The organism is Compostibacter hankyongensis (assembly GCF_039541075.1).
GTDB lineage: Bacteria > Bacteroidota > Bacteroidia > Chitinophagales > Chitinophagaceae > Compostibacter > Compostibacter hankyongensis.
Map to the genome: position 1 here is coordinate 57,071 of NZ_BAABFN010000020.1, position 56,485 is coordinate 113,555.

The 56,485-nt window shown below is 56.6% G+C and carries 53 protein-coding genes, 1 tRNA gene and 1 pseudogene (2 of these 55 cut by a window edge); 30 read left to right on the top strand and 25 right to left on the bottom strand.

Annotated features, from left to right (window positions below; all coding sequences use genetic code 11):
• A protein-coding gene (locus ABD851_RS14975; RefSeq protein ID WP_344980717.1) for a PfkB family carbohydrate kinase crosses the window boundary here: on the top strand, positions 1 to 223 show its 3' end. It extends 692 nt beyond the left edge of the window; the window shows 223 of its 915 coding nt (coding positions 693-915); its start codon lies beyond the left edge, outside the window; it ends in the stop codon at positions 221 to 223.
• Between the two features lie 183 nt (positions 224 to 406).
• On the opposite strand, the gene ABD851_RS14980 is transcribed toward ABD851_RS14975, so the two are convergent.
• The 4 genes from ABD851_RS14980 to ABD851_RS14995 all read right to left on the bottom strand — a co-directional run bounded on the left by ABD851_RS14980 (position 407) and on the right by ABD851_RS14995 (position 7,110).
• Complete coding sequence (locus ABD851_RS14980) at positions 407 to 1,669, bottom strand: hypothetical protein (protein ID WP_344980719.1); 1,263 nt, start codon at positions 1,667 to 1,669, stop codon at positions 407 to 409.
• Positions 1,670 to 1,812: 143 nt separating this feature from the next.
• A complete protein-coding gene (gene recR, locus ABD851_RS14985) occupies positions 1,813 to 2,439 on the bottom strand; it encodes a recombination mediator RecR (RefSeq protein ID WP_344980721.1) in 627 nt (208 codons plus the stop codon).
• A gap of 21 nt (positions 2,440 to 2,460) precedes the next feature.
• On the bottom strand, positions 2,461 to 3,906 hold the full coding sequence (locus ABD851_RS14990; protein ID WP_344980723.1) for an Ig-like domain-containing protein: 1,446 nt from the start codon (positions 3,904 to 3,906) through the stop codon (positions 2,461 to 2,463).
• A 57-nt stretch (positions 3,907 to 3,963) separates the two neighbouring features.
• Entirely contained in the window at positions 3,964 to 7,110 is a 3,147-nt protein-coding gene (locus ABD851_RS14995; RefSeq protein ID WP_344980725.1) for an ATP-dependent helicase, read from the bottom strand.
• 246 nt (positions 7,111 to 7,356) lie between these two features.
• On the opposite strand from ABD851_RS14995, the gene ABD851_RS15000 reads away from it, so the two are divergent.
• Positions 7,357 to 7,791, top strand: coding sequence for a hypothetical protein (locus ABD851_RS15000; RefSeq protein ID WP_344980728.1), 435 nt, complete (start codon positions 7,357 to 7,359; stop codon positions 7,789 to 7,791).
• 160 nt (positions 7,792 to 7,951) lie between these two features.
• On the opposite strand, the gene ispG is transcribed toward ABD851_RS15000, so the two are convergent.
• From ispG to blaOXA, 4 genes are all read right to left on the bottom strand, one after another.
• The gene (gene ispG / locus ABD851_RS15005) at positions 7,952 to 9,973 is read right to left on the bottom strand and encodes a (E)-4-hydroxy-3-methylbut-2-enyl-diphosphate synthase (RefSeq protein ID WP_344980730.1); all 2,022 of its coding nucleotides are present in this window, start codon (positions 9,971 to 9,973) and stop codon (positions 7,952 to 7,954) included.
• Between the two features lie 79 nt (positions 9,974 to 10,052).
• Positions 10,053 to 10,883, bottom strand: coding sequence for a tetratricopeptide repeat protein (locus tag ABD851_RS15010; protein WP_344980732.1), 831 nt, complete (start codon positions 10,881 to 10,883; stop codon positions 10,053 to 10,055).
• A 32-nt stretch (positions 10,884 to 10,915) separates the two neighbouring features.
• Positions 10,916 to 11,920, bottom strand: coding sequence for a VWA domain-containing protein (locus ABD851_RS15015; protein ID WP_344980734.1), 1,005 nt, complete (start codon positions 11,918 to 11,920; stop codon positions 10,916 to 10,918).
• A 76-nt stretch (positions 11,921 to 11,996) separates the two neighbouring features.
• The gene (gene blaOXA, locus ABD851_RS15020; RefSeq protein ID WP_344980736.1) at positions 11,997 to 12,818 is read right to left on the bottom strand and encodes a class D beta-lactamase; all 822 of its coding nucleotides are present in this window, start codon (positions 12,816 to 12,818) and stop codon (positions 11,997 to 11,999) included.
• Positions 12,819 to 13,116: 298 nt separating this feature from the next.
• Between blaOXA and aqpZ the strand changes: the two genes are divergently transcribed.
• Positions 13,117 to 13,818: an aquaporin Z gene (aqpZ, locus tag ABD851_RS15025; RefSeq protein ID WP_344980738.1), complete on the top strand. Its 702-nt coding sequence runs from the start codon at positions 13,117 to 13,119 to the stop codon at positions 13,816 to 13,818.
• Positions 13,819 to 13,842: 24 nt separating this feature from the next.
• On the opposite strand, the gene kbl is transcribed toward aqpZ, so the two are convergent.
• Complete coding sequence (gene kbl, locus ABD851_RS15030; protein WP_344980740.1) at positions 13,843 to 15,030, bottom strand: glycine C-acetyltransferase; 1,188 nt, start codon at positions 15,028 to 15,030, stop codon at positions 13,843 to 13,845.
• A gap of 176 nt (positions 15,031 to 15,206) precedes the next feature.
• On the opposite strand from kbl, the gene ABD851_RS15035 reads away from it, so the two are divergent.
• From ABD851_RS15035 to ABD851_RS15045, 3 genes are read left to right on the top strand one after another with little or no spacing between them, the layout of a single operon-like run.
• Entirely contained in the window at positions 15,207 to 15,689 is a 483-nt protein-coding gene (locus tag ABD851_RS15035; RefSeq protein WP_344980743.1) for an RNA polymerase sigma factor, read from the top strand.
• Positions 15,690 to 15,709: 20 nt separating this feature from the next.
• The gene (locus ABD851_RS15040) at positions 15,710 to 16,735 is read left to right on the top strand and encodes a hypothetical protein (protein WP_344980745.1); all 1,026 of its coding nucleotides are present in this window, start codon (positions 15,710 to 15,712) and stop codon (positions 16,733 to 16,735) included.
• An 11-nt stretch (positions 16,736 to 16,746) separates the two neighbouring features.
• The gene (locus ABD851_RS15045; protein ID WP_344980747.1) at positions 16,747 to 17,685 is read left to right on the top strand and encodes an outer membrane beta-barrel protein; all 939 of its coding nucleotides are present in this window, start codon (positions 16,747 to 16,749) and stop codon (positions 17,683 to 17,685) included.
• 354 nt (positions 17,686 to 18,039) lie between these two features.
• Here ABD851_RS15045 and ABD851_RS15050 read toward each other — a convergent pair whose 3' ends face one another.
• Positions 18,040 to 18,765, bottom strand: a complete 726-nt coding sequence (locus tag ABD851_RS15050; protein WP_344980869.1) for a ChaN family lipoprotein — start codon at positions 18,763 to 18,765, stop codon at positions 18,040 to 18,042.
• Between ABD851_RS15050 and ABD851_RS15055 the strand changes: the two genes are divergently transcribed.
• The gene (locus ABD851_RS15055) at positions 18,673 to 18,882 is read left to right on the top strand and encodes a hypothetical protein (protein ID WP_344980749.1); all 210 of its coding nucleotides are present in this window, start codon (positions 18,673 to 18,675) and stop codon (positions 18,880 to 18,882) included. The two genes, ABD851_RS15050 and ABD851_RS15055, sit on opposite strands and share 93 nt — an antisense overlap.
• Before the next feature lie 192 nt (positions 18,883 to 19,074).
• Here ABD851_RS15055 and ABD851_RS15060 read toward each other — a convergent pair whose 3' ends face one another.
• The 4 genes from ABD851_RS15060 to radA form a co-directional block, all read right to left on the bottom strand.
• The gene (locus ABD851_RS15060) at positions 19,075 to 20,214 is read right to left on the bottom strand and encodes a cystathionine gamma-synthase (protein WP_344980752.1); all 1,140 of its coding nucleotides are present in this window, start codon (positions 20,212 to 20,214) and stop codon (positions 19,075 to 19,077) included.
• Positions 20,215 to 20,398: 184 nt separating this feature from the next.
• Positions 20,399 to 20,935, bottom strand: a complete 537-nt coding sequence (locus tag ABD851_RS15065) for a glutathione peroxidase (RefSeq protein ID WP_344980754.1) — start codon at positions 20,933 to 20,935, stop codon at positions 20,399 to 20,401.
• A 94-nt stretch (positions 20,936 to 21,029) separates the two neighbouring features.
• Positions 21,030 to 21,734, bottom strand: a complete 705-nt coding sequence (locus ABD851_RS15070; RefSeq protein WP_344980756.1) for a ComF family protein — start codon at positions 21,732 to 21,734, stop codon at positions 21,030 to 21,032.
• 39 nt (positions 21,735 to 21,773) lie between these two features.
• Positions 21,774 to 23,141 carry a DNA repair protein RadA gene (gene radA / locus ABD851_RS15075; protein ID WP_344980758.1) on the bottom strand — a complete coding sequence of 456 codons (1,368 nt, stop codon included), beginning with the start codon at positions 23,139 to 23,141 and terminating at the stop codon, positions 21,774 to 21,776.
• A gap of 1,066 nt (positions 23,142 to 24,207) precedes the next feature.
• Between radA and ABD851_RS15080 the strand changes: the two genes are divergently transcribed.
• The 6 genes from ABD851_RS15080 (at position 24,208) to pyrH (ending at position 28,794) form a co-directional block, all read left to right on the top strand.
• Positions 24,208 to 24,927, top strand: coding sequence for a zinc metallopeptidase (locus ABD851_RS15080; protein WP_344980760.1), 720 nt, complete (start codon positions 24,208 to 24,210; stop codon positions 24,925 to 24,927).
• 257 nt (positions 24,928 to 25,184) lie between these two features.
• Positions 25,185 to 25,628 (top strand): 50S ribosomal protein L13, encoded by a 444-nt coding sequence (rplM, locus tag ABD851_RS15085; RefSeq protein ID WP_344980762.1) that lies wholly within the window; start codon positions 25,185 to 25,187, stop codon positions 25,626 to 25,628.
• A gap of 13 nt (positions 25,629 to 25,641) precedes the next feature.
• On the top strand, positions 25,642 to 26,031 hold the full coding sequence (gene rpsI, locus ABD851_RS15090; RefSeq protein WP_344980764.1) for a 30S ribosomal protein S9: 390 nt from the start codon (positions 25,642 to 25,644) through the stop codon (positions 26,029 to 26,031).
• Between the two features lie 66 nt (positions 26,032 to 26,097).
• On the top strand, positions 26,098 to 27,021 hold the full coding sequence (gene rpsB / locus ABD851_RS15095; protein ID WP_344980766.1) for a 30S ribosomal protein S2: 924 nt from the start codon (positions 26,098 to 26,100) through the stop codon (positions 27,019 to 27,021).
• A gap of 95 nt (positions 27,022 to 27,116) precedes the next feature.
• On the top strand, positions 27,117 to 27,953 hold the full coding sequence (gene tsf / locus ABD851_RS15100; protein ID WP_344980768.1) for a translation elongation factor Ts: 837 nt from the start codon (positions 27,117 to 27,119) through the stop codon (positions 27,951 to 27,953).
• A gap of 130 nt (positions 27,954 to 28,083) precedes the next feature.
• Positions 28,084 to 28,794: a UMP kinase gene (gene pyrH / locus ABD851_RS15105; protein WP_344980771.1), complete on the top strand. Its 711-nt coding sequence runs from the start codon at positions 28,084 to 28,086 to the stop codon at positions 28,792 to 28,794.
• On the opposite strand, the gene ABD851_RS15110 is transcribed toward pyrH, so the two are convergent.
• From ABD851_RS15110 to pta, 3 genes are read right to left on the bottom strand one after another with little or no spacing between them, the layout of a single operon-like run.
• Positions 28,787 to 29,992: a DUF3298 and DUF4163 domain-containing protein gene (locus ABD851_RS15110; protein WP_344980773.1), complete on the bottom strand. Its 1,206-nt coding sequence runs from the start codon at positions 29,990 to 29,992 to the stop codon at positions 28,787 to 28,789. The two genes, pyrH and ABD851_RS15110, sit on opposite strands and share 8 nt — an antisense overlap.
• On the bottom strand, positions 29,976 to 31,187 hold the full coding sequence (locus ABD851_RS15115) for an acetate/propionate family kinase (protein ID WP_344980775.1): 1,212 nt from the start codon (positions 31,185 to 31,187) through the stop codon (positions 29,976 to 29,978). Before ABD851_RS15115 ends, ABD851_RS15110 begins: the two co-directional genes overlap by 17 nt.
• 41 nt (positions 31,188 to 31,228) lie before the next feature.
• The gene (gene pta / locus ABD851_RS15120) at positions 31,229 to 33,325 is read right to left on the bottom strand and encodes a phosphate acetyltransferase (protein WP_344980777.1); all 2,097 of its coding nucleotides are present in this window, start codon (positions 33,323 to 33,325) and stop codon (positions 31,229 to 31,231) included.
• A 133-nt stretch (positions 33,326 to 33,458) separates the two neighbouring features.
• Here pta and pdxH point away from each other — a divergent pair, with 133 nt between their 5' ends.
• Complete coding sequence (pdxH, locus tag ABD851_RS15125) at positions 33,459 to 34,103, top strand: pyridoxamine 5'-phosphate oxidase (RefSeq protein WP_344980779.1); 645 nt, start codon at positions 33,459 to 33,461, stop codon at positions 34,101 to 34,103.
• Positions 34,104 to 34,130: 27 nt separating this feature from the next.
• Here pdxH and ABD851_RS18060 read toward each other — a convergent pair whose 3' ends face one another.
• From ABD851_RS18060 to ABD851_RS15155, 7 genes are all read right to left on the bottom strand, one after another.
• Complete coding sequence (locus tag ABD851_RS18060; protein ID WP_425549958.1) at positions 34,131 to 34,262, bottom strand: 30S ribosomal protein THX; 132 nt, start codon at positions 34,260 to 34,262, stop codon at positions 34,131 to 34,133.
• 157 nt (positions 34,263 to 34,419) lie between these two features.
• Positions 34,420 to 34,692: an HU family DNA-binding protein gene (locus ABD851_RS15130; protein ID WP_486303616.1), complete on the bottom strand. Its 273-nt coding sequence runs from the start codon at positions 34,690 to 34,692 to the stop codon at positions 34,420 to 34,422.
• 346 nt (positions 34,693 to 35,038) lie between these two features.
• The gene (locus ABD851_RS15135; protein ID WP_344980781.1) at positions 35,039 to 35,821 is read right to left on the bottom strand and encodes an exodeoxyribonuclease III; all 783 of its coding nucleotides are present in this window, start codon (positions 35,819 to 35,821) and stop codon (positions 35,039 to 35,041) included.
• Between the two features lies 1 nt (position 35,822).
• Positions 35,823 to 37,232 (bottom strand): peptidylprolyl isomerase, encoded by a 1,410-nt coding sequence (locus ABD851_RS15140; RefSeq protein ID WP_344980783.1) that lies wholly within the window; start codon positions 37,230 to 37,232, stop codon positions 35,823 to 35,825.
• Positions 37,229 to 40,108, bottom strand: a complete 2,880-nt coding sequence (gene infB, locus ABD851_RS15145) for a translation initiation factor IF-2 (RefSeq protein WP_344980785.1) — start codon at positions 40,106 to 40,108, stop codon at positions 37,229 to 37,231. Before infB ends, ABD851_RS15140 begins: the two co-directional genes overlap by 4 nt.
• A 274-nt stretch (positions 40,109 to 40,382) precedes the next feature.
• Positions 40,383 to 41,642 (bottom strand): transcription termination factor NusA, encoded by a 1,260-nt coding sequence (nusA, locus tag ABD851_RS15150; RefSeq protein WP_344980787.1) that lies wholly within the window; start codon positions 41,640 to 41,642, stop codon positions 40,383 to 40,385.
• 12 nt (positions 41,643 to 41,654) lie between these two features.
• Positions 41,655 to 42,128: an LSm family protein gene (locus ABD851_RS15155; protein WP_344980790.1), complete on the bottom strand. Its 474-nt coding sequence runs from the start codon at positions 42,126 to 42,128 to the stop codon at positions 41,655 to 41,657.
• Between the two features lie 221 nt (positions 42,129 to 42,349).
• Between ABD851_RS15155 and ABD851_RS15160 the strand changes: the two genes are divergently transcribed.
• From ABD851_RS15160 to ABD851_RS15185, 6 genes are all read left to right on the top strand, one after another.
• The gene (locus ABD851_RS15160; RefSeq protein WP_344980792.1) at positions 42,350 to 42,598 is read left to right on the top strand and encodes a GlsB/YeaQ/YmgE family stress response membrane protein; all 249 of its coding nucleotides are present in this window, start codon (positions 42,350 to 42,352) and stop codon (positions 42,596 to 42,598) included.
• A gap of 24 nt (positions 42,599 to 42,622) precedes the next feature.
• Positions 42,623 to 42,994, top strand: a complete 372-nt coding sequence (locus ABD851_RS15165) for a DUF2752 domain-containing protein (RefSeq protein WP_344980795.1) — start codon at positions 42,623 to 42,625, stop codon at positions 42,992 to 42,994.
• Positions 42,973 to 43,335 carry a TM2 domain-containing protein gene (locus tag ABD851_RS15170; RefSeq protein ID WP_344980797.1) on the top strand — a complete coding sequence of 121 codons (363 nt, stop codon included), beginning with the start codon at positions 42,973 to 42,975 and terminating at the stop codon, positions 43,333 to 43,335. Before ABD851_RS15165 ends, ABD851_RS15170 begins: the two co-directional genes overlap by 22 nt.
• A gap of 169 nt (positions 43,336 to 43,504) precedes the next feature.
• A complete protein-coding gene (locus tag ABD851_RS15175; protein ID WP_344980800.1) occupies positions 43,505 to 43,765 on the top strand; it encodes a hypothetical protein in 261 nt (86 codons plus the stop codon).
• 75 nt (positions 43,766 to 43,840) lie between these two features.
• Positions 43,841 to 43,914, top strand: a tRNA-Ile gene (locus ABD851_RS15180).
• A gap of 58 nt (positions 43,915 to 43,972) precedes the next feature.
• Positions 43,973 to 45,103, top strand: a complete 1,131-nt coding sequence (locus ABD851_RS15185) for an alpha/beta hydrolase fold domain-containing protein (protein WP_344980802.1) — start codon at positions 43,973 to 43,975, stop codon at positions 45,101 to 45,103.
• An 18-nt stretch (positions 45,104 to 45,121) separates the two neighbouring features.
• Here ABD851_RS15185 and ABD851_RS15190 read toward each other — a convergent pair whose 3' ends face one another.
• Positions 45,122 to 45,604, bottom strand: a complete 483-nt coding sequence (locus ABD851_RS15190) for a hypothetical protein (RefSeq protein WP_344980805.1) — start codon at positions 45,602 to 45,604, stop codon at positions 45,122 to 45,124.
• 146 nt (positions 45,605 to 45,750) lie between these two features.
• Between ABD851_RS15190 and ABD851_RS18065 the strand changes: the two are divergent.
• From ABD851_RS18065 to ABD851_RS15240, 10 genes and pseudogenes are all read left to right on the top strand, one after another.
• Positions 45,751 to 46,038, top strand: a pseudogene (locus tag ABD851_RS18065) (acyltransferase); the annotation flags it as partial.
• 46 nt (positions 46,039 to 46,084) lie between these two features.
• A complete protein-coding gene (locus ABD851_RS15200) occupies positions 46,085 to 46,240 on the top strand; it encodes a hypothetical protein (protein WP_344980809.1) in 156 nt (51 codons plus the stop codon).
• A 104-nt stretch (positions 46,241 to 46,344) separates the two neighbouring features.
• The gene (locus ABD851_RS15205) at positions 46,345 to 47,043 is read left to right on the top strand and encodes a FadR/GntR family transcriptional regulator (RefSeq protein WP_344980812.1); all 699 of its coding nucleotides are present in this window, start codon (positions 46,345 to 46,347) and stop codon (positions 47,041 to 47,043) included.
• A gap of 30 nt (positions 47,044 to 47,073) precedes the next feature.
• Positions 47,074 to 48,009 (top strand): dihydrodipicolinate synthase family protein, encoded by a 936-nt coding sequence (locus ABD851_RS15210; RefSeq protein ID WP_344980814.1) that lies wholly within the window; start codon positions 47,074 to 47,076, stop codon positions 48,007 to 48,009.
• A 195-nt stretch (positions 48,010 to 48,204) separates the two neighbouring features.
• Positions 48,205 to 49,383: a sialidase family protein gene (locus ABD851_RS15215; protein ID WP_344980816.1), complete on the top strand. Its 1,179-nt coding sequence runs from the start codon at positions 48,205 to 48,207 to the stop codon at positions 49,381 to 49,383.
• A 29-nt stretch (positions 49,384 to 49,412) separates the two neighbouring features.
• Positions 49,413 to 51,089: a sialidase family protein gene (locus tag ABD851_RS15220; protein ID WP_344980818.1), complete on the top strand. Its 1,677-nt coding sequence runs from the start codon at positions 49,413 to 49,415 to the stop codon at positions 51,087 to 51,089.
• Between the two features lie 20 nt (positions 51,090 to 51,109).
• Positions 51,110 to 52,039 (top strand): DUF6772 family protein, encoded by a 930-nt coding sequence (locus tag ABD851_RS15225; protein ID WP_344980821.1) that lies wholly within the window; start codon positions 51,110 to 51,112, stop codon positions 52,037 to 52,039.
• A gap of 8 nt (positions 52,040 to 52,047) precedes the next feature.
• Complete coding sequence (locus ABD851_RS15230; protein WP_344980824.1) at positions 52,048 to 52,383, top strand: hypothetical protein; 336 nt, start codon at positions 52,048 to 52,050, stop codon at positions 52,381 to 52,383.
• A gap of 193 nt (positions 52,384 to 52,576) precedes the next feature.
• Positions 52,577 to 55,576 (top strand): SusC/RagA family TonB-linked outer membrane protein, encoded by a 3,000-nt coding sequence (locus tag ABD851_RS15235; protein ID WP_344980826.1) that lies wholly within the window; start codon positions 52,577 to 52,579, stop codon positions 55,574 to 55,576.
• A gap of 17 nt (positions 55,577 to 55,593) precedes the next feature.
• A protein-coding gene (locus tag ABD851_RS15240; RefSeq protein ID WP_344980828.1) for a RagB/SusD family nutrient uptake outer membrane protein crosses the window boundary here: on the top strand, positions 55,594 to 56,485 show its 5' portion. 593 nt of this gene lie beyond the right edge of the window; only the first 892 of its 1,485 coding nucleotides appear in the window; its start codon is at positions 55,594 to 55,596; its stop codon lies beyond the right edge, outside the window.

A 56,485-nucleotide genomic window follows, 5' to 3' on the forward strand; every position in this document is an offset into this window, starting at 1 on the left:
GTTCTTCCGGCAGCCGGGCGCTCCGGTGGATGTCGCCGATACCATCGGCGCCGGCGACGCTTTCCTGGCGGGATTTATCCACGGCTATCTCCTGGGTATTGACCCGGCCGCTGCGTTGCAGGCCGGTATCCTGCTGGGCGGCTATGTGGCGGGGAAGGCCGGCGCCTGCCCGCCCTATGAGACCTTCCTGTGGCCGGCGCTGCGCAAAGTGCTGCAGCAGTGATACGGCGCCGGCTCCCGTGCAGGATCCCGTGGTGCAGATAAAATATCCTGAACGGAGCCTGCGCAATGACCAGCCAATATCTATGCAGGATTCCCTGGTGCGGATAAACTGCCCGCCCGCCGGTGAAATATCACCCCGCCCGGCGTCCGGCCCCGGCCGGGATAAGCCGGGGAAAGCAGCCGATTACCTGGCATAGCGTTTCTGCAGCATGCCGGCCACGCGGCGGATGGCCGCCCGTCCGTCGGCGCTTTTTTCGAGCATGTTCTCCCAGTTGTAGATATCCAGGAAGCGACAGTCCTTGTAGGTAAGGGTCTGCAGCAGGTGGCTGCTCCATTCGGGTTCCGTTTCGCCGGGCCACCACCATTCTACTGCCGCCCAGCCGGGATGCTCCCGGCGGTCCAGCACGTCTCCCAGGTCGCCCGCGGTGGCGGGGTCTACGCTGTAGAAGCTCCAGCCGGGGCGCGACCAGGCATTGGCCGCTGCGGCAAAGCTCAGGTGCTCATGCCAGGGGGCATAGGTATCGCCCTGGTGGGTGTAGATCAGCTCCCGGGGCAGGCCCAGGTGGCAGGCCGTCTGGCAAACGGTATCCAGATAATGATAGACCACCCTGGCAATATCTTCCCGGGTGATCCTTCCCTGATGGGCGATGCCGGCAGTGCTGACGGCGGCATAGCCAAGCTGTGCCAGTCCCCCGCTGAGCCCGGCGCCGGCCTGAAAGCTTTCGAGCGGGTCCAGGCCGGGATCGTGGGGCCGCTGCTCCAGGTAGCGGTTACCCTTTTTATAGTAATACGCGTTGACGCCGATGCTGGTCTCGTGACCCAGCTTCACACCGCCCAGCAAGTATTTGCGGTCCGCCGGCAGCTGGTTATACCATTTTACGATACGGGGAATGAGCTGTTGTAGTGCAGCGATATGGGCAGCCAGCACCGCGGGGCTGGACAGGTTGGGGGCCGGCAGCACCCTGAGCTGCGCACCCCAGTTGCGCCAGCAGATCTTTACCGCCAGGGAGTCGCTCCAGCCGCTCCATTCCACGTTCCGGCGGTTGGCCGGGTTATAGCCGGGGGCGGAGGGGTCCCACCAGTTCCACAGGTCCGGCCGCGCCCCCCACCAATTGACCCCGTCCAGGTTGATCAGGATGGGAATGCCCGTCTGCCGGCTCAGGGCCATGAACCGGTCGAGGCTGGCCGCTACGGAGTCGAGGTCGGCGCGCAGGAAATCAAAGACAAAGGAGATGCCGACGCGGAGCTCCGCATTGCCGCGGGTGCCGACGCCTTCGATGATCTCATCAATGATCTGCCGGTTGAAGGTGGAAGGATGAGCCACCGACCAGCTGCGGCCCGGAGCGGTGTTGACAAATATATAACGGGAGGACTGGGCTTGCAGCGCCGTGCAGAAAGTAAGTAAAAGCAGGACGGTAGCCGCTTTTTTAATAAGGATGCGGATCAATGTTTTTTTCGCAAAAATGCGGAGAATAATTAAGATATTCTTCGCAAATTGACCGGTTATCCTTTTTACGGAAAAAGGCTGGCAAAGGTAGAAAGATACGCTGGCCCACTCAATATCGGTCTGCCTGCTCAACTTGCCCCGGTCTATGCCGATCTTTCGCGTACGTAGTTCTCCAGCGGCAGGCGGTTCGAGAGGGAGCGGGCCAGGGTCATCTCATCGGCGTACTCCAGCTCACCGCCGAAGGCGATGCCCCGGGCGATGGTGGTGATCTTTACCGGGAAGTCCCTCAGCTTTTTGGACAGGAAAAAGATGGTGGTATCTCCTTCGATGGTGGGGCTGATGGCCATGATGACCTCGTTCACGCCGCCCTCCGCGACTCTTTTCACCAGGGTATCGATATAAAGCTGTTCCGGCCCTACCCCGTCCAGCGGGGAGATGATGCCGCCCAGCACATGGTATACGCCGTTGTACTGCTGCGTGCTTTCTATGGCCATGACGTCGCGGATATTTTCCACCACGCAGATGGTTTCCCGGTGCCGCGAGGGATTTTTGCAGATGCTGCAGACCTCCGCATCGGAAACATTATGACAGGTCCGGCAGAACCGGATATCCCGCCGCATGCGGGCGATGGTTTCGCTGAAGCGGCTCACCTGGGCCTCATCCTGCTTCATCAGGTGCAGCACCAGCCGCAGCGCGGTTTTCCGGCCTATGCCCGGCAGACGGGCAAATTCGTTTACGGCCTCTTCGATCAAAACAGATGAAAAAATCATAGCGTAAAGGTAAGCCTCATTTTATCGTCCCGCAGCGGTGCTGTCCGTTCCCGCAGCGGTGCTGTCTGCCGGCTGCGGATCGGTGATCCACAGCAGCCCGGGGAAGTCGTTGTCCCAGTTGGCCCTTACATTGAAATCGGGCTGCAGGGGGATCACCCGTTCGGGTTGCTTTTTTTCGCCGTAGTAGCGTCCCCGGTCCCATACCCCGTTGCGGTTATCGTCTTCGAGCACCCGTACGTTGTAGCTACCCGGTTTGAGGTTTTCCATCTTCCAGTCCTTCCCGGTGAGCGGGGCGGCCTTTACCACCTTGTCTTCCTGCACCAGCTGCAGCACATAAGGATGCGCGGTATCGGCATGGGTGAAATGCAGGATCAGCGATCCGTAATCGGAAGCGCCTTTGGTGGTAAAGGAAAGGGTGTCGGCCTTGGGCGGTTTCAGTCCCCCGGTATCGGTGGCGAAGCCGGCCTTCAGCAGCAGGCGGTAGGGCATTTCCTCCTTCCATTTCCAGTCCACCGACAGCGTCTTATGGGTGGAGTCGTCCAGGCTGAATACGGGCGTCACGGGGCGCAGCAGGGTATCTTCCAGCAGGGTGACCCCGCTGCTGTCGTACTGCTGCAGCGGTCTTGAGAAGCGGATATAGAGGGGGTTGTGCAGCTCCTGTTTACCTTCGTCCAGCGCAACGCTGTAGGTGAGGGTGTCTTTTTTGGCGGCCTCGCTGGTATCCGGCGCGGGGACGGCTTCTTTTTCCTTGAACAGGTACAGGTCGAGGCTGTCGGAGTGGTCCAGCCGAAGGGAGTCGTTCAGGAAAGCGATGGCCTCGGTGGAGTCGTTGTACTGCAGATCGTTGTTGGCATCTTTGAGGGCAAATACCCTGTAGGTGCCGTGGGGCAGGTTACGCAGGCGGAAGCGGCCGCCGCTTTTGCTGCGGGTATAGTATACCGGCTTTTCGCGGAGCACGACCGAGTCGTCGTCCGTCCGGGTGTAGAGCATCACCACCACATTGCTGTCGGTCTTGCCGGTGGCGGCATCGAAAAGTCTTCCGGATATCTGTAGCGAGTCCAGGTAATCGCCCGTGGAAAACACGTACTGGAAGTCTTCCGCGGGATTGCCTTCGTTGATATCCTGCACCGCGCTTCCGAGGTTGATCGTATAGGTGGTATTGGGTTGCAGGGTATCCTTGATGCTGATGGCGATGTTCTGCAGCTTGGAGGTCACCACCGGCTGGTGCTTGGGGTAGGGCGTCACGATCATCTGCTCCTGCAGGTTCTGGAGCTGCACATATTCGTCGAAGGTGAGGCTGATCTTTTTGGCTGTGAAATGCAGGGAGGAGTCCGGCGGTACCGTAGCGGTGAGCCGGGGAGCGATGGTGTCCTTGGGGCCACCGGTGGGCGCCACGATCTGGGCACAGCGGCTGAAGGCCCCCAGCAGAAAGAGCAGTAAGCATAAATAGATCGCGGCACGTTGCATTCCCTTCAGGCAAATTTATGCAAACATACTACTGTTCAGCCAATTGTCCGTTGCTCCCTATTCGGTTTCTGCGTCTTCGGTTTCCAGCTGCTGGTGATGGGTGCTGGTGAAATGGCACCAGTGGCAGTCCGGCTTGCCGCAGCCGGTATAAAATTCCCGCTGCCGGATCTGCTGCCAGACGGTCTTCACCTGCGACAGCACGGTGGCGGTATCTTCCGCCGTGATGTCGATGCGGTGCTTGTAATATTCCTTCTTTTTGTTGGGCTCTATAAAGTCGAACTCGGTGCTGGCCACGCGCCAGTCCTTGAGCTTGTAATGATCCAGCAGCAGCTTGTAGAATACGGCCTGCCGCCAGTAGTCGCCCCCCAGGGGATTTTTTTCATTCGGCGGCAGCAGCTTTTCCCGGGTGCCCTTGCGTTCGTAGTTGCCGGTTTTGTAATCCACTACGTTCACCGCGTTGCCGTTGAATTCCAGCTTGTCCAGCTTACCCTTCAGCGGGATGCCGTCCACCACCACATGGCGGACGTTTAGCTCTATGCTGACTACCTTGTTCCAGCCGGCGGCATACTGCTGGTAATAGTGGCGCAGGATGTCCTGCCCGTATTCCATGCGGCGCGCATAGGCTTCGCGGGTGAAGCTTTCGCGGTGATGGTGCATAAACCAGCGGAAGTCGTTCAGCAGGACCTCTTCGGCGGGGAAGCTGCGGTCTTCGCTTTCCTGCATTTTCAGGAAAAGGCGTTCGAGGGCATGGTGGACGGCGGAGCCGAACTCGGTGGCCTCGGAGCGGCCGGAGGGTACCCGCAGCAGGTTGTTGTAATAAAATTTCAGAGGGCAGTCCAGGTAGTTGTTCAGCGCGGTGACGTTCATCACGAACTTATCCAGCAGGCGGTCTATCCATTCCTGTCCTTCGGCGCTGATGCGGGGCGCGGCGGCGGTGAACTCCAGCGCGGCAAAGTCGGCGAGCCGGTTGCTGTCGGGCGTCACCGTTTCTTCCGGCAGGTCGGACCCTTCCCGCAGCTCGGCGATAAAGCGGGACGGCTCCAGCGCTTTCCCCTCGTTGTTCTCCCGGCACCAGGAGATGGAGAGGTGCCGCCGGGCGCGGGTAACGGCTACGAAAAACAGGCGTCGCAGCTCTTCTTCCTCCTGGTATTTTGCCGGCGTTTCCAGCAGGGTATCCGGGAGGGTATACCCCGAGGAAGGCTTTCTTTTCTTTTCCCAGTTGGTGGCGTTGCCGCCGGCCAGGAAGACGTACTCGAACTCGAGGCCCTTGGCGCCGTGTGCGGTGAGCAGGTTCACCCCGTGCTCGTTGCCCAGGATGCGGTTGATGGCCACCGGCAGGCCGTTGCGCTCCATCAGGTCCAGGGTGCGGACCAGCCCCCCGATGTTGAGCTCGGGGTTGCGCCGGGTTTCTGCCTTCACAAAATCGAAGACTGCGCTCAGCACCTGCATCAGCCATACCTTATCGGGGCTCTGCAGCACATGGGGCAGAAAGCCACCCTCCCGGATCACCCGCTCCGTTAGCTCCTGCAGCGTAGTGTTGAAGGCGGCCCCGATCCAGCCTTCCAGCTTACGGGCCACCTCGAAGAGCGCTTCATGGGGACGCTGTTCAAAGAGGGTGGGGTTACGGGTCTTCAGCCAGTCCTGCAGGTAGGCGCGCAGGGAGGTCTTTTCGCGGAAGCTTTTCTCGGCCACCTCCACGCTCAGGCGCGCCACCTCCACGGGGGGTACCCCGTAGAGGTCGTAATGCAGGATCTCGAAAAGCAGGCCGTCCCCGCTGTAGGGCACTTCGGTTTCGGCCGCGATATACCGCAGCAGGGTCAGCAGCTTTACGGCCAGCGGCTCTTTGAAAAGATCCTGTTTTCTTTTGGCATATACCGGGATGTCCTTCATCTGCAGAAAGCGGCTCAGCGCTTCCCCGTACTTGTTTTCCCGGTAAATGACGGCGATGTGCTCCGGCGGCACGCCCTGCTCCCGGATCAGGCTTTCGAGTTCGCCGGCCAGGCCGGCCATCTCCTGAAAGGGATTGGCGTATATACATAACCGTGGTACGGTAAGATCGTGCATGCGGTCCGGGTGCGCGGCCTTCAGCACTTTCTCCAGGCCGGGCAGCTTGTTGACCAGCCGCTCTTCGTTGTGCCCGATCAGGGCCCTGGACACGTCGAGAACGGGCTGCACCGAACGGTAGTTTTCGGTCAGCACTATGGTATAGAGGACCGGGGCGTAAGCCTGGGCAAAGTTGAGCATGTTGACCACGTTGGCGCCCTGGAAGCGGTAGATGGACTGGTCGTCGTCGCCTACCACGAAGATGTTCGGCGTGGGATCGTCGCCCAGCAGCGCAGATACCAGCGCATTTTGAGAGCCGCTGGTATCCTGGTACTCGTCCACCAGGATGTACTGGTATTGTTCCCGGCACTGGGCCAGCAGGTAGGGATGTTCGCGGAAGGCCGTCAGCACCCAGTTGATCATGTCTTCAAAATCGTACCGGTTGTGGCGGTGCAGCAGCTCCTGGTAGATGACGAAGGTATCTGCGGCGGCGGCGGTGCGGGCCATCTTATCCTTTTCGTTTTCGATGGCCTCCTGTTTAAGATCGCCTTTGTTGTACTTGCCGGCGCGGGAGGTTTTATAGATAAAAGCTTCCCGGTTGGGCAGGTCTTCCAGGTATTCCCGGATGCCTGTTTTGATGAAGGCGGCATCCCATCCCTCCCGTTTCATATCGCTGTAGAGGTTCTTCAGGTTGGATATCTCAAAATAGGCGTCCCCGCGGTACCGCTTCAGGGGATTGTCCTTGTCCAGCCCGTCGACGATGGTCTTGATCAGCTCGATACGCTCCAGCTCGGAGACCGGCTCCAGGCTGTTTTTTTCAAACAGCGTACGGTTGTCCTGGATGATGTCGTTACAGAAGGCGTGAAAGGTATGGATGTTGACGCGGTAGGCTTCGGCGCCGATAAAGCTTTGCAGGCGCTGCCGCATGGCCACTGCGCCGGCGTCGGTATAGGTGAGGCAGAGGATGTTCTCCGGCAGCGCGTCGGTCTCCTGCAGGATCCTGCCGATACGGGCGGCCAGGAGCTGCGTCTTGCCCGTGCCCGGACCGGCGATGACCATCACGGGACCTTCCAGATGGTCTACCGCGCGGCGTTGTTGTTCGTTGAGCTGCCGGTAGATCTTTTCGAAGCCGGCAGTTAGCTGTTCGCGGAGTATGCTCATGTTACAAATGTAAGGGAAAGCGGCGCAAGCTATTTGCACGGCGCTAAGGGCCGGAAGTTTTTTTTCAATCGAAAACGGCGGGCGGGGGCGGTGCAGCCGGGACCGGCAATGCAGCTCTGTTAATTATTGTTAATAATGGCCGGTTGCGGGATGTGGCGGTTAAACAAGTGCGCATGCCGGCAGTCAAAATGCCGCCATATCCGGAAAGGAGCACAGGCAGATTTTTAAACCGCAAAAAAGAACAACATGAAAACACCGTTCAAGATCGCCGGCCTTGCGCTGGTTGCCTTGCTGGCCGTGCAAACGGGCTTTGCCCAGCAGCGGCAGTTTGATCCCTCCAAGATGTCGGAGCGGCAAACCAAGATGATCACCGAGAAGGTGACCGGTCTTACCGACGCCCAGAAGGCGCAGGTGAAAACCATCAACGATGCCTATGCCAAATCCATCGGCGACGCGTGGGGGAAATCTTCCGGCGACCGTCAGGGGATGCGGGATAAGATGAAGACGCTTCGCGATGATCGGGAGAAGAAGCTGAAAGGCGTCTTTACCGCCGATCAGTACAAGCAGTACCAGGAAATGGAACAGAGCAACCGGAGCCGTTTCCAGGGCCGTCGCGGCCAGGGTGGACGCGGTGGCGGCCGTCACCAGGGTGGCGGAGGCCAGGTTCAGGAACAGCAGTAAGACGACGTAAAGAGGACTTTTAGGTGGTCTGCCGGCGCGGGATTCCCGTTGCCGGCAGATTTTTTATTTCCGGATGACAAGGAACGGATACCGCGGCGTCGGTGTGCGGGAAATGGCAGCAGGCGAACGGGAAAGGCAGGGCCTGCCGTCTGCGGGTGGCTTACGCCGGGTCGGTCCAGGCGCGGTGCACCTTCAGCAGGTCGATCAGCTCGTCCACCGCGGTGGCGGAGGGCACGTTCCGCTTGATCACCTCCTTGCCCTTGTAGAGGGTGATCTTTCCCGGCCCGCTGCCCACATAGCCGAAATCGGCGTCGGCCATCTCTCCGGGGCCGTTTACGATGCAGCCCATGATGGCGATCTTCACGCCTTTCAGGTGATGGGTGACCTCGCGGATCTTTGCCGTGGTTTCCTGCAGGTCGAACAGGGTGCGTCCGCAGGAGGGGCAGGAGATATATTCCGTTTTGCTGATGCGGGTACGGGTGGCCTGGAGTATGGAAAAGGCCGTATTGTTCAGGAACTGGCGGTTGTCTTTTACTTCGAGGTAAGTGCGGCCGGACACGCGCTGTTGCCGTATGCCTTCCGGCTGGTTTTCGAGCCAGATGCCGTCGCCCATGCCGTCCAGCAGCAGGGCGCCCGCTTCGGTAGCGAAATGGATCAGCTGTTCGTCCACGGTGGAGGCGCGGCTTTCCACCCGCAGGATCACGGGGTTATCGCATTTGCGGAGCATCAGGTCGTTGATCTGTTGCCGCACCGCGCTCATGGCGGGCGTGCCCGAAGCATGCAGGCAGAATATCACGCTTTTATCCGTGGCGGCCAACAGCTCTTCCCAGCTTTCCGGCGTCAGCCGGGAGACGTCCACGGTAATAAAATTCATCAGCGGGGAAGGGCGATATGCTTTTTCCAGCCAGGTTTCGGGGGTAAACAGCGGGAAGCATTTTCCGGCGTCGGGCGCCTCGTCCCAGGCGACGGCATCGCAGAGGATGCGTAAGGTGCCGGGCAGGGGAAAGGCGGGATACCGGTTGCCGGTATACAGGTAATCGGCGGCGGCATCCCCGATATGCCATTTGTCGGTAGGCGCGTCGTAGGTATAGCCGGCGGCGCGGAGGTTGGCGGGGCTGAGCTCCGCCGCTGAAAAATCGGCGACCACGACAGGCACCTGTTTTCCGCCGGTGTTCCCCACCGGGAAAGTGTCCCGGCGCCGGTAGGCGAAGGGGTCGTAGGCGAGCCGGGAGGCTGTTTGACCGTCGTCGGCCTGCAGGGCCGGCGCGGATACCGGCAACGCCGTTGCCGCCGTCTGTATGGAAGTATATCTTTTTACAAGGTCCCGGCAGACGGGCAGCTCATATTCCGGTTCTTCGGTAAGCGATACGCGGATGGTGTCCCCGATGCCGTCTTCCAGCAGGGCGCCGATGCCGATGGCCGATTTGATGCGGCCGTCTTCCCCGTCCCCGGCCTCGGTAACGCCGAGGTGGAGAGGATAGCAATGTCCCAGCTCTTCCTGCATCTGCCGGATCAGCAGGCGGTAGGCCTGTACCATCACCTGGGGATTGCTGGACTTCATGCTCAGCACGATGTTGTAATAACCGAGGTCTTCGGCGATACGGAGAAATTCCATGGCGCTTTCCACCATCCCCATGGGAGTATCCCCGTAGCGGCTCATGATGCGGTCGCTCAGCGATCCGTGGTTGGTGCCGATACGCATGGCGGTGCCGTATTCCTTACAGATCTTCACCAGGGGGGAAAAGCGTTCCCGGATGCGGTCTATTTCTGCGCGGTAATCCGCATCGGTATAGGCTATGAATTCGAACTTTTTCTTATCGACATAGTTACCGGGGTTCACCCGCACCTTCTCGACGATGCGCGCGGCGATCTCCGCGGCATTGGGGGTAAAATGTATATCGGCCACCAGCGGGGTGTGGTAGCCGCGCCGGCGCAGCTCGTCGCGGATATTCCGGAGGTTCTCGGCTTCTTTTTTACTGGGGGCGGTGATGCGGACCAGCTCGGCGCCGGCTTCGATGCAGCGGATGGACTGCTCCACCGTAGCCTGCGTATCGAGGGTATCGGTGGTGGTCATGGTCTGGATGCGGATGGGATGGAAGTTGCCCAGCAACAGGTCGCCCACCCGGACCTCCAGGGTCTTTAGCCGTTGATAATGCGTCAGTGATTCGCAGTAGGATTGCATGCGGTTGTTTGAAAAAATGACCGGCAGAATACCGGGACAAAGTTACGACAAACCCCGCAGACCGGCGGGAAGTCCGCGCTTACCAGTCTTTTTCCATCTGTACCGGCACGCCCTTCTTTTGTTCGGTTTTTTTATCCTGCAGCTTTTTCTCCTGCTGGGACAGCGCGTTGAGGAGTTGTTCGGCCTGTTCCCGGGTCAGGCGGCTGGGCTGAGGCTGCGGACGCTGGTCCTGGTTTTGCTGATCCTGGTTTTGGGGCTGTTTGTTCTGCTGGTCCTTATTTTGCCGGTCCTGCTGGTCTTTGTTCTGCTGATCTTTTTTTTGTTGGTCTTTATTCTGCTGGTTCTGGTTTTTGTCCTGGTCCTTGTCTTTGTTCTTATCCTTGTTCTGCTGGTTCTGGTTTTTGTTCTGTTGTTGCTGCTGCTTCAGCATGGCCTGTGCATAAGCCAGGTTATACCGGGCCTGCTTATCCCCCGGGTTCAGCAGCAGCGATTTTTTGTAGGCGTCGATGCTCTGCTGCCAGTCTTTGCCCTCCATATGGGCGTTGCCGATATTGTACTGCGCATCGGCCATCGCCTGCTTATCCCCTGGCGTGGCTTTGGCGCTGGACGCATATTGCTCCATGGCCTCCTTGTATCTTTTCTGCCGGTAAAGGGCATTGCCCAGGTTAAACATGCCGGGCGCCATATCCTTTTGCCTGGCCAGGGCCTTTTTATAGCTGGCTTCCGCATCGGGGAAGTGCTGCTGCTCATACTGCCGGTTCCCTTCGCGTATCAGCTTGTTGGGCGACTGTCCCCGCGCAGTTACCGCTGTTAGCAGCAGCAGGACAGGCAGCCCCAAGAGCGCGGGTACCCACCCTGTGGCAAAGGGGGACAGGCCCGCCCGGCGCTTGTTTCTGCTGTTCTTTTTCATGGCTCTCTTGTTTTTGCGATCCGCTCCGCGCTTTAGCCCCATGCTGTTTTCCTTATCCCGTCGGGGATAAAGAATTCCAGCAGGAGCAGCACCAGCCCGATCCCCAGGAAGTACTGGAAATAGCTGGCGTAATCCGTATACAGGTTTTCTCCGTAGGTTTTCTTTTCCATGCTGCTGAGCTTGCCGGCAAGGACATCCGCTACCTGGTCGGTATTATCGAGACGCGCATATACGCCGCGCGCTGCGGCGGCAATAGCGCGCAGCTCCGTTTCGTTGAGCTTGGTCACCACTACATTGCCCTGCGCATCTTTCTTGTAGGCGCCGGTTTCCGGGTCCCGGATCGGAGCGCCCTGCGCCGAGCCGATGCCGACCGTATTGATAACCACGCCGTCCTCATACGCTTTCTTCGCCGTCGTGTTGGCGTTGTTGTCCCAGTCTTCCCCGTCGGAGATGAGGATAATGGCCTTGTGCTTGCGTTCCTTTTGGTTGAACGATTCCTGGCAGAGGCTGATGGCCTTGTCCAGCGCGGTGCCCTGGGTGGGGATCATGTCGGGCGTCACCGAGCCCAGGTACATTTTAGCGGCGCTGTAGTCGACGGTGAGGGGCATCTGCAGGTAAGCGTTGCCCGCAAATACCACGAGACCCACCCGGTCGTTGCTCATCTTGTCCAGCAGGCGGCTGATCAGCTGTTTGGCCCGGTCCAGGCGGCTGGGCTGTATATCCTGCGCCAGCATGCTTTTGCTGACATCGAGGGCGATCATGACGTCCACGCCCTTGCGCGTGATCTTTTCCATCCGGTTGCCGATCTGCAGGTTGGCGGCGCCCACCACGAGAAACAGGAAGGCGAGAAACAGGAAAGCAAACTTCAGGACATAACGGCGGCGGGAGTATCCGCCCAGCAGCTGCTGCACCAGCGAAAGGTCGCCCAGCATGCGGAGGGAGCGGCGCCTGCGGTATCCGGCCACCACAAATACCAGCAGCAGCACGATCAGCAGCAGCAGGCCGTACAGGTAAAAGCTATGTTGAAAACGGACCATAAACAAACAAATATACCCTCTTCAGCAGGTTGCCCGGATGGATTTTGATTTTTTAGGGAAATTTTAACCCTGCCGCTTACTTCTGCCCCTTGAAAAATCCTTCTTTTTCCATGATGGCATGGAATATCTTAAAACGGACAGCCCCGAAATCCTTCCGGTCCGGCGGACCTTCCAGGTGTAAGACAAAGAAATAAACGTGCTTGTTTTCCTCTTCCCAGCCGACCAGCCAGCCGTTTTGCCGGCTGCTGTCTCCCACGCGGGTCTCCCAGCCCGTTTTGTAGCTGAGCTTGTATCCGGACGTCTGTTCCATCAGCATCACCTCGCGTACCAGCCGCTGGCTGCGTTCCTGGAAGGGAAGCTTGCTGAAATAGAGCTGCTTTATGAAGCCCAGCTCTTCGTCCGGCGATAGCTGCAGGCTGTTGTCCAGCCAGAAGCTGTCGATATGCGGCCCGATGATCATATTGCCGTACTTTACGGAGTCCAGCCATTGCTGCATGGTCTTGCGGCCGATCCGCCGGGCCACCTCCTGGTAATAGGGAACGGCGGAGTAGCGGAAAGCATTGCCCATGCTGAGGTCCTGGTTCCATTCCGGCACCTGGCGCGGAACCCCGTCCCAGGGGATGACCATATTGGTATCGGAGATCACGCCGGTTTCCAGTCCGGTAAGGGCGTTCATGATCTTAAAGGTGGAGGCGGGAGAGCTGCGTTGCTGAATGTCTTTCAGGTTGTAGACATCGAAGTCGCCCGAAGCGTTGTTGTACAGCATAAAGGAGCCGGTAACGCCATTTGCCGAAAAGTATTTTCCCCATTCTTCCCGCTGGTGGATGCGGTTGGGCGAACAGGCCGCCAGGAGCAGACCGCAGCAGACGAAGCCCAGAAGCCGGCGGTGTATCTTCATAACAGAACAGATAATTGTTCCGCAAAAGTAACCCTTAATCGGGTGAAAGGAAACGCCTGTTGATGCCGGAATATAAAATATCTTATATTTACTTATTCATTATATCGGTAGTCCTTTGTTGCAGACTTGTTTTTGTGGGATCCGTTATCCGTCCGTTTTCCCTTCGCCGTCCCGGTTTCGGCAGGCGATGGGAGCAAGAAGCGGGAAAAGGCATGGCAGGGAAAGATGATCGTGGTGTGCTGCGTGTGATTTGTTTAGCGGCATTTATTTTCTTCATCCTTATAAAACCACGTAATTCATGAAAACAGGTCAAAAATTCCTGGCAGAATTTATCGGAACGTTCTGGCTGGTGCTGGGCGGCTGCGGCAGCGCTGTATTGTCCGCCGCCTTTCCCGAGCTCGGCATCGGCTTCCTGGGGGTAGCGCTTGCCTTTGGCTTAACCGTGCTCACCCTGGTCTATGGACTGGGACATATCTCAGGCGCGCATTTTAATCCCGCGGTGTCGTTCGGCTTATGGGCCGGGGGGCGCTTTAAAGGGAAGGAACTGCTCCCGTATATTATCGCCCAGGTGCTGGGTGCTGTTGTGGCTTCGGCCATACTGTATTGCATTGCCAGCGGCAAGAGCGGGTTCGACGCGGCGGGCAGCGGCTTTGCCGCCAACGGGTACGCGGATCATTCGCCGGGTGGCTACAGTCTCTGTGCCGCGTTGGTTTGCGAGGTGGTAATGACCTTCATGTTCCTGATCATCATCCTGGGGGCTACGGACGGTCGGGCTCCCCGGGGCTTTGCGGGTCTCGCTATCGGCCTGGGCCTTACCCTCATTCATCTGATCAGCATCCCCGTCACCAATACGTCTGTCAATCCGGCGAGAAGCACGGGGCCGGCCCTTTTCGTAGGGGGCTGGGCATTATCCCAGCTCTGGCTTTTCTGGGTGGCGCCTATTGCGGGAGCGCTGCTTGCCGGAGCAGCCTACCGGGCCTTCGGAAAGGCTCCGGAATAGCATGCAGAATTCCGTTGCCGGCATTTACGGCAGCACGCCCAGGTCGCGGCCTACGGCGGTAAAGGCCGCTATGGCCTTATCCAGGTGCTCCTGTTCGTGTGCGGCGCTGATCTGCACGCGGATGCGCGCCTGTCCCTGCGGCACCACCGGATAGAAGAATCCGCTGACATATATCCCTTCTTCCAGCAGGCGCGCGGCCATTTTCTGCGCCAGCGCAGCTTCGTAGAGCATTACCGGTACGATGGGGTGTACGCCGGGTTTGATGTCGAACCCGGCTTCCGTCATCCGGCTGCGGAAATACTGTGTGTTTTTTTCCAGCTTATCGCGGAGCTGCGTGGTTTCGCTGAGCAGGTCCAGCACGGCAATGGAAGCGCCGACAACGGCGGGAGCCAGGGTGTTGGAAAAAAGATAAGGACGGGAACGCTGCCGCAGCATGCTGACGATCTCCCGGCGTCCGCTGGTAAATCCTCCCGAAGCGCCGCCCAGCGCTTTGCCCAGCGTGCCGGTGATGATATCGATACGGCCCAGCACGTTCCTGTATTCGTGCGTACCCCGGCCGTTTTTGCCCAGCACGCCGGTAGAATGACTTTCGTCTACCATCACCACGGCATCGTAGCGGTCGGCGAGATCGCATATCCTGTCCAGCTGGGCAATGGTGCCGTCCATGCTGAAGGAGCCGTCGGTAACGATAACGCGCGTACGCTGAGCGGCTGATGCTTTCAGCTGCGTCTCCAGATCATCCATATCGTTGTGCCGGTAGCGCAGCCGCTTTGCCTTACAGAGCCGTCCTCCGTCGATGATGGAGGCATGATTCAGCTCGTCGGAGATGATGGCGTCCTGCTCGTTCAGCAGCGGCTCGAACACGCCGCCGTTGGCGTCAAAGCAGGCGGCATACAGGATGGTGTCCTCCATGCCCAGAAAATCCGCGATCTTTTGCTCCAGCTCCCGGTGTATATCCTGGGTGCCGCAGATAAAGCGAACGCTGCTCATGCCGTAGCCGCGTTCGTCGAGGGTGCGCCTGGCGGCTTCCAGCACGGCGGGATGCGAGGAGAGGCCCAGGTAATTGTTGGCGCAGAAGTTCAGGACTGTTTTTCCGCCCACCGCTATCGCGGCGCCCTGGGGAGAGGTAATGATCCGTTCTGTCTTGAACAATCCCGAATCATTGATGGCTTCCAGCTCAGACTGCAGCCGGTTGATCAGATTTTCGTTCATGCCGACAAATGTAGCCTAATCTTCCTGAAAAAATTTTCAGGGATGTAACATTTTGCAATGCCCTTCCGTCTCACTACCGATGAAGCTGTTTTACAAGGCCCTGGTGCTTGTCCCTGTCCGGAACCCGGTTGGGAAAATGAACCGGAAAGCAGAACTTAGCGATAAAGAGCTACCGAATGACCGAGCAGGAATATAACAGGTGTGTGGACCAGTATGCTGATCCTTTATACCGGTTCATCCTGAAAAATCTGGGTCATGCGGAGGATGCGCGGGACATCGTGCAAAACAGCTTTGAGATCCTGTGGGTCAACCACCGGACGCTGGAGACGGGCAAGGCGAAATCCTGGCTGTTCACCGTGGGATACCGCAACATGATCGATCACCTGCGGAAGCGCCGGCGGGTTTCCCTGACGGAGGCGCTGCCGGAGAGCGGAGTACATGAAGAGCCCCGCTATGCACTGCGGTCGGTGCTGGAGCGGGGGCTGAGCCGGCTGGGCACAGTGCAGCGCTCGCTGGTGCTGCTAAAGGATTATGAAGGCTACAGCTATGAGGAGATCGGGAAGATCACCGGGTTGAACGCTTCCCAGGTAAAAGTGTACCTGCACCGGGCGCGGATCGCCCTGAAACAGTTTATGGTCAGTATGGAAAACGTCTTGTAGGAATGAATTAAACCGAGAACATGAAGCCCATCAGCATACAGAACTATGAGGCCTGGCTGCTCTGCTTTGTAGACGGGGAGCTGGACGAAGCCGGCCGGCAGTCGGTGCTGGCTTTCCTGGAAGCGCACCCGGAGCTGCGACGCGAGCTGCGCCTCCTGGAGGCCGCGCGGCTGGAGCCGGCGGAGGAAAGTTTTGGGGATAAGGCTGTTTTGTACCGGCATGCGGCGCCGGCATCTGCCGCCCCGGTAAAGGTGATCTTCCGGAGGCATTTCTGGATTCCCGCCGCGGCTGCAGCCGTGGCGGCTGTGGTTGTCCTCTCCCTGCTATGGTACCGGCAGCGGTACGCGCCTGCCTCGGGATTGGCTGTGCGGACGGCGCCTGCGCAGCAGCCAGTAGCCCCTGCTGCTCCGCTTCCTGCGCGCAGCGCAGCCGGGGAACATGATTCCGGCTCATCCCAGCCACCCGCTACTCCGCTTCCGGGCAGCGCTGCGGCCCGGAAGGCGGTTACCGCCGTCGCCCGCCCCGAAACGGCGTCAGCTCCGCAAGCCGCCTCGTCTGAGCCGGCATCCGGGCGGAGAGCGGTACCGCCGGAACAACAACCGGCATCCTCCGTAGAGAAAACGGTCCGGACGGCAGATAAAAAAACCTTACCGGAGCTGAAGCCGGAAACGGGATCATTGCCGGCAGCGGCACCGCAGCAGGTACCCCCGCTGGTAGCTATGCGGGAGACGCCGGCTTCCCCCGGTCCGGAGCAGATAACGGACAGGCCTACCCGCCCTCCCGGGCAGGAGCAGGTGGCTGCTGCCCCTTCTGCTGAGGAGGCGGTTGCCCCGGCCCCAACCGCGTCCGGGCTGCAGGAAGATACCCGCGGGCTTACCGCGCGGGCGCAGGAGCTGACGGATGCCGCCCCCGAAAAGATCGCTACCCTGAAAGCAAAGCTCGATCAACGCGTAGCGGATGGCTTTGCCGGCATCCAGAAAGATATATCACGTCTTAAAAAGAAATCGATCCGGATCGGAAACCTTGAGATCGCATTTAATCACTAACCACTACCTGCATGCAACATCGTATTTTAACGGGGGCCGCCCTGCTGGGACTCGCCCTGTGGACAGTTTCTGCAAAAGCCCAGGACAGCAGCGCACACGTCTTTTCAGAAAATGCCAACGCGGACACCACGGGGAGGGCCGATACCACAGGAAAAGTTAGGTCCGATACTTCCAATTTTGGCATGTTCACGGTGATACGGACGAAAAAAGACAGCTCGGGCACCTCCAAGCCGTCTACCCGGGTAGAGCTGGGCACTCCCCGGGGTAAAACGGCAAAAACAGCCGGCAACGTTTCCCTGCACTGGCTGGACCTGGACCTCGGGTTTACCAACTATATCGATAACAGCGCCTACGGCACGGCCGAAGTGAATGATTTTGCCCCGGTGAAGCCCGGCGAGGAAGCGGTTAGCGCCCAGCAGTTCAGCCTGCGTCCCGGTAAGTCGGTCAATGTAAATATCTGGCTGCTTTCGATGCGGGCAAACCTCATCCGTCATCGGCTGAACCTGAAGGCGGACCTGGGCATAGAGATGAACAATTACCGCTACCGGAAGAACATCACCTATGTAAGCGATTTTTCGAAGACGTATGTAATCCGGGATTCGGTGGATTTCAGCAAGAACAAGCTGTTTACCGAGTACCTTACCCTTCCGGTGATGCTCAACCTGGAGACCAACCCCTTTCATGTTTCCAATTCCTTCCGCATCAGTGCGGGACCGACCTTCGGATACCTGGTAAAATCGCGTACCAAACAGATCAGCGAAGAGCGCGGCAAGAAAAAGAACAAAGACAGCTTTAACCTGGAGAAATTCAGGGTGGGGCTGCGCGGCGAGCTGGGCTATTCCTGGATCACCCTCTACGGCAGCTACAGCCTTACCCCCATACACCAGTACGGGCTGGATCAACATCCCTTTTCGATCGGGATCATCCTGCTCAACAATCCTGCCTGGTAGACGAAGACGATAATCTTTCTTCCGGTTCGATGGACTAACGGCCCCTGCGGCACGGTCCGGCCTCGCGGAAGGCGACAAGGGAGCAGATCTGCCCCCTTGTCTGTCAAAACAAGCCACACCTATCGGTTCGTTGCCATTCTTGATCTTTGTTCCCCCCGGCTCTTTCCCGTGCCTGCGCCGGAGCGCTGTGTTTACATCACGGCATCTTTGGTTTATGTCGCGGTATCCGAAGCGGCGATTTATTTTTCATATACGGCTTCTGTACGGTTACGGATTTCCGCAAGGCGAAACAATAAAATGGAAATGTAAGGTCGATGGATAAGCAGGCCGGGGAATGAAACATGTCCGGGTTTGTCAGGGCCGGTGCGACGGCTCCGCCGCCGCGCGCGTGAGGATGACAAAATCTGCCAGGGTCTTGTAAGTATCCCAGCTTGGCTGGTCAAAGTCTTCCGCCCGGAAGCAGCTGATGGTCAGCAGCGGCCGCCGCAGGCGCCGGAGCCGCTCGGCAAGACCGGTATGGTCGTCGCTGTGAAAGCGACCGTTCAGCTGCAGCACCGTAGCGCGGCGATGGCGCTTCAGGGCTTTTTTTATGGAGTAGGCCATGGTGGCATCCCAGAGGTTCTGCGATTCGTACAGGTGCATGCCGGGCATCACATGTCCGCCCATGGCTTCAAGGAATTTTTGTGCGTAGGGGCCGGAGAGCGTATCTATCGGCAGGGGGCCGATCCATTGCCGGGCGCTGCGGTCCAGCCGGTAGAGGGCTGTCAGCCCTTTCCGGGCCACGAGGTTGACATACCGGGCGGGCGCGTTGGCGGCAATGACGGGGATGTGATGGTCTTTGGCCCGTTCGATCAGGGGCCGGTAATCCGCATAATTATCCCAGGCGCGGGCTTCGCTGCGGAAGTTTTTTTCGCTGATGATGTCTTTTAGGTATTCGTCGAGCACGGGCTGCACATCGCGCTCAAACATTTCCATGGAAAGCAGGAGATGTTTTCCGAAACGGGCATACAGCTGCTGCAGGAGCGAATCTTCCAGCCGGTGGCCGGTAGCGTCGTCGTGCTGCTCCCCGAACAGCAGGATGCTCCTTTGCGGAATGCGGCTTACCAGCTCGCCGAAGCTGATCTCCCTGCCGGCTTTGACGTCATAGATCCGGTAAGCCTGCCCAGCCGTTGCGGTTTGCGCCCGGACGCCGGGTAAGGCAGACAGCAGGGCCAGAAGCAGAAATAGCAGATATTTGATTGATTTGATGATTTGGCAATTTGGTAATTTGATGATGATAATGGGTAATTTGGCAATTTACTTCGTGCTCAATGTTTTTTATTTGTCTCCGTGAAGGCTTCGTCTTTGATAATAGTAATTATCAAATCAGCATATCCTCAAATTGTCAAATCATTCAATCGCTTGCCGGAGATCGGCGATCAGGTCTTCGGCGTCTTCGATCCCCACGCTGAGCCGGATCAGGGAATCGGCCAGGCCGTTGCGGATGCGGTCTTCCCGGGGAATCGAGGCATGGGTCATGGATGCAGGATGACCGATCAGCGATTCCACCCCTCCCAGCGATTCGGCCAGGGAGAAGATCCTGGTGGAAGACAGTACCCGGAAAGCGTTTTCCATACGGTCGTCCTTCAGGGTAAACGACATCATGCCGCCGAAGCCGCGCATCTGCTTTTGAGCGATGGCATGATTGGGATGATCCTCGAACCCGCACCAATACACCTTATCCACGCCGGGATGGCTGCGCAGGAAGCGGGCCACGGCGGCGCCGTTTTCGCTGTGCTGCCGCATCCGTACATGCAGGGTTTTGATGCCCCTGAGCACCAGCCAGCAATCGTGCGGACCGGGAACGGCGCCGCAGCTGTTCTGGAAAAAGTGCAGCTGTTCCGCCAGGGCATCGTCTTTTACGATCGCCGCGCCCAGCACCACATCGCTGTGTCCGCCCAGGTATTTGGTAGCGGAATGGACCACGATGTCGGCGCCCAGCTCCAGCGGGTTCTGCAAGTAGGGCGAAGCAAAAGTATTGTCTACACACAACAGCAGCTTGTGCCGGTGAGCCGTCTCCGCTGCAGCGGCAATGTCCACGATATGCATCAGCGGGTTGGTGGGCGTTTCCACCCAGACCAGCTTCGTATGTTCGTTTACGTAGTTGCTGATATTGGCGGCATCGTGCATGTCGATAAAATGAAACTTCACGCCGTAACGGGCTACCACCTTGGTAAACAGCCGGTAGGTGCCGCCGTACATGTCGTTGCCTGCGATTACCTCATCCCCCGGCTGCAGCAGCCGGAGAATGGCGTCGGTAGCGGCCATGCCGCTGCCGAAGCAGATGCCGTGCTTCCCGTTCTCGATAGCGGCCAGGGCGGCCTCCAGGGCATGGCGCGTAGGATTCTGCGTACGCGCATATTCATACCCCTTGTGCTCGCCGGGGGCGGCCTGCACATAGGTGGAGGTCTGGAAAATGGGGGTCATGATGGCGCCGGTGGAGGGGTCGGGCTCCACGCCGGCATGTATCAGTTTCGTGGCCAGTTGCATACGGCTGTATATTGTTTTTTGAACGTCCGGGAGCAGGCCCGCAACGCCGGGGTGATAAAAAACCGCAGCCGGCAGACGGGAATGGCCGTGCCGGCAAAATCTTTTCAGCGGCCGCGCGGGCAGGGCTCGCGCGATGATTAAAACGAGGGCAAAGGTATTAAGACTTCCGCGGTTTTCCAGCGCGTTATTGGGCGACGACGGCTTTTATGATCTCCTCGCTCATGGGATTGACCTTTGAGGGGAAGACGGCCACCAGCTCGCCGGATTCGTTGAGCAGGTATTTGTGAAAGTTCCATTGCGGCACCGAGGGATCCAGCCCTTTCTTTTGGGCCTGGCCTTCCAGCCACTGGTATATCGGAGCGGTATCCTCTCCTTTTACGGAGACCTTGGCGGCCATCGGAAAGGTAATCTGGTAGTTGTTCGTACAGAACTGGGATATCTCCTTGTTGGTTCCCGGCTCCTGGTGACCGAAGTTATTGGCGGGAAAGCCCACGATCACCAGCTTGCCTTCAAAGCGTTTGTAAAGCTTTTCCAGGTCGGCATACTGCGGTGTAAAACCGCATTTGGAAGCGGTGTTGACGACGAGTATCTTTTTTCCTTTGAACTGGGAAAAATCAATCTGTTGCCCGGACAGCCCGGGTACCTTGAAGCTGTAGATGTTATCTTTCATTTGCGGGGGCATGGCGAACAGCAGTGCGGAAAGGCAAAGTAAGCGAAGCATAACGAATCGGATTAAAAAAATAAGAGATGCCGGACACACGGGTCATACCACACGCTAAATTAACGGATAATCTGCATAAAAAGTTGCCTTCCGGCTACAATTCGCCGGCATAGGCCAGGGTGGCGATGCTGAGCCGGGCGCCGGGGGCCGCAGAGAGGACGGCGGCGCAGGCATCCAGCGTTGCGCCGGTGGTCAGCACATCGTCCACCAGCAGGATATGCGCTCCGGCCACGGCCTCCGGCTTGCTGAGCGCAAAGGCGTCCGCCATATTTTCCCAGCGCGCAGTCCGGGAGCGCCGGGTCTGGGTGCCGGTGTTCTTGGTGCGCCGTAATACATCGGAGGCACACGGCCGGCAGAGCACGCCGGCAATGCCTTCCGCCAGCAGGGCCGCCTGGTTGTAACCCCGTTGTCTTTGCCGGCGCCGGTGCAGCGGTACCGGTACGACGAGGGTCACCGGCCCGAAGGAAGAGTCTTCCTGCAGGACCTTGCCCATACAGCCGCCCAGGTAAAGGGCAAGATCGCGCCGCCCCCTGTACTTGCAGTCATGGACGAGCTTTTGCAGCAGCCCTGTTTTGGCAAAATAAAAGACCGCGGTGGCGGCCTGTACCGGCGTACGCCCCCAGAAGACCTTTTCGACCGGATTGCCGGTGCCGCCCCGAAAGCCGGTGTAGGGCAGCCGTGCGCTGCAGCGCGCGCAGATGCGTGCGTCGTGCTGCCGCAGGGTTTCCCCGCATCCCGGACAGCTGTCCGGGAAAAAAAGCTGCAGCACGTCGGTCCATAAGCGGAAAGAAAGGGACATGACAGCGCGGATATAAGCAGAAGGGGAAAACGGTCGCGCTCAGAACAGCTGCCGGTACAATTCTTCCACCCGCGCCACCATCACCACTTCGATATTGAACTTGGCCGGATCAAGCGCCTTGCGGCTGAACCGGGAGACAAATATCTTTTCAAAGCCCAGCTTCCCGGCTTCCGCAATACGCTGCCCGATGCGGTTCACCGCGCGTATCTCGCCGCTCAGCCCTACTTCGCCGGCGAAGCAATAATTGTGGGGTACCGGCACGTCCTCATATGAAGAAAGAAGGGTGGTGATGATAGCCAGATCGATGGCAGGATCTTCCACCCGGAGGCCGCCGGCGATATTTAAAAATACATCTTTTAATCCGAACTGAAAACCGCCCCGTTTTTCCAGTACTGCCAGCAGCAGCTGCAGGCGGCGCAGGTCGAAACCGTTGACCGTCCGCTGCGGGGTGCCGTAAACCGAAGGGGTCACCAGCGCCTGCGTTTCGATGAGCATGGGACGGAGTCCTTCGAGGGTGGCGGCAATGGCAATGCCGCTCAGCGGTTCTTCCTTTTCGGAGATGAGGAGCTCGGAAGGGTTGGCGACCGGGCGCAGCCCGTTTTCTTTCATCTCGTAAATGCCCAGCTCGGCTGTGGAGCCGAACCGGTTTTTAACGGTGCGCAGCATCCGGTAAATATAATGCTGGTCTCCCTCAAACTGCAGCACGGTATCCACCATGTGCTCCAGGATTTTGGGTCCGGCGATGCTGCCCTCTTTGGTAATATGACCGATCAGGAAGACGGGGGTGCGCGTGGCTTTGGCAAAACGCTGCAGCTCCGCCGTACATTCCCGGATCTGGGAAACGCTGCCGGGTGCAGATTCCACAAAAGGGGTGCGGAGGGTCTGGATGGAATCGATCACTACCAGCTGCGGCCGCAGCTTTTTTATCTCCTGGAAAATGGTCTGGGTATCGGTTTCGGTCAGGAGGTAAAAATTTTCATGCTGCAATCCGATACGGTCTGCCCGCATCTTGATCTGCTGTTCGCTTTCCTCACCGCTTACATACAGGGTACGGACAGCGGGCAGCTGCAGGGCGTCCTGCAGAAAAAGGGTGGACTTACCAATGCCGGGTTCTCCGGCCACCAGCACCAGCGAACCGGGAACGATGCCTCCGCCCAGCACCCGGTTCAGTTCCGCATCGGGCGTGATCCACCGGTCCTCTTCCTGTGCGCTGATCTCTTGAAGGGAGACGAATTTCTGGTTGCCGGAGGAGGCGGGTTTCCAGTTGTCGCGTACTGCCGTTCCCTTTTTCTCCTGCACCTCTTCCACAAAAGTATTCCAGCTGCCGCAGGAAGGGCAGCGCCCCAGCCATTTCGTACTTTCATGGCCGCATTGCTGACAGAAAAAAGCGGTTTTAAGCTTGCTCATAAGATGTAAAGATAGGACTTGCCCTCCTAACCCCCTACTCCCGGCCCCCTAAAGGGGGAAGGTAAAAGGTGAAAGGTAAAAGGTGAAAGGTGAAAGGTGAGGGGAAATTTGATGATTTGGAAATTTGATGATTAGAGACCGGAAACCAGAAATCAGAAATCTCAAATCAGAAACGCGCAGCGTTCAGGGAGGCCGCTAAGCAATCGTAATACGCGAAGTAATCAGCTTTAGACCTGAGGCGGTTTAAAGTTCAAGTTCCAGCGTCCAGCCTCTAAGGTTCCATTCCAGGCAAATTAATTTCAAACCAGAAAGGCGCAGCCTTCATTGAGACGGCTAAAAAATATTATGCCCGAAATAAACGCGCAGCGCTCATCGAGACCTTTGAAAATCCTTTGCGTGCGGGATAAACCTCAAATTAGAAACGCGCAGCGAAGCCTTGGCAATGGGATTGAATTATTTTTAAATGGTGTTGCCGAAGCTCGTTTTACGGAGACCGTTACAAAGACTTTGTGAACGACGTAAGCCTCAAACCAAAACTACTACACGGGAAAGAATAAACGAAAAGAAAAAACGAAAAGGGGAGGAACATGGGGAAAACCGGTCAAAAAAGGCCGGAAAAATGAAAAAGAGCCGGCATGAGGCGCCGACTCTTTTTACTTACTAACCCATTAAATTCATGTCGAAATTACTAAATGACTTCAGAATAAAAAAGTTTATTTGCGTTTGTGAATAACTTTTTTTGTGTTAAATTACCCAAAAGCCCTCCGCTGGACAAAGATAAAATAATTCAATATAATAAAAAACAATTCATGTAATCAATTGTCTATTAAATTGTTATGAATATTTTAATTCTAATGGGCATATACCGGCCGTTGAGAAAAGAAGCGCTCCACACGCTTGCCATTTCGACGGAGCAGCTGTCAGCGGCGGGGTGACAAATTGTCATTGTTTCATAAAGTCCTGTTAAAAAATAACTAACGAAAACAAGAAATCGATATTTAAACACCGGCTGTAATTTCTGGATAATGATTTGCGGGAATTGTTAAATTTTTAAAAACACAAAGAAATGGGCCTATATCCTATGTTCGGAAGTTCTGCCTTCTGGGTTGTTTTCGTCCTGATCATGATTGCCGGGATGATCATCAGCGCCCGGCTGCGCCGCAAATTCAAAAAATACAGCGAAGTGCCCCTGGCTGCCGGTCTTTCCGGTAAGGAAGTGGCCGAAAAGATGCTACAGGACAATGGTATATATGATGTGAAAGTAGTATCTGTAGAAGGTTTCCTGTCTGATCATTATAACCCGCAGAACAAAACGGTCAACCTCAGCCCCGACGTCTACGGCGGGCGTAATATTGCCGCGGCGGCCGTAGCCGCGCACGAATGCGGACATGCCGTACAGCATGCCACCGCCTACGGCATGCTGATGCTGCGCAGCCGGCTGGTGCCCGTTGTGCAGTTCAGCTCCGGTATCGTGCAATGGATCCTGCTGATCGGTATCTTCACCATCCGTATCTTTCCCGGCCTGTTGCTGGCGGGTATCGTGCTTTTTGCGCTGACCACGCTTTTCTCCCTGATCACGCTGCCGGTGGAATTCAACGCCTCCCGGCGGGCGCTGGCCTGGCTCAACGGGAGCCGGGGCGCCATGATCATGACCGCCACCGAGCACGAAAAGGCCAAGGACGCCCTCTGGTGGGCCGCCATGACCTATGTGATCGCCGCCGTGCAGTCGCTCCTGACGCTGTTTTATTACATCATGATCTTCCTCGGCGGGCAGCGGCGGAACTGAATATGTCTAACGTTTAAGGTTTGAAGTTTAAGGTTGATCTGCGTTTAAGGTTGATCTGCCCGGAATGAAACTTTAGACCTTAAACGATAAGTGTTCCTGTCCTTCTTTTCAGGATTGCAAAATTTTTATTGATCTTCAATGGGTTGCAAAGGCATTATAAAAAAATGCCCTGAAAAAACTTTGTGGATTACCCGGTTCCCCTTACCTTTGCCCTCCTTTTGAATCAAGATGTTTGATCATATTTACAGTTTACACTCATGGACACGTTAAGTCTCAGAACCCAATCGGCGAACAAGGCTACCGTTCAGCACAACTGGTACGTGGTGGATGCCACCAACCTGACCCTGGGCCGCATGTGCTCCCGCATCGCCACTGTTTTGCGGGGTAAGAATAAGCCGTATTATACACCGCATGTGGATTGCGGCGACTATATAATCGTCATCAATGCGGACAAGGTAAAGCTCACCGGAGCCAAGCTCGATCAGAAAACCTATCTGACCTTTTCCGGCTATCCCGGAGGTCAGAAAAAGGAAATGGCCCGCAGCCTGCTGAACCGCCGTCCCGAAGCCGTTATCGAACGCGCCGTAAAAGGGATGTTGCCCAAGAACCGCCTGGGTCGCCAGCTTTTCAAGAAGCTGTTCGTATATGCCGGTGCCGAGCATCCGCATATTGCCCAGAAACCCGAGTCTTTAACATTTTAATTAGCTGTATAAAATGGAGAAACAAAAAACCTCCGTTGGTCGCCGTAAAGAAGCGGTTGCCCGTGTGATCCTCACCAAAGGCAGCGGTGAGATCATCATCAACGGTAAAGCGTATAAAGAATATTTCCCGCTGGTGTACCTGCAGAATCAGGTAGCGGCCCCGCTGAACGTCATCGAAGCCGCCGACAAGTTCGACGTAAAGGCCAATGTAAGCGGCGGCGGCATAAAAGGTCAGGCCGAGGCCGTGCGGCTGGGTATCGCCCGCAGTCTCTGCACGATCAACGCCGACTTCCGGCCCCCGCTGAAGCATGCGGGCCTGCTGAGGCGCGATCCGCGCGGCGTGGAACGGAAAAAACCGGGTCAGAAGAAAGCCCGTAAGAACTTCCAGTTCTCCAAGCGCTAATCCTTGTTCGCTTGCCTGTAGATCAGAAAGGTTATCAACGTTAAACATTCGACTTTATACCATATTATGGAAGAGAATAAAACCTCCCTGCAACAGCAACTGCTTGAAGCAGGCGTTCACTTCGGCCACCTCAAAAAGAAGTGGAACCCCAAGATGCTGCCTTACATCTTTGCGGAAAAGAAAGGGATACATATCATTGACCTGAACAGGACCGTAGAAGGCCTGCAGGAAGCTGCCGCAGCCATGAAGGCCATCGCGCGGAGCGGTAAAAAGATCATGTTCGTGGCTACGAAGAAGCAGGCCAAGGATATCGTGGCTGACGCCGCCAAGCGGGTCAACATGCCCTTTGCCACCGAACGCTGGCTGGGCGGCATGCTCACCAACTTCTCCACCATCCGCAAGAGCGTGAAGAAGATGCAGAGCATCGAGAAAATGCTGGGCGACGGCACCTTTGACAACATTACCAAAAAGGAACGTCTCACCCTGCAGCGCGATAAAGAGAAGATGGAAAAGGTGCTGGGCGGTATCTCCCAGCTGGCCCGTGTACCCGCCGCGCTCTTTATCGTGGACATCAGCCATGAGCATATCGCGCTGGCGGAAGCCCGCCGGCTGAACATCACCACCCTCGGCATGGTGGATACCAACTCCGATCCCAGCAAGGTGGATTTCGCTATCCCCGCCAATGACGATGCCACCAAATCCATCGCCATCATCACCAACTATGTGACGGCGGCCATCGCGGAAGGCCTGGCAGAAAGGGCCAACGAGAAAGAGCAGGATGAAGTGGAAGAGGATGAAAATGAAAAACGGGCCCGCCGCCTCGAAAAAGAAGCGGAAACGGAAGAGGGCCGTCAGGGCCGCCGCAGCGGCGCCGGAACAGGCGCACCACGCGGAGGCGGCGCCGGAGCGGGCGGACGTGGAGGCGGAGCGCCCAAACGCCGGACGCCCAGCACGGGCGGTGGCGGCAGGAGACCGGCACCCAAGCGCTGATTTTCTCCGTATCTGTAAAAGAAGCCGGGGAGAGGAGCGTGAAAGAGAAGGGGCGAATGCTCCTTCCGTTTTGAAAATATATTTAATCAACTGAAATGGCAACTATAACAGCAGCAGATATCAATAAATTACGTCAGCAAACCGGCGCCGGAATGATGGATTGCCGGAAAGCGCTGGTGGAAAACGACGGCGATTTTGAAAAAGCCATCGATTTCCTGAGGAAAAAAGGACAAAAGGTAGCCGCCCTGCGGAGCGACCGGGAGACGAAAGAAGGCGTGGTCATTGCCAAAACCGCTGACGATCATACTGCCGGCGTCATCATCTGCCTGAGCTGTGAAACGGATTTTGTGGCGAAAAACCAGGACTTTATCGCCTTCGGCCAGTCGGTAGCCGACCTGGCGCTGTCGGTAAAGGCGGATTCGCTGGAAGCGCTCAGCGCAGCTTCCCTGGACGGCGCCACCGTCGCAGACAAGCTGAACGACCAGGTAGCCCGCATCGGTGAAAAGATCACCCTCAGCAGGTTTGAAAGGGTGGAAGCCGGATACGTAACGGCCTATATCCACGGCAATTACCGCATCGGGGTGTTGGCCGGCTTTACCAAGGCTGTGGATGCCGAAGCCGCCAAGGATATTACCATGCAGATCGCTGCCATGAATCCCGTAGCCACGCATGCCGATGCCGTAGCCCCCGAAGTGGTGGAAAGGGAAAAGGCCATTGTGCTCGAGCAGATCAAGAACGATCCGAAAATGGCCGGCAAGCCCGACGCTATGCTGGATAAGATAGCCGAAGGCAAGCTGAATGCCTTCTTTAAAGAAAATACCCTGCTGGCGCAGGCTTTTGTGAAAGACAGCAGCAAGAGCGTAGCCGATTACCTGAAATCGGTAGATGCCGAGGCGTCCATCACGGAGTTCCGGCGTGTCGCGATCGGATAAAATCACTTCAAAAAGGAGAGCCGGCCGCTCTCCTTTTTTGTGCCCTTTCAGGTCCTCCTCCCTGCGGGAAAGAAAAATTTCGGCCTCAGCCGTGAAATAATCAGGTCAAAGTTTTAATTTCAACCGCGTTATGCTTCCAAAATACAAACGTATCCTGCTGAAATTAAGCGGGGAATCCCTGATGGGGGAAAAGTCCTACGGCATCGATGCCCGGATCATCGCCCAGTATGCCAAAGACATCAGCCAGATCGCCGACCTGGGCGTTCAGGTAGCCATCGTTATCGGCGGCGGAAACATCTACCGCGGCATGGATGAAAAAGAGACCGGCATCGAACGGGCTACCGGCGATTACATGGGTATGCTGGCCACCGTCATCAACGGCATGGCCCTGCAGAGCGGACTGGAAAAGATCGGGCTCTTTACCCGTCTGCAGTCGGCGATAAAAATGGAGCAGATCGCCGAGCCCTATATTCGCCGGCGGGCCATCCGCCACCTGGAAAAAGGCCGTATCGTCATCTTCGGGGCCGGTACCGGCAATCCGTATTTTACCACCGATACAGCAGCTTCCCTGCGGGCCATCGAGATAGAGGCCGACGTGATCCTCAAGGGCACCCGGGTAGACGGCATCTATACCGCCGATCCGGAAAAAGACAAAACCGCCCGGCGTTACAACGTGATCTCCTTTGACGAAGTTTACCGCAATAACCTCAATGTGATGGACATGACCGCTTTTACGCTGTGTCATGAAAACAAGCTGCCCATTATCGTATTCGATATGAACCAGCCGGGCAATCTCCTGAAAGTGGTGAGCGGAGAAGAAGTCGGCACCCTCGTTAAGTAGCCGGTACGCCGCCCGGATTTTTCAGCACATCCTGCAGCTCGGAAAAAGGCACGAACAGCTCGATGGGACCTACCGCATAGGGCGCTACCTCGTAAGGGTTGTAGATAAAGCCGATGCCGTGACCGGTCAGGTAAAAATTATCCGTAAGGTTCAGGTGCTTGTCGAACAATATGCCGTAACGCCGGCTGTTGAGCGCGGCTTTCTCCGGAATATCATAAGCCCGGCGCAGCTTTTGCTCCAGTACCTGCTGCAGCTTCTTTTCGTATCCGGGACGAAACAGATCGCCCCGCTCCAGTATCCGGGCATGTTTGAGGTCCCATACCACCAGCAGGGTATTGGTCTGCCCGTGCGCGCCTCCCGTATATTCGTAACGGTTACAGGCCAGGCTGACGATATCTCCCGCATTCCACAACAGTTCCATCCGTATCTGTGATTCCCAGTTGAAGGTACCGGCGGCAAAACCCGGCGACAGGTTAGCGCGGGCCTGCTTATAGGTGGTCAGGAAAGAGTCTGCCGCATTCCGCAAGGCCTGGGCGCCCGCTGTTACCGGCGTATGCAATCCCAGCAGGTCGCCCGCCAGCGTCTGCTGTACCAGCAGATGTCCGGCATCCGGCCATCCTTTTCCCGGCCACAGCAACGTATAGGCGATCCTCGCCTTGGGCGAGCTGCTGTCTCCGGGCTTCAGCGACAGGGAATCCTGAAGTCGGTATACCTGCCAGCGGCGGGTACCTTCCGAGTAGATCTCCTGCAGCGCGAAAGCTGCCGGGGCAGCCTGAGACCCTTTCCCCTCCTGCTCCGCAGGCTTACAGTACCCGCTGAAAACGCCCGGCTGGGAGAAGGTGCCCTGCAGCGTGTCCACGGGATCGTACTGCCGGTAGGTAACGAGGGTGATATGGCCGGCCGTGTCGGTGCTGCCGCTGATGGTCACGGGGCGGGCCAGGGAGTCTTCATAGAAGATGCCGTCATACTGCCCGTCGCTTTTGGTCAGCTGCAGCGTTACCTTTTTCCCGCCCAGGTTGCCCTGCAGATATTTGTAATAGGCGGTCTGCACCTTTTCATCGCGTTCGTGCTGCCCGGAGGAGGAAGCGTCGTTGCGGCTTCCCGGATGGCAGCCGGCGAGCAGGCCGGCGGCTGCCATAGCTAAGCAGCGGCGGAGATATGGGGAATAGTGATACATCGGTTTATGGGTTTTCATCATGATCTGTGATTAAGCGCGCGGTTTCCACCGCAATGGCCAGCTCTTCACGGGTAGGAACGACCAGCAGGGGCAGGGCGCCTGATATCTGTATTTCGCGGAGCTCACTGCTCTTTTGTTCGTTCCTTGTTCTATCCAAACGGATGCCAAAAAAATCCAGATCGCTGCAGATCTGCGCCCGCATGGCGGCATCGTTCTCTCCCACGCCGGCGGTAAATACGAGGGCATCCACACCGTTCATGGCTGCAATATAGGCTCCGATGAATTTTTTGATCCGGTAGGCATACATATCCAGGGCCAGCCGGGCCTCTTTCTCCCCGGCGTCGGCGGCCCGGTGCACCTCGCGCATGTCGCTGAAGCCGCTCAGCCCTTTCAGACCGCTTTCCTTGTTCAGCAGGTGCCGCACCTGCCCGGGCTTATACCCCAGCGTTTCGGTGAGGTAAAAAATTACGGTAGGATCCAGCTGCCCGCTGCGCGTGCCCATGATCAGGCCGTCCAAAGCGCCCAGACCCATCGACGTGTCGATGCTGCGGCCGTTCTGCACCGCCGCCATACTGCAGCCGTTGCCAAGGTGCAACGTGATGATGCGGGCGCCGGGATTACCCAGATGATGTGCGGCCTCGCGCGAAACGTAGGCATGGCTGATGCCGTGGAAGCCGAAGCTGCGGATGCCCTGCTTTTCGTACAGCTCGTTCGGGATGGCATACCGGTAAGCACGGGCGGGCATGGTCTGGTGGAAGGCCGTGTCAAAGACCGCGATGTGGCGGGCCTGCGGAAAGAAAGCCTCGGCTACGGCAATGCCCTGCAGGTTAGCTGGATTGTGCAGGGGCACCAGCGGGGAGAGACGGCGGATATCGGCTTTTACGGCATCGTTGATCAGCACGGTATGGGTATAGGCTTCCCCGCCATGCACCACGCGATGCCCTATTGCCTTCACGGCTTCGGGATGGTGCACTACAGGATGCTGCCCGCGCGTGAGCAGTGTCACCGCTTCCTGCATGGCGGCGGTATGATCGGGGAAATTCTTCTGGCTGATCTGTTCTGTAGTCCCTGCTTCCGTATATACGCGGTGTACGAGCGAGCTCCCCGGCAGGCCGATACGGTCCGCCAGTCCGCTGCACAGCGTTTTTCGCGTATCCGTGTCGATATATTCGTATTTCAGGGAAGAACTGCCGGCATTGATAACTAAAACGTGCATACGCTGATCGCTTTTGGCGCACCGCCCCGGAACAGGTGGATTCAGGATATCCCCTGGGCCTGTATGGCGGTGATCACTACGGTATTAAAGACATCGTCCACGGTGCAGCCGCGGCTGAGATCGTTGATCGGTTTGTTGAGTCCCTGCAGCATGGGGCCGATGGCGAGGGCGCCCGTTTCCCGCTGCACGGCCTTATAAGTATTGTTCCCGGTATTGAGGTCGGGAAAAATAAGCACGCTGGCCTGTCCGGCCACCGGGGACCCCGGCAGCTTGCTTTGCCCTACGGTAATGTCCACCGCGGCATCGTATTGTATGGGGCCCGCCACCGGCAGGTCCGGACGCTTTGTTTTCACAAGGGCGGCGGCCTGCCGCACCTTTTCCACTTCTGCACCTTTGCCGGAGTCGCCGGAGGAGTACGACAGCATGGCCACCTTGGGCGTTATGCCGAAGGCCGCCGCCGTATCTGCCGAGGTAATGGCTATCTCTGCCAGCTGTGCGGCATCCGGGTTGGGATTTACGGCGCAGTCCCCGAAAACGGCTACCCGGTCCGGCAGGCACATAAAAAAAACGGAAGAGACCAGCGAGGCCTCCGGTTTTGTTTTGATGATCTGCAGGGCGGGGCGGATCGTGGCCTGGGTGGTATGCACGGCCCCGGATACCATACCGTCGGCATCCCCGGCGTACACCATCATGGTGCCGAAATAAGATACGTCGGTAAGGAGGTCGCGTGCCATCTCCAGCGTCACATTCTTTTCTTTGCGCAGGGTATAAAGGGTATGGGCATAGGCCTCATTCTGTGCTGCCGTGGCAGGATCCAGGATGCGGATCTTTTCCCCGTCGTATTCCAGTCCCAGCCGCTGGAAGGCGGCTTCCGCGGCTGCGGGATCGCCGAGCAGCGTGATCCGGGCAATGTCCTGCGCGGCCAGCCGCACGGCGGCGGTCAGGATGCGGTCGTCGTTGCCCTCGGGCAATACGATATGCTGTAAGCGGCGCCTGGCCTTTTTGACCAGCATATGCTGGAACATCCGGGGGGTAATGCCTGCCGACCAGGAAGTGTGCAGCCCTTTGCCGAGGCGGTCCAGGTCGGTATGCTTTTCAAAGGTGCTGATGCAAAGCTCGATCTTGGGGGAATTTTCCGGCAGGATGCGGGAGGGCAGATCGCCCACGAGATTGGCTACCTCGAAGGTATTATAGCCGGTGAGCATAACCGGGAAAAGGTCCTTCAGCCCTTCCAGCAGGTTCAGCACCGGTTCTTCGGGCATAAGGCCGCCGGTGAGGATCATGCCGGCCACGGCGGGGTAGTTGACGGAAGCCTGCGCCTGCATGGTCCCGAGGATGACATCGGCCCGGTCGCCGGGCGTGATGCACAGACAATTCTCCGAAAGGAGGGTCAGGTAATGACGCAGCTGCATGGCGCCGACCAGGTAATGATCGGCCTGGTTTTGCAGCTTGTCCTTTCCGAAAAGCAGCCGGGCATTGAGGGCGGTGGCAATTTCTCCAAGGGTGGGGCTGTTCAGCCGCTGCAGCAGCGGGATGGCGGCGGCAACGGTCTGCTGCCCCAGCCCTTCCTGCAGCCGGCGGGTGAGCTCGGGCAGGGAAGCGGGGTCCGCCTTGTTGGCTACGGCCAGCAGTACCGGGATATCGCGATCCTTAAAGCTGTCGAAGGCCAGCTGCATATTGGCCACGACCTGGGGTACCGTTTTGAGCGCAGCGTTTTCCACGATCACTACGGGCAGCCCGAGGTTTCTGGCGATGGAGGCATTCAGATCAAATTCGAAAGCTACGCTTTCGCCCAGGAAATCGGAGCCTTCCACCAGCATATAGTCAAACTGCTCTTCGATCCTTTTGTATTTTTCGATGATCCGGTCGATGATCTCATGGGTGCGGCCCTGGTTTTTCAGCATGATCACCTCGCTGCCCGTGAACGCCCAGGTATCTTCATAAGGCAGGGGCACTTCGAAATAGCGGAGGACGGCTGCGATATTATTATCTTTCTCTTCTCCGGGAATATCGGGGATCACCGGCCGGAAAAAGCCGACGGTTTTGGTTTCCCCCAGCAACACGTGCATCAGGCCGAGGGAGACGATGGATTTACCGCTATAGGGTTCCGTGGTGGTGATATAGATGCCTTTGCCCATAGGGTACTTGATCAGCGTAAGGTAAAGGTCCGAAATAAAATGGTAAGACCGTAATTTTTGCCCATACGACGGCTGCGGCACAGTAACCGGTAATGCCGTAGCTTTGTTGCCGGAAAACAAAAATACATTTCCTATGAAGTCACCGGTAGCGGATATACGAACGGATTACCGGCTTACGGCCCTCAGCGAGCAGGATGCCCTGGCTAACCCGGTACAGCAGTTTGAAAAATGGTTTAACGAAGCGCTGGAGGTGGGAGTGGCTGAGCCCAACGCCATGACCCTGGCCACCAGCACGGCGGACGGGTATCCTTCCGCCCGCATTGTGCTGCTGAAGGGGTTTGATAAAAAGGGATTTTACTTTTATACCAACTATGAAAGCCGCAAGGCGCGGCAGATTGCCGATAACCCGCGGGGCGCGCTCGTTTTTTTCTGGAGGGAGCTGGAACGGCAGGTGCGCATAGAAGGGATACTTGAGAAAACGACGCCTGAGCAGAATGAGGCGTATTATCAGCGCCGTCCCGAAGGAAGCCGTATCAGCGCTTGGGCTTCTCCCCAGAGCAGCGTCATTCCGGACCGGGCTTTCCTGGAGCAGGCGACGGCAGAAGTGGCTGCCCGTTTTTCGCAGTCGCCCTTACGCTGCCCCGCTTTCTGGGGCGGCTATTGTCTGCATCCCGAGGCGATAGAATTCTGGCAGGGCAGGGCGCACCGCCTGCATGACCGGCTGCGCTATACCCGGCAACCCTCCCGCCGGTGGAAGAAAGAGCGGCTGGCGCCGTGATACGGTTTCTGCAATGCCTTTCGCCTTTTACCCTTCACCTTTTTCCCCCTTGGGGGCCGGCGTATTTTTCTTGCCTTTGGCGGGTTTATGCGGACGCGACTTGCCAAAGGATCCCTTTACGATTTTTCCTTTCTTGGTTCTGATATCTCCTTTTCCCATAACGCAATTTTGTTTTTAAAGATGTTTTTTACCGGCTGGCAAAAATAAAAAAAGCAAGGAACACATCCCTTGCTTTTTTCTGTTTTTCAGTTATGTGGCCGCGGGTCCGGGATAGCCCTTATCCGCGGTCTTTGTCCGCCAAACAAAGACAGAAGGCCTATTTCAGCTTGGTGGAGAATTCCTTGCCTGCCTTGAATTTGGCAACTTTCTTGGCAGGAATGTTGATCACCTTACCCGTCTGCGGGTTGCGACCTTTACGGGCGGAACGCTTGGTTACGGAAAAAGTTCCGAAGCCAACCAGGGTAACTTTGTCATTCTTTTTCAGCGCACCGATTACGGCGGAAGTAAAAGAATCCAGGGCTTCGTTGGCCTGCGTTTTGGTCACGCCGGCGTCTTTGGCGATTTTGTCAATTAATTCGGCTTTGTTCATAGCGGTTTGAATTTTGAGATGAATAATGAACTATGATGTAGGCAAATATAGTGCGTTTTAGCAGACTACCAAATTTTTGAATATCCTTTTTGGCTTTTTTTCAGTTGCTGAAATCAGCCACTGGCAATGATTTCAGCGGATCGGGACGATTGGGCGGCAAGATGGTTCCGGCGGGCTTTCCGGCCAAACGCTTGTCTGAATTGAATTTCAACACTTTATGACAAAACCCTATATGCTGTAACCTGCGCTGAACGGGGATTTGGCCATCTGCTCAAAGGTGCATATCGTGTGGATAAAAATGAAAGGCCGGAAGGCGTTTTACGGTGTCGGAGATGCCCCTGCCTTATCAGGGCAGCAGCGAAAGACATACCGGGCAATGGTCGCTGTGCCGGACATCGGGCAGGATACAGGCGTCGGACAGGCGGGTATTGAGGTTTTCGGTGGCATTGATATAGTCGATCCGCCACCCTTTGTTGTTGGCGCGTGCGTTGGCGCGGAAGCTCCACCAGCTGTACTGGTGCGGATGCGGATTGAAGTGCCGAAAGGTATCCGTAAAGCCGCTGGAGAAAAATTTATCCATCCACGCCCTTTCCTCCGGCAGGAAGCCCGAAGATTTTTTATTGCTCACGGGATCGTGAATGTCGATAGGCTTGTGGCAGATATTATAATCGCCGCAGACGATCAGCTGCGGACGTTCTTTTTTGAGCAGCTGCAGATACTCGAAAAACTCATCCAGCCACTGGTATTTATAGGTCTGCCGTATCTCGCCGGTAGTGCCGGAAGGGAAGTAGGCATTGATGAGGGTGAGGTCGCCGATATCGAGCCGCAATACCCGTCCTTCGGAATCGCTTTGCATATAACCGTTGCCGTAGCCCACGTTGTCGGGTTTTACCCGGCTGAATACGGCTACGCCGCTGTATCCTTTTTTCTGGGCGGAGTACCAGTACTGATGATACCCCAGATCGCTGATGGCGGCATGATCTATATTGTCCTGGAAGGCCTTTGTTTCCTGCATGCAGATGATATCCGCCGGGTAGCCGGCCAGCCATTCCATAAAGCCCTTGTTGATGGCCGAACGTATGCCGTTTACGTTGTAGGAGATGATCCGCAGCGCGTTCCCTGTTTCCATATTAATCTTTTGCCGACTGAGATTTCTTTACCCAGTCGCCGATCGACGGGCAATCCGCATACTGCGGGTCCACGCGCAGATAGAAAGAGGGCATATGCTCGTCATACCATTTCATCAGCGCCTTGTATTGCTTTTCCTGCAGGGCCCGGTCCTGTATCTTGCTGTAATCGTCCTGCAGGTTTTCGCGATGGGGCTCGCTGCGTGATTTCAGGTAAACGATACGGACGGAGCTGTTTTGCATCCGCGGATCGGGGGTAAAGGTTACGGGCGCGGATATCTCGCCTACCTTCAGGGTATCGAGCATCAGCACAATGCCTTTGTCCAGCTGGTCTATCGGCAGGTAGGTAGACCCGTCCTGGGCGGTGAACATGCCGCCGGAGCGCTTGGTGCCGGTCATGACATTATCGTCGTCGCTGTTCTTGGCGGCCGCTACCCCGAAGGTGGTTTTCCCTTCCACGATATCGGTGCGGAGGCTGTCCAGCTTTTTTATGGTGCGGTCCAGATCGATCTGGGTGATCGGCGGGATCAGGAGGATATGGCGCACTTTTGCAATATCGCCCTGGCGGCTGACCATCTGGATGATATGATAGCCGAACTGCGTTTTGGTGACGGAGGAGATCTCTCCGTTTTTCAGCCGGAAGGCGGCGGCTACAAAGTCGGGGTCAAAGTTATGCTGGGTACGGTCTACCGTTAACACATTCCCGCCGGTGGCCACGTCTTTGGAATAGATGGTGGCCAGCACCTCAAAGGATTTCTGTCCGCTTTCGGCCTGCTTTTTCAGATCGTTCAGCTGATCGATGGTGTATTGTACCACGGAAGGGCTGGGCTTGGGGTTCAGCACGATCTGCCCGACCTCCACCTCCGATTCGTAGAAAAGGAGGCTGTCCTTGGGGATCTTATCGAAATAATCCTTTACTTCGGACGGGGTGATCTTTACGCCTTCAAAGATCTTGCTCTGCATGGCCTGGGCCAGCAGCCCTTCCCGGATAGGCTCTCTGAACTCGTCCCTGATCTGGTACACGGAGCGGCCGGTCACCTCTTCCATCTTTTCCTGGGAGCCGTACTGCCCGATGAAATACCGGAGCCGCTGCTCAAGCTGTGCGTTCACCTCATCATCGGTCACCGGAAGACTGTCCCGCTCGGCCTGCAGCACCAGCGCCTTATTGGCCAGCATCTGCTGGAGGAAAAAGCATTTGGCGTCGGGCGGAAGCTGCACCTGCTGTTGGCGCGCCTGCGACAGCTGGTTTTCCAGCTCGCTCTCCAGCACGATCTTGTTCCCCACGGCGGCCACCACCTGGTCGGCTACCGGTTTGTTGGCGCCGGAGTAAGCCACCGTTTGAGCACGGAGCGGCGCTAAGCCGCAAAGCATGAGGGTCAGCAGCGCGACCTGTTTCAGCGGATTGAGGGTCATAGTGTTCTTTTTACTTCCACTTCTTCGAATCCTTCCACGATATCCCCGATTTTGATGTCGTTGTAGTTTTTGATGCCGAGGCCGCATTCCATGCCTGCCGATACTTCCTTCACATCGTCCTTGTAACGCTTCAGCGAAGCCAGCTCGCCGGTATAGACCACGATGCCGTCCCGTACCAGGTTGATGCGGGTATTGCGGTTCATCTTTCCGTCCAGCACCTGGCAGCCGGCAATGGTGCCGACGCCCGATATCTTGAAGATCTCGCGCACTTCCACATTGCAGACGATCTTTTTCTCGACCTTGGGTTCCAGCATGCCTTCCATGGCGCTTTTTATTTCCTCGATAGCGTCATAGATAATGGAATAGGTACGGATCTCTATGTTTTCCTTCTCGGCAAGGCGGCCTGCCTGCAGGGAGGGCCTTACCTGGAAGCCGACGATGATGGCGTCCGAGGCGGTGGCCAGCAGCACATCGGATTCGGTGATCTGTCCGACTCCTTTGTGCACGATGTTCACTACGATTTCTTCGGTGGAAAGCTTTTGCAGCGAATCGCTGAGCGCTTCCACGGAGCCGTCCACATCGCCTTTGATGATGACGTTCAGCTCCTGGAAGTTGCCCAGGGCCAGGCGTCTGCCGATCTCATCGAGGGTAATGTGCTTACGTGCGCGGATACCCTGCTCCCGCAGGATCTGGGCGCGGCGTCCGGCCGTTTCCTTGGCTTCGGACTCGTCTTCGTAGATCTTGAATTTTTCACCGGCCTGCGGCGCGCCGTTCAGCCCCAGCACCTGTACGGGGGTGGCGGGTCCGGCTTTGCTCATTTTTTGACCGCGTTCGTTGGTCATGGCCTTTACGCGGCCATAGTAGGCGCCGGATACCATTTCGTCGCCCACCCGCAGGGTGCCGTTCTGTACCAGCAGGGTGGCCACGTATCCCCGTCCTTTATCCAGCGAAGCTTCTATCACGCCGCCGGAAGCGGGGCGGTCGGGATTGGCGCGGAGCTCGAGCAGCTCGGCTTCGAGCAGTATCTTTTCCAGCAGCTGGTCCACATGCAGCCCCTGTTTGGCGGATATCTCCTGGGACTGGAACTTGCCGCCCCAGTCTTCCACCAGCAGGTTCATGCCGGCCAGCTGTTCCTTGATCTTTTCTGGATTTGCGCCTTCTTTGTCTATTTTGTTGATGGCAAAGATCATGGGCATGTTGGCGGCCTGCGCATGGGATATGGCTTCCCGCGTCTGGGGCATCACCGCATCGTCGGCGGCAATAACGATCACGGCTATATCGGCCACTTTGGCCCCGCGGGCGCGCATGGCGGTAAAGGCTTCGTGACCCGGCGTATCCAGGAAGCAGATGTTTTTATTGCCGGGCAGGGTAACCTCGTAGGCCCCGATATGCTGGGTGATGCCGCCTACTTCGCCGGCTACTACGCTGGCGCTGCGGATATAGTCCAGCAGCGAGGTTTTACCATGGTCCACGTGTCCCATGATGGTCACGATGGGCGCGCGGGGTGAGAGGTTTTCGGGATCGTCCTCTTCTTCCTCCTCTTCCTGGTCTTCCTGGGCTTCCAGTCCGATAAATTCCACTTCATAGCCGAACTCGGATGCCACGAGCTCGATGACCTCGGCGTCCAGGCGCTGATTGATCGATACCATGATGCCCAGGCTCATACATTTGCTGATGACGTCGGCAAAGCTGACGTCCATCAGGTTGGCAAACTCGCTCACCGAAATAAACTCGGTTACCTGGAGCACATTGTTCTCGGCGGCATCGCGGGCTGCCTGCTGCTCGGCCATCTCTTCGCGGCGTGCGCGGCGGTATTTGGCTTTGGTGCCTTTTCCGCGTGAGGTGCCGGCCAGCTTGGCCTGCGTTTCGCGGATCTTTTCCTGGATCTCCTTTTCGTCGATCTCCTTGTCGGGCGCCTGTCTGCCTTTCCGCTGGTCGCCCCGGCGGCCGGGGCCGCGCTGGTTCTGGTCTTTATGATCGGGATGCTGGCCTTTTGCCGCTTCCGGTTTCTTTTCGATGGGGATGCGCTTCCGTTTGCGCTTTTCCTTGTTGCGCTGTTCGCCGCGCGTTCTTTCAGACGGGGTGGGCAGCTCTATCTTGCCGACGACCTTGGGTCCGCCCAGTCTTCCCACCTTGATGTTCTCTACGGTTGGAGCGCTTTCCGCGGGCGTCTCGGGTTGTCCGGCGGCCGGCGCTTCCTGCGGAGGAGCGGCCTGCGGTGTTTCCGGGGCTTCCGCCGGGGCCGCTTCGGTTGCTTCCGGGGCGGGAACATCGGCCGGTCCGGGTTCCGGTGCGGCGGCCTGCGGCGTTTCTGCAGCTTCTGCGGCGGCCGGCGCTTCTTCCTCTTTCTTTTTCTTCTGGGCAGCTCCTTTCCTGGGCCGTGTAGCGGAGTTGATGGCGTCCAGGTCGATCGTGGTGATCACTTTCGGACCGCCTACTTTGGGTTTTTCCGCTTCGGCGGCTTCCGGGGGAACCGGTGTTTCCGCCTCGGGGCTGGGCGGGGCAATATCCGGCACTTCGGGAGCGGCGGGCGCTTCCGGCGGTGCGGGTGCTTCGGGCGCTTCCGGGGCTTCGGCCACAGCCGGTGCAGGTGCATTTTCAGCGGGCGCTGCTTCCGTTTCCGTTTCCTTCCTGGGCTGTGCTTCCACCATTACCCCCCTCGGCAGGTCGATCTGATCGCTTTTGCGCTTGTTGGCCTTGTCCTGCTGAAACTCCTGCTGCAGGGCTTCATACATCGTTTCGTCCAGCTTGGTGGTGGGCTTTACGTCGCCCAGGTCAAAGCCTTTGGAGGCTAAAAATTCCACCAGGGTTTCCTTACCGATGTTGAATTCCTTGGCCGCGGCCAGCAATCGTGGTGTTTTGTTTGTTACGGGCATTCAGTTAAACTCCTCCTGTTTTTCGTCCGGTTAATATTCATTTTTTTAGCGGTTGGACCCGCTTGCCATAGCTTTGCGGCGGGCAGGCGACCCCTTGCATATTAACATTTATTCACAGCCATGTCCGTTTTTCGATGGCGTTCATGCCAGCGGATTTCCCTCTGGGATAAGCATTATCATGCCCGGCTCAGCTGTTAATATATTGTTTTTTCAGCATCGGACGACCCCCGCCGGCGAACCGGAACACATTTTACCGTTCACAAGACAGCCGGCCTCAGGCTTCCGCTGCGTCTTCGTTGAATTCTTCCTGGAGGATACGCCGTACCTCCCGGATGGTTTCCTCTTCGAGGTCCGAGCGGCGTACCAGCTCTTCCGCGCTCAGCTCCAGCACGCTGCGGGCGGTATCGCATCCGATGCGTTTGAGCTCGTCGATGATCCATTCTTCGATTTCATCGCTGAACTCATCCAGGTCCACATCGTATTCGGTTTCGATCATTTCCTCATCGCGGTAAACATCTATTTCGTAGCCGGTCAGCTCGCAGGCCAGCTTGATGTTGACGCCCTTTTTACCGATGGCCAGGGACACCTGGTCGGGTTTGAGGTACACCGCGGCATACAGATTCTCGTTGTCCACGTCCATATGCGAAATGCGGGCCGGGGTGAGCGAGCGCTGGATCAGCAGCTGTATGTTGTTGGTAAAGTTAATGATGTCAATGTTCTCGTTGCGCAGCTCCCTTACAATGCCGTGGATGCGGCTTCCTTTCATGCCGACGCAGGCGCCTACCGGGTCGATGCGGTCGTCGTACGATTCCACGGCCACCTTGGCGCGCTCTCCGGGTTCGCGTACGATCTTCCGGATCACGATCAGGCCGTCGAATATCTCCGGTACTTCTATTTCGAGCAGCTTGGCCAGGAAGCTCGGATGGGTACGGGACAGGATGATCTGCGGGGTATTGTTCCGCATTTCCACTTTTTTAACCACCGCCCGTACGTGCTCTCCTTTTTTGAAATAGTCCGTCGGGATCTGCTCAAATTTAGGAAGTATCAGCTCATTGCCCTCGTCGTCCAGCAGCAGGATTTCTTTTTTCCATACCTGGTATACTTCTCCGGAGATGATCTCCCCGACGCGATCCCCGTATTTTTTCAGCAGGATGTTTTTCTTGAGGTCTCCGATGCGGGCGCTCAGCGTCTGCTTGGCGGCCAGGATGGCGCGGCGGCCGAAATCCTGGATGTTCACCTCTTCATAGAGCTCTTCGCCAACCTGGTAATCCGGTTCTATTTTTATGGCTTCGGAATAAGGCACCTCGGTATTGGGATTCTCCACGGCTCCGTCGTCTACGATCATGCGCCGGCGGATGATCTCAAGGTCGCCCTTTTCCGTATTTACGATCACGTCGAAATTGTCGTCTTCCCCGTACTTTTTCCGCAGAAGCGTCTTGAAGACGTCTTCCAGTACCTTCATAAGGGTAGGGCGGTCGATGTTTTCCGCCTCCTTGAACTCGGTGAACGACTCGATCAGATTAATGCTTGCCATGTTTGGTATTTTTTAAAACACGATACATACTTTGGTATATTTAATAGTGTGAAAAGGTATTTCCCGTTGTTCGATGGTCAGCTGCTTGCCTTTTCCCCGGCTTACCTCGAGCACGATGCCCGGTTCCCGCACTTCCAGCAGCTTGCCCCGGAGGGTCTGTCCGTCTGCCAGCAGCACTTCCACCTGTCTGCCGATGTTGTTGCGGTATTGCCGTTCCAGCTTCAGCGGCGCCTCCAGGCCGGGAGAGGATACTTCCAGCGAAAAATCCCCTTCGGGGAAGAGGTCGGCGGCTTCCAGCCGCTTGTAAAGACTGCGGTTCAGCGTGGTCAGCTGCTGCAGGGAAATGCCCCCGTCAGCCTCCACGAATACCTTCAGATTATTCGTCGGCTTTATTTTTATATCTACCAGAAAATACTCCGGCAGGGAAGCCAGCAGGTCCTCTACCTCCTTGTTGACGGCGGCCAGGATAGCATCTTTATTATCCATATGTGTAAAAAAGAAGGGGACACCAGCTTGTCCCCTTCAAATGAATCAAAATCCATTACAAAGGTAAGACATTTATTTATTTCCAACACATAAAAACAAATTCCGGATTACGGGAAATTTTGTTAACTTCCGGTTAAATTACCGGCGTCGAATCGTAGCTGACAGGGTTTATTTCAGGTTTTCCGACACACACGAACCGTTCACCATTAAAACCTATAGTCATGAACTTAATCTGGACGCTTATCATCGGCGGTATTGCCGGCTGGCTGGCCGGTCAGGTCATGCGCGGCCGCGGCTTCGGCGTAATTGTCGACATCATCGTGGGGATCGTCGGAGGCTGGCTGGGCGGCTGGATCTTCGGCAAGCTGGGCATCGGCACGGGCACGAGCCTGGTCGGGGAGCTGATCACTGCGTTTGTCGGCGCCATCATCCTGCTGTTTATCGTGCGCCTGTTCAAACGGGGGGACTGAGCGCGGAAGCCGGGCAGTCCGGCCATGCAAGGGGCGTTGCCGGCATTGTCTTATCTTTATCCCGTGAAGCTGTTCCGGAAAATCGACCTTGAGCTGCTGGCCTGGACCGCAGGGCTGATCTGCCTGGCTTGCTGCAACCCGGGCCGGGGTGATTTTACACTCTGTCCCCTGGCTAACCTCGGCTTTACACACTGCCCGGGATGCGGGCTGGGCCATGCCATTGCCTACCTGCTGCACGGACAGTGGCAGGCTTCCTGGGAAAGCCATCCGCTGGGCGCGCCGGCCCTGCTGCTGATCCTGCATCGCATTGCCGTGCTGACGCCCCGGCAGCTTCACAGATTCCGCGCGTCTTCCTTTTTAAAACAACCTGATCCATGGACACAAACGCCCTGCTGATGCTTCCGGGCATCGAAAACGAAGAGCTGCTCTTCCTGCAAAACCTCCTGCGGGAGCTCAGCGACGAACAGCAGCGACACTTTCTGATGCTGTACCAGGGTCGCCGGAAAGACCCCCAGACCATCCTGATCTGCACCCTGCTCGGCTTCTTCGGCGTGGCCGGCATACAGCGGTTTATCCTGAATCAGGCGGGCATGGGTATACTCTACCTGTTTACTTACGGCATCTGTCTTGTCGGAACGATCATCGATCTGGTCAACTACCGCAAGATGACCTGGGAGTTCAACCAGCGGGCCGCCGTCGAAGCCGCCGGGATGACCCGCGCGCTGGTGAACCGCTGAGAAAGGCGGCGGTCCGGCATCCGGAATACCGGTGGGTTTCCTCATTCCCGGCGCACCGGGAACTGCCTGGGGACGGGTGAAAAGGGTTGCCGTTGCCCGTTAATAAAAGCCTAAAAGTCGCGGAAGAAGCCGGGGTTTATAAAAATAAGGGGGTATCTTTGTCTATACCATGAAGCTGCTGGAATTAGCCCTCGAGATACTTTTTTTCTATCTGTTGTATAAACTGATCTTTGAGTTTATCATCCCCGTTTACCGGTCTACCAAGCGGGTGCGCAATCATATGCAGGAGATGCAGCAGCGGATGGAAGACCAGCTCCGGCGGCAGCGCCAGCAGGATGCCGCAGCTCAGCAGCCCGCTCCGCCCCAGGTGGACGGCGAATACATCGACTTTGAGGAGGTAAAGGGCGGCGCCGAAAAACAAGGCGTATAGCCGGTAAGAAAATTCGCCGGCATTGGTCCGGAATCCTTACATTTGCAATCCTTTTTGAATCCGTGAAGCGGATTCGGGCCTATAGCTCAGCTGGTTAGAGCACCTGACTCATAATCAGGTGGTCCCTGGTTCAAGCCCAGGTGGGCCCACAGAGTACAGACAAAGGTTTCAGCCGGTTTAGCTGAAACCTTTTTTAATGCCCGTATTATGATCCGGCTGATTGTCCTTGTTGTCCTTTTTCTGATCTCATTGCTGACCGTTGTAAGACCGCCGGCCTATTTTCTCTGGATGGCCACCGTAGTGGTAGACGGTTTTCCCTGGGTATTTGCAGGCGTCGCTGCCCTGGTGGTCGCGGCCGGCATCCGGACAGGAAAATACAGACTCGCGGGTACGCTTACGGGAATCGTTGCTGTTTTACTGTTTATGTCGCCCGTGCTGCAGGCATGGCGCGTTGCCGTGCAGGTCGACCGCCGGTTTAACGCAGCCTGGGGACTTCCTGTGAACAGCGGCGGCGACATCCGGCCGCGGCCTTTTGTTTTTCAAAGGATGTTTTCGGGTGTCAGAAAAGTGCCGTATCGCAGCTTTACTTACCGCCGCTATCCCGGTATTTCCCTGACGCTTGATTTCTATCCGTCGTCATTAAAGGGCGTCCGACCTTGTATAATAGTGGTGCATGGCGGCTCATGGAGCAGCGGTGACAGCCGTGAGCTGCCGGAGATCAACAGCGTGCTCGCCGGGGCGGGCTATCAGGTGGCGTCGATCAATTACAGGCTGGCGCCCGGATACCAAAGTCCGCTACAGGTAAATGATGTGCAGTGTGCTTTTAACTATCTGAAAGCGCATCGGGTGGAGCTTGGCATTGATACTTCCCGGTTCGTTTTGCTGGGGCGCTCTGCCGGAGGGCAGATTGCCCTGCAGGCGGCTTATACTTTGGCGGAGCCCGGCCTGCGGGGCGTCGTCGGCTTTTATGCCCCTGCCGATATGGTCTGGGGCTATTCGGTGCCTGCAAACCCCTGGATCATGGATTCCCGTAAGGTTATGCGTGACTATCTGGGAGGGAGCTACGAACAGTTTCCGCGGCACTATGAAAACAGCTCTCCCCTGCTGGCGGCATCCCCCCGGTCGGTGCCTACCTTGCTGATCCATGGGAAGAAGGATGTGCTTGTCGCCTATGAACACAGCATACGGCTCAGCAAGAAACTGGCCGGGGATAATGTGAAGTGCTTCCTGCTGACCCTTCCCTGGGCTACCCATGGATTTGACTATAACATCCGCGGTCCGGGCGGTCAGATCGCTACGTATACCGTTAAACGTTTTTTGCGTCAGGTGACCCGGTAGTATATAAAATATCCGCTTTCAATAATCCCAGAACTGGAAATATTTCTTCTTCCTGTTGTAAGCACTCTTCAGTTCGCAATCCTTTACCCAGTTTAGACTATCCGGAAAGGGGAGACCAAACATGAAAAATGAATTTGGCGTGACCAGCAGCACACTTTGGGTGGGATCTTTACTGGAATACAACACTGAGAAATCCCTGTTTAGAAATCTCCATGATTCTCCCGGGTATAGCTCTTCATACTTCTTCCCTTTATAAATCTTTCCGCTGTCATGGAAAGAATACTCTAAGTACACATGTCCTCGCATGTACCGGTTGCCATACGCTCTGCCTGGAGCGGAAATACATTTGTCGATATGCGCAACCCCATAAACGCCGTTCTGTTTTATCTGATTAAAAAACGATCTGAATTGAAAAAAACGATACCCGAACCATGATGCAAAAAGAAGTATACCTGTCAGTAGGAAGACTTTATCAATAATAATCCAGTTCGTTTTTCGCATAGACTATGTTGATCAAAATCAGGTATTGTGTAATAAAGATATATACTATTTCAATGAAGAAGGATATTGAAACGGATTAAGCAACGCCATTTATGCTTAGAACTCTGAGAATCCTTGTTTATCTTACGGCCTGCAATCTTCGAACCATGCAAAGAACACACCTTGCCTGGGTAGATGTGCTGCGGATCACCGCCTGCTGCCTGGTCATCTTCTCTCACTCCTGCGATCCTTTCGTAGGGCAGTTCGATAATAACCATGCCGAATTCCTGACCGGCGCTTTTATCGGAAGCCTGGTGCGTCCCTGCGTGCCGCTGTTCGTGATGATCTCCGGCGTGCTGCTGCTGCCGGTGAATATGGATATGGGTTCCTTTTACCGCCGCCGGGCCCGGCGGCTGCTGACCCCGTTCATCCCGGGTCCATGTATCGCCCCCGCTGACCAGGGCCGCTGCGCTCACCTACGGTGTGTATCTTTGTCACTTTGTGTTTGTACAGGTAGGATACGATCTTATCTATCCCAACATTCCGCTGCCGGCGGTTTTCAAGATCATCCTGATCGCGGCGTTCACGTTCGCCGTTGCCCTGGGTATCGTCTGGCTGCTGAGCCTGAACCGGGTAACGCGGAAAGTGGTCATGTAAGTAAAAACGAGGGTACATAAAGAGCGCAATAGAATATGATTTTTTGTCCTACATAATATGAGAAAAAGTACGATCTTTGATTTTTCTTATAAACCGTATTTTACATGCCGAGCACCGAATTGAGCAAAGACATCCAACGGGTGGAAACGAGCTCTATGGCTGATGTAGTGGAAACCAAGCTCAGAGAATATCTTAAGAAAAAAGCCCTCAAACCGGGCAGTCCGCTCCCCAAGGAACTGGAGCTGGCCGAAGCGCTGGGAGTGAGCAGAAATGTCGTCCGTGAAGCGCTGAGCCGTTTGCGGATGCTGGGCATGATCGAAACGCGCAAGAAGCGCGGCATGATCCTGGCCGAGCCCGATGTGTTGAAAGCCTTTGAACGGGTGCTCGATCCTTTGATCCTGGATAAGCAGACCTTGCAGGATCTTTTTGAGCTCCGGCTGGTGCTGGAGATGGGACTGGCAGATATTCTGTATCGCCGTATGACGGAAGAAGATCTGAAAGAACTGGAAAGCATTGTGGATAAAGAGACGGGCAAGGTACGAACGCCCTTTAAGGTAAAAAATGAGATCGCTTTTCACGGTAAGCTTTATCAGATGACCGGAAATACTACCTTTCTTCGTTTCCAGAGCATGCTCCTGCCCATCTTCGAATATGTGGTCGACCTGCGGAAAAAAGATGGTATTTTATCCGGGAAGGTAACCCACCGCGATCTGCTGGAGATACTGAAAACCGGAACGCCCGAGGATTTCCGGCAAGGGATGAAGGAACACCTGAAACCGCATTTTGAACGGCTGAACCGATAGGGCGCCGTATTTACGTTAAAGCCATACCGGATGAACCCTTTAAAAGCCGGTGATATCCGGGGGAACTGGGCTACCTTGCTCGTTCCTGTGAACGAAGACGAATCCATTGATTTTTCCAGACTGGCCGATGAGATAGATCTCATCCTGTCCATGCGTGTAGACGGAATCTATTCCAACGGCACCGCGGGGGAGTTCTATAACCAGACCGAAGATGAATTTGACCGGATCAGCCTCCTGCTGGCGGAGAAATGCGGGGCTGCCGGCATACCTTTTCAGATCGGGTGCAGCCATATGAGTCCCGTGCTTTCCCTCGAAAGGATAAAAAGGACGGTGGGCCTGAAACCCGGCGCCATCCAGGTGGCGCTTCCCGACTGGTATCCGCCGGCATCCGACGAGATCATCCGTTTCCTGGAGGTGACCGGCGCAGCCGCGGCCCCCGTAGGCCTGGTGCTGTATAATCCGCCCCATGCCAAAAAACGGCTTACCCCGCTTGATTTTGCTGTCATTTCCGCGGCCGGCGTACCCGTGGTGGGCTGTAAGGTAGCGGGGGGAGATGCAGAGTGGTTCGCCGCGATGAAGCGGGCCGTCCCGGACCTGTCCCTTTTTGTTCCGGGACATACCCTGGCTACCGGCCTGCGTCTCGGCGCGCATGGCGCCTACTCCAACGTGGCCTGCCTGCACCCCGGCGCCGCCCAGCGCTGGTACCGGACCATGCTGACCGATCCGGCCTCCGCATCGGAGCTGGAGAGCAGGATACGGCAGTTCTTCCGGGATCATATCACGCCTTATATTACCGAGCGGCATTATTCCAACCAGGCGGTGGACAAGCTGCTTGCCGCCATCGGCGGGTGGTCGGAAGTGGAAACCCGGCTCCGGTGGCCCTATCGCTCCGTTGATCCCGGCGACGTCCTCCCGCTGCGCAAGACCTGCCGGGAGATCCTTCCCGAATTCTTTCCGCAGCCGTAAAGCGCGGCAAGGAAATCATTTCCCGACTCCCTCCCGGACAAAGCAGTCGATAAGAAAATATCTTTCCTGATGTCCCCTCCGCGTAGGGTATTCGATGGCATGGAATTTTTCCGGTAAAAAATTTTTTGAAAAATATTTGGAAATAAAGATACGACCGGTTACATTTGTTGTTATGTAGAACATATATACATTTATATGCCGTATCTGAATCTGATATCCTTCTGTTGCAGCTGCCTGCTTTCCGCTTTTTCCGGTCTTTTGCCGGGGCCGGCGGCCGGGCCTGCCGTGATGAGCCTGCCGCAAACGCAGGGCGACACCCTGAGCACCATCGATCTTTCGGCAGATACGGCAAGACAGGTGATCGTGGCCCGCGGGACGGCGACGGTATACCAGGGACAGCCCACTACCGTACTGCTGCCGGACGGAAAGACCCTTTATGCGGTATGGACCTACGGGCACGGCGGGGTCTGCGGACCCATGAAGCGCAGCACGGACGGAGGAAGAACCTGGTCGCCCCTGCTGAACGTTCCCGAAAACTGGAAGACCGTAAGCAATTGTCCGGCCATCTACCGCCTGCCGGACCCTAAAGGCCGCTACCGGCTGTTTGTATTTGCCGGTCAGGGGCCGGACGGAAGCATGTACCGCGCGTATTCGGAAGACGAAGGGAAGACCTGGTCGCCGATGCAAAGCGCCGGTCTGCAGCCAAGCGTGATGCCCTTCTGTACCATCCGGCCCGTCGACGGCGGAAAGCGGCTGCTGGCGATGACCAACCTCCGGCGCCCGGGTGAAAAAAAGGAAGCCAAATCCAACGTAGTGGCCCAGAGCATTTCGGATGACGGCGGCTTTACCTGGAGCAAATGGCGGATCGTCCTGGACCTGCCGGGTCTTAAGCCCTGCGAGCCTACGCTCGTGCGCTCTCCTTCGGGAAAACAGCTGCTTTGCCTGATACGGGAAAATGATAAGCACGTTTCGCTGTATATGACCAGCGATGACGAGGGTCGCACCTGGTCCGCCGCCCGGCCTCTGCCGGCGGGACTGTGGGGCGACCGGCACCAGGCCGCTTATGCGCCGGACGGACGCCTGGTGGTCGTATTCCGCGATACGGGAACAGGCAGCCCCACCCACAAACACTTTGTAGCCTGGGTAGGCGCCTATGACGATATTATAAAAGGAAGACCGGGGCAGTACCGGCTGAAGCTGCTGCATAACTACAGGAGCTGGGCCGACTGCGGATATTCCGGTCTGGAGGTCCTTCCGGACGGCACCTTTGTCACCACTACCTATATTAAATACCGCCCGGGTCCGGAAAAAAATTCGATCATAAGCGTGCGGTTCAATCTGAAGGAAACAGACCGCCTGTATCAACATCAGTAATCTCACTTTTTATTTTTTATCACTCCATCATGATGAAGAATTATCTTGTCGCATTGCTGTTCATGGTAGCTTGCTGCTCCTGTGATAAAATACTTCCGGAGCTGCTCGGAAGGCTTCCGCACCACGGGAATGAGGATGCGGACACCGTAGAAACGAACCTCGCCCGTACCGCTACGCTCAGCACCGTGCATCCCGCTCTTTTTAATACCCGTTTTGTGAAAAATGCGGCCGACGGAGACGGGGGTACAGATGCCGACAGCGCCTGGGCGCCCAACCTTGCGCCCGTCAATGCCGGCAGTCCTGCCCTCATGGCCCTGAGCTGGAACAGGATGGTGTCGGTGGATAGCATTGTGATCAAGTGGTACAAGAACTGGTACTTCACACAATATACCTTCGCTACCTGGACGGATCCGCAGCCCCTGAAGCTGGCCGCCCCGCCGCCGCCCTTTCCGCATACGGATGTTTATACCGGCGGGGAAGACGGATACTTTGCTTACCGCATCCCCGCGCTGCTGGTCTCCGGACAGGGTACCGTGCTGGCCTTCTGCGAGGCCCGGAAAGACGATGCGGGCGATAACGGCAACATCGATCTCGTCCTGAAGCGCAGCTTTGACGACGGTGTTACCTGGCAGCCACAGCAGCTGCTTTACGGTGACGGGGACAATGCTACGATCGGGAACCCGGTTCCGGTCCTGGACCGGAATACCGGCGATATCTTTATCATCTTCTGCCGGAATGCCCAGCAGGTGTTTTATATGAAAAGCACCGACGACGGCGTCACCTTTTCCGCCCCCGTGGACATCACGGCAAGCGTGACCGCCCTGTGCAGTAACGCGGGCTTCAACTGGAACAGGGTGCTGACGGGTCCGGGACATGGCCTGCAGACGGCTTCAGGGCGGCTGATCATACCGCTCAAGCCTTCCGGTCCGCTGCAGGATGGCGCCACCCGGCGGGTGGGGGTGATCTATAGCGACGATCACGGCGTCACCTGGAAGCCCGGCGGCATAGTGCCCCCATCGATCGGCGAGATGAGCGAGAGCACCGCATTTGAGACCGCCGACAGCACGCTGGTGCTGAACATGCGCTGGCATGACGGTCTTTACCGGGCGGTGAGCAAAAGCGCCGACGGCGGTCTTTCCTGGAGCGATCCGGTGGCCGATACCGCCCTGCCCGACCCGGTCAATCAAGGCAGCATCATCCGTTATTCCGGGAACCCTTCAGACCGGCGCGTCTTGTTTTCCAACCTGAATCACCAGGTAACGGGAACGGCTAATCGTAACCGGCTTACGGTAAAGCTGAGCAACGACGACGGAGCGTCCTGGACCAAGTCGCGACTGATCGTACCCGGTCCTTCGGGATATTCTGATCTTGCCGTGACCCACAGCGGAAAATGCCTGGTCTTCTTTGAACGGGGAACGGAGATCTATTCTGAAAAGCTTACGCTGGCCCGTATCGATATGAACGAATTCAACCAGGCTGATCCGCCGGAGGGAACAGACCGGTATGATGTTAAGCTGGCGAAAGAATACCCTTCGGATCCCGCCTGGCACGAGCAGCTCCGGGTTACCGGCAACACGCAGACCGGCAGCCGTACCCATGTATTTTCCAGTCCACTGCATACGAAAAGCCTGCTGCTGTATGTGGACGGGGTACACCAGACGGGAAGCATGGTTTATCTCCAGGAGATAGAGGTATGGGGGAAATAATGACAAAACCTAACGCTTATATGGAACATTTGGTGGCAATGGATCAGGATTTATGCAAGTACCGTCCGCTGAGCCGTATCATCTGTCACGATGATTTTGACAAGGGCATGTGCGGGTGGATGGACCTTCATCCCAATTATGTCGGAAAGAACTTTAACACCCTCCGGTACAGCCAGGTGGATAAAACGCAATGGGGCCCCGTTATGCTCAGCTCGGCGAGCTTCCGGCTGGCGGGTACCCACGGCTCGATGAATGGCACCTATTCCCTGAAGCTGTCTACGCGCCCTATCGCAAACGGCTATACGGAAGCGCCGGCCCCGGGGAGCCTTTCCCATGGGATCAAAAGGCTGACCACGCATCTTCCGGAAGGACGGAGGCAGTTTGAAATGTGGTATGCCTATACACCCGAGCAGGACCGGGAAGGGCTGAGCGAGGAATCCGTGCGGGCTTTCGGGGTCTTTTTTGACATACAGGATGAAGCGCACCGGTATTTTATCGGGGCACGTTACCTGAACGCTGTGAACGGTAAGGCGGTAAAAAGATGGCAGGTCTTCCGGGCGGCAGATGTGACCGACCTGGAGTGGGCCTATGGGGTGGAGAACGACTGGTGTAAACGCGGTATAGACGCCATGTGGTACGGCAGAAGACGGCCGGACGGTTCCACAGACGGGTTCGAGTGGGTGCCGGGCGGGAGCCAGGAGCTGTGCTATAACGAAAGCGATGACAAGATCAACTGGAACTACCTGCGGCTCCTGATCGATACCAAAACAAGGACCTATGTGGAGCTGCAGTCGGGTAATACCGTATTCGATCTGCGGGGTATGGCGCCTACGCTCACCGCTCCCTATGCCAAGATAAAGGGGCTTTTCAATCCGGGCATCTGGGTTGAGAACGACCAGAACAGGCGCGTTTTCTTTTATGTGGATTCTGTTGTAATCTCCGGAGAGTAAGTTTTTATATGAGACATTTTTATGCATCGGCAGTAGAGCGCCGTATCGTGATCACAGATGAGCTGGCCTCGCATCCTATGGAAGCAGGCTGGGCCGCTGAAGCTATCTTTTTTCTCATCGTCGAGGAAGTCAACGGAGAAAACACCCGGCTCCAGGCCAGGGTAGAGATCTCCGCAGACGGGATCAACTGGATCCCCGAGGGCACGGTTTTTCCCCCGATCGATGCTCCCGGCCATTACTTCGCCAGGGTAAGCCACTTCGGCAACTGGTTGCGGGTAAGCGGAGAAGTAAGCGGAGCGGAGTCTTCCGTCAGGCTCTCGGTCCATCTCCATCTTAAGGAATAGCCATCGTCTGTGCCGCAGGGGATAGATGGTGCAGCGGATCAGATGGAAGCATGCGGGCGGGGCTTACCTCGCCTCCTGATAAACAACAGTCTCGATACCCCTCCGGTGTTGTCAGACTATTGAAATGCAAAGTGTTTATTGAGACCTTTTGAAAAGAGTGTACGAACGAAATAAAAATGACAAATATTAACAGATGAAAAGGATAAAACTACTCCATTTCCTGGCCCTGGCCTTTATCTGTATTTCGATGCAGGCCGGCGCACAGCAGCGGACAACCCTGTCCGGTACGGTCACCAACGACCAGCAGGAGAAGATGCCCGGGGTTACCGTAAAGCTGAAGAATACCAATACCGGTACGGTGACCGATGAGCAGGGGCGGTATTCCCTGCCCGTAACCGCTTCGGAAGGCACGCTCGTGTTCTCCTTTCTGAATTACGCCACGCAGGAGGTAGCCATCGGCGGCAGGAGCCGTATCGACATCGTACTGAAGAACGAGGAATCGAAACTCGATGAGGTTGTCGTGGTCGGATACGGCACCCTGCAACGCAAGGACGTGACCGGCGCCATATCATCGGTTACGGCCAAAGACCTGGAGAATCAGCCCGCCATGACGCTGGAGCAACTGATGCAGGGAAAAGCTTCGGGCGTTCAGATCACCCAGACCACCGGCGCTCCCGGCGGCCAGATCGAGGTGAGGATCCGCGGAGCCAGCTCCATCAATGCGGGGAATGAACCTTTGTATGTGATCGACGGCGTGCCGTATTATAACGGCAGCCAGGATCCGGACGGCACTTCCTATGGTACCACCACACCCACCAATGCACTGGCCTCGCTTAACCCAAATGACATCGCATCGGTGGATATACTGAAAGACGCCTCTGCGACCGCCATCTACGGATCAAGAGGATCCAACGGCGTGGTGATCATTACCACCAAAAGAGGCAAGGCCGGGGGGATGCGGGTTAACTATAACGGCTATTTCGGCGTTCAGCAGGTGGTCCGGAAAGTAGACGTGATGAATGCCTCCCAACATGCCGCTTTCCTCAATGCCTGGGCGGCGGCAAACAACAACCCGATTCCTTTTCCCCATCCGGACAGCCTGGGCAAAGGCACCGACTGGCAAGATGAGATCTTCCGGCCTGCCGTGATGCAGAACCACCAGGTATCGATGTCCGGAAGCATGGGCAAAAGCCGGTACTACATCTCCGGTAACTTTTATGACCAGGAAGGTATCGTGATCAATACCGGGATGAAAAGATATACTTTCCGGGCCAACTTTGACCAGGATATCAGCGACAGGCTCACCGTCAGCGAAACCTTTGCCTACAGCAAAACAGACAGCAAGTCCGTCCCCATAAACGGGGCCGGAAAGGGGAATGTGCGTTCGGCAGGCGAGCGGGCGCTCCTTACTTCCCCGATACTGTCGGTCTATGACAGCAAAGGCGAGTTCAATACTGTGCCCTGGTATGGCGCCACAAAGTTCGAAAACCCCGTAGCTTCCCTGCAAACTACTTACGGCAACCTGCAGCGGGATAATGTTACGGGTAACATCACGCTGTCCTATAAGCTGCTGGACGGACTGGTTGCCAAATCGCTGGTGGGCGTCAACATGACCAATACGGACAACAAGGAATATTATCCGAGAAGCACTACGTATATCGGGGGCGTACTGGGAGGGCTGGGTTTTCTGGCCAACCGTCGCGTCAGCAATGTGCTGAATGAAAATACCCTGACCTACAGCAAAGTGATCAGCAAGCACAAGTTCGATGTGCTGGGGGGTATGACGACGCAGTCCGAAAAAGACTTTTCCGCTACCAATCAGCCGACGCTGTTTCCCGATGACCGGCTGGGGATCAATAATATCGACGGCGCTACCGGCGTGCCGATGGTGAGCTCGCTGAAGACCCAGTGGAGCCTCGTGTCGTTTATCGGCAGGGTGAACTACCAGTATGCCGGGAAATACCTCCTGACCGCCAGTATCAGGGCCGACGGCTCCTCCAAGTTTGCCGACGGGCATAAATGGGGCTATTTCCCTTCGGTAGCCGCAGGATACCGTTTGTCGGAAGAGAAATTCATCAAGCAGCTCGGCCTGTTCGATGATCTTAAGCTGCGGGTGTCCTACGGAGTCACCGGCAACCAGGAGGTGGGCAGCTATCAGTCCCTGCCCCGGCTGGTTACGGATGCCAGCTATATCGTGGGCGGCCAATTGCTGTCGGGCGCAAGGCTGACCAGCCTGGCCAACAGGGATCTGACCTGGGAGGAGTCCAAGCAGCTGGATGTCGGGCTGAACGCATCTTTCCTGCACAGCCGGATCAATGTGGGATTCGATTATTACAAGAAAAGGACCGAGAACCTGCTTTTCAGCATCGACATACCGGCCACCTCGGGCTATGGCAGCAGCAAGGCACTGTTCAATACGGGCTCCCTGTACAACCGGGGCTTTGAGGTCGACCTGTCGGCAGCGCTGCTTACACATGACTTTAAGTGGGATCTCTCGGCCAACTTCTCCAGGAATAAATCGGTGCTTACCTCGCTGGGAGAATCTCCGGGCACGACTACTTTATTTGTAGGCTATGCCCCCGGCACCAAGCTCGGGCAGGTTTACCTCGGCGTCTTCCACGATCAGAAGGAGATCGATGCGTATGGATTGCAGCCCGATGCCAAACCCGGCGATATGAAGTTTGCCGATACCAACGGTGACGGTAAGTTTACCGGCGACGACCGTTTGCCTATCGGCACGCCCATGCCCAAGTATATCTTTGGGGTGACCAATACTTTCAGCTACAAGGGATTTGACCTGACGGTCTTTGTTGAATCCTCGGTAGGCCGGAAGGGCGACGACATCGATCTGCTCAATGATCCTACCGACCTCACCAGCAACAAGTACAAAAAGTTTGTGAACATCTGGACGCCGGAAAATGCGGAAACCGCCACGGTGCCGGGACCGGGCGTGAGCAACTATTCCTATTCCACTTTCGATATCGTGGACCGGTCCTATTTCAAGCTGCGCAATATCAGGCTGAGCTATACTTTTCCCCATAGCCTGATCCCTTTCCTGGGATCCACGGCGGTCTATCTTTCCGGGGAGAACCTGATCACCATTTCCGATTATCCCGGATTTGATCCTGAGACGGGCAGTGTGGGCTATCCCACCACGAAGACCGTTGTGCTGGGTCTGAATATTGGTTTTTAATTTTTAAAGCCTGAGCAATGAAAAAAATAACCGGTTTCTTACTGACGATATTATTACTGAGCTGCTTTTCCTGTAAGAAGTTTATCACCGAAAAGCCATACAGCTTTTTGTCACCCGCAAATTACTTTGAGGATGGCAACGATGCTTATGCCGCCCTGCTGGGCGTTTACAGCGGGCTCGGCGAAAACTCCTATTACTCCAGGTTTATGTTCCTGGTGCCGACGCTGATCTCCGATGAAAGCGTGACGATCACCGGCGATGCAGCCTCAAAGCAGATGGACGCGCTGAGCTATTCTTCGACGCTGAGCTCTTTTCTTACCCTGTGGCGCGCCATTTATGTGGACATCATGCGGGCCAATGTCGTGATCGGCAGGGTACCCGGCGTTCCGATGGACGAGGCGCTCAAGAAACAGTATATTGCCGAGGCAAAATTTCTGCGGGCGCTGAACTATTTTAACCTGGTCCGGTTCTGGGGCGAGGTGCCGCTGGTCAAGGATGAGGTGGAGAAGCTGGAAGACGCCTATGTCGGAAGAGCTTCCGTGAAAGATGTTTATGACTTTATAATTCAGGATCTCGAGGATGCAAAGGCGGTGCTGCCGGACAAGAATCCTGACGGCCGCGCCGGCAAAGGATCTGTAACCGCCCTGTTGGCCAAGGTGTATCTTACGCGCGCCTCTTCTGAAGCGGCGCAGGAAGGGGATTACAAAAAATGCGCTGACCTTTGCAAAGAAGTGATCGGCATGTCTGCATTTCATCTGATGGACGATTTTCAGCAGGCCATAGGCGCGAATCATGAGTTTAACCCCGAGTCGTTGTTTGAGTGGAACGGGGACCGGGAGATCGGGGGCAGCTTTACCAGTGCAGCCCAGTTTGCCCTGCCCAGCGGCGTCTATGGCCTGGTTCCGGAGA

Bases quoted from the DNA above. Each gene is read 5' to 3' on its own strand.
- tsf (WP_344980768.1), top strand. From the start codon at position 27,117: ATGGCAACTATAACAGCAGCAGATATCAATAAATTACGTCAGCAAACC.
- pdxH (WP_344980779.1), top strand. From the start codon at position 33,459: ATGAAGTCACCGGTAGCGGATATACGAACGGATTACCGGCTTACGGCC.
- ABD851_RS15165 (WP_344980795.1), top strand. From the start codon at position 42,623: ATGCAAGGGGCGTTGCCGGCATTGTCTTATCTTTATCCCGTGAAGCTG.
- ABD851_RS15140 (WP_344980783.1), bottom strand. From the start codon at position 37,232: ATGACCCTCAATCCGCTGAAACAGGTCGCGCTGCTGACCCTCATGCTT.
- radA (WP_344980758.1), bottom strand. From the start codon at position 23,141: ATGAGCAAGCTTAAAACCGCTTTTTTCTGTCAGCAATGCGGCCATGAA.
- ABD851_RS15215 (WP_344980816.1), top strand. From the start codon at position 48,205: ATGCCGTATCTGAATCTGATATCCTTCTGTTGCAGCTGCCTGCTTTCC.
- ABD851_RS15055 (WP_344980749.1), top strand. From the start codon at position 18,673: ATGTTTTCCGAAACGGGCATACAGCTGCTGCAGGAGCGAATCTTCCAG.
- blaOXA (WP_344980736.1), bottom strand. From the start codon at position 12,818: ATGAAGATACACCGCCGGCTTCTGGGCTTCGTCTGCTGCGGTCTGCTC.
- ABD851_RS15035 (WP_344980743.1), top strand. From the start codon at position 15,207: ATGACCGAGCAGGAATATAACAGGTGTGTGGACCAGTATGCTGATCCT.
- recR (WP_344980721.1), bottom strand. From the start codon at position 2,439: ATGATTTTTTCATCTGTTTTGATCGAAGAGGCCGTAAACGAATTTGCC.
- ABD851_RS15230 (WP_344980824.1), top strand. From the start codon at position 52,048: ATGAGACATTTTTATGCATCGGCAGTAGAGCGCCGTATCGTGATCACA.
- ABD851_RS15115 (WP_344980775.1), bottom strand. From the start codon at position 31,187: ATGCACGTTTTAGTTATCAATGCCGGCAGTTCTTCCCTGAAATACGAA.
- rplM (WP_344980762.1), top strand. From the start codon at position 25,185: ATGGACACGTTAAGTCTCAGAACCCAATCGGCGAACAAGGCTACCGTT.
- ABD851_RS15185 (WP_344980802.1), top strand. From the start codon at position 43,973: ATGATCCGGCTGATTGTCCTTGTTGTCCTTTTTCTGATCTCATTGCTG.
- rpsI (WP_344980764.1), top strand. From the start codon at position 25,642: ATGGAGAAACAAAAAACCTCCGTTGGTCGCCGTAAAGAAGCGGTTGCC.
- ispG (WP_344980730.1), bottom strand. From the start codon at position 9,973: ATGCAATCCTACTGCGAATCACTGACGCATTATCAACGGCTAAAGACC.
- ABD851_RS15060 (WP_344980752.1), bottom strand. From the start codon at position 20,214: ATGCAACTGGCCACGAAACTGATACATGCCGGCGTGGAGCCCGACCCC.
- ABD851_RS15170 (WP_344980797.1), top strand. From the start codon at position 42,973: ATGGACACAAACGCCCTGCTGATGCTTCCGGGCATCGAAAACGAAGAG.
- ABD851_RS15160 (WP_344980792.1), top strand. From the start codon at position 42,350: ATGAACTTAATCTGGACGCTTATCATCGGCGGTATTGCCGGCTGGCTG.
- ABD851_RS15110 (WP_344980773.1), bottom strand. From the start codon at position 29,992: ATGATGAAAACCCATAAACCGATGTATCACTATTCCCCATATCTCCGC.
- ABD851_RS15220 (WP_344980818.1), top strand. From the start codon at position 49,413: ATGATGAAGAATTATCTTGTCGCATTGCTGTTCATGGTAGCTTGCTGC.
- ABD851_RS15225 (WP_344980821.1), top strand. From the start codon at position 51,110: ATGGAACATTTGGTGGCAATGGATCAGGATTTATGCAAGTACCGTCCG.
- ABD851_RS15190 (WP_344980805.1), bottom strand. From the start codon at position 45,604: ATGCGAAAAACGAACTGGATTATTATTGATAAAGTCTTCCTACTGACA.
- ABD851_RS15235 (WP_344980826.1), top strand. From the start codon at position 52,577: ATGAAAAGGATAAAACTACTCCATTTCCTGGCCCTGGCCTTTATCTGT.
- ABD851_RS14990 (WP_344980723.1), bottom strand. From the start codon at position 3,906: ATGCAACGTGCCGCGATCTATTTATGCTTACTGCTCTTTCTGCTGGGG.
- pta (WP_344980777.1), bottom strand. From the start codon at position 33,325: ATGGGCAAAGGCATCTATATCACCACCACGGAACCCTATAGCGGTAAA.
- ABD851_RS14995 (WP_344980725.1), bottom strand. From the start codon at position 7,110: ATGAGCATACTCCGCGAACAGCTAACTGCCGGCTTCGAAAAGATCTAC.
- ABD851_RS15210 (WP_344980814.1), top strand. From the start codon at position 47,074: ATGAACCCTTTAAAAGCCGGTGATATCCGGGGGAACTGGGCTACCTTG.
- kbl (WP_344980740.1), bottom strand. From the start codon at position 15,030: ATGAACGAAAATCTGATCAACCGGCTGCAGTCTGAGCTGGAAGCCATC.
- aqpZ (WP_344980738.1), top strand. From the start codon at position 13,117: ATGAAAACAGGTCAAAAATTCCTGGCAGAATTTATCGGAACGTTCTGG.
- ABD851_RS15045 (WP_344980747.1), top strand. From the start codon at position 16,747: ATGCAACATCGTATTTTAACGGGGGCCGCCCTGCTGGGACTCGCCCTG.
- ABD851_RS15175 (WP_344980800.1), top strand. From the start codon at position 43,505: ATGAAGCTGCTGGAATTAGCCCTCGAGATACTTTTTTTCTATCTGTTG.
- ABD851_RS15015 (WP_344980734.1), bottom strand. From the start codon at position 11,920: ATGGTCCGTTTTCAACATAGCTTTTACCTGTACGGCCTGCTGCTGCTG.
- ABD851_RS18060 (WP_425549958.1), bottom strand. From the start codon at position 34,262: ATGGGAAAAGGAGATATCAGAACCAAGAAAGGAAAAATCGTAAAGGGA.
- ABD851_RS15080 (WP_344980760.1), top strand. From the start codon at position 24,208: ATGGGCCTATATCCTATGTTCGGAAGTTCTGCCTTCTGGGTTGTTTTC.
- ABD851_RS15010 (WP_344980732.1), bottom strand. From the start codon at position 10,883: ATGAAAAAGAACAGCAGAAACAAGCGCCGGGCGGGCCTGTCCCCCTTT.
- ABD851_RS15070 (WP_344980756.1), bottom strand. From the start codon at position 21,734: ATGTCCCTTTCTTTCCGCTTATGGACCGACGTGCTGCAGCTTTTTTTC.
- ABD851_RS15205 (WP_344980812.1), top strand. From the start codon at position 46,345: ATGCCGAGCACCGAATTGAGCAAAGACATCCAACGGGTGGAAACGAGC.
- ABD851_RS15065 (WP_344980754.1), bottom strand. From the start codon at position 20,935: ATGCTTCGCTTACTTTGCCTTTCCGCACTGCTGTTCGCCATGCCCCCG.
- ABD851_RS15040 (WP_344980745.1), top strand. From the start codon at position 15,710: ATGAAGCCCATCAGCATACAGAACTATGAGGCCTGGCTGCTCTGCTTT.
- ABD851_RS15155 (WP_344980790.1), bottom strand. From the start codon at position 42,128: ATGGATAATAAAGATGCTATCCTGGCCGCCGTCAACAAGGAGGTAGAG.
- ABD851_RS15135 (WP_344980781.1), bottom strand. From the start codon at position 35,821: ATGGAAACAGGGAACGCGCTGCGGATCATCTCCTACAACGTAAACGGC.
- infB (WP_344980785.1), bottom strand. From the start codon at position 40,108: ATGCCCGTAACAAACAAAACACCACGATTGCTGGCCGCGGCCAAGGAA.
- ABD851_RS15130 (WP_486303616.1), bottom strand. From the start codon at position 34,692: ATGAACAAAGCCGAATTAATTGACAAAATCGCCAAAGACGCCGGCGTG.
- rpsB (WP_344980766.1), top strand. From the start codon at position 26,098: ATGGAAGAGAATAAAACCTCCCTGCAACAGCAACTGCTTGAAGCAGGC.
- pyrH (WP_344980771.1), top strand. From the start codon at position 28,084: ATGCTTCCAAAATACAAACGTATCCTGCTGAAATTAAGCGGGGAATCC.
- nusA (WP_344980787.1), bottom strand. From the start codon at position 41,642: ATGGCAAGCATTAATCTGATCGAGTCGTTCACCGAGTTCAAGGAGGCG.
- ABD851_RS15000 (WP_344980728.1), top strand. From the start codon at position 7,357: ATGAAAACACCGTTCAAGATCGCCGGCCTTGCGCTGGTTGCCTTGCTG.